Raw genomic sequence first — 54871 nt, forward strand, 5'->3', positions numbered from 1 at the left:
GGCCGGTTCGGCACCGGCCGCCCCCGCACGCCCGCTCAGCGGTACTTCTTCAGCTCCCGCCGCGCCAGCGAGCGCCGGTGCACCTCGTCCGGACCGTCGGCCAGCCGCAACGTCCGGTTGCCGGACCAGAGTTGGGCGAGCACGGTGTCCTGGCTGACGCCGGCCGCGCCGTGCGCCTGGACGGCCTTGTCGAGGATCCACTCGACGGTGGACGGGACGGCGATCTTGATGGCCTGGATCTCGGTGTGCGCGCCCCGGTTGCCGACGGTGTCCATCAGCCAGGCGGTCTTCAGCACCAGCAGCCGGGCCTGCTCGATCCGCACCCGCGCCTCGGCGACCCACTCCTGCACCACGCCCTGGTCGGCGAGCGGACGGCCGAACGCGATCCGGGAGTTGACCCGGCGGCAGGTCAGCTCCAGGGCCCGTTCGGCGATGCCGATGGCCCGCATGCAGTGGTGGATCCGGCCCGGGCCGAGGCGGGCCTGGGCGATCGCGAAGCCGGAGCCCTCCTCGCCGAGCAGGTTCGCCGCCGGCACCCGGACGTCGTCGAAGAGGATCTCGGCGTGGCCGCCGTGGTCGGCGTCCTCGTACCCGAACACCCGCATGCCGCGCAGCACTTGGACGCCCGGGGTGTCGCGCGGGACCAGGATCATCGACTGCTGGCGGTGCGCCTCGGCGGCCGGGTCGGTCTTGCCCATCACGATCAGGATGCGGCAGTCCGGGTTCATCGCGCCGGTGATGTACCACTTGCGGCCGTTGACGACGTACTCGTCGCCGTCGCGCTCGATCCGGGTGGTGATGTTGGTGGCGTCCGAGGAAGCCACGTCCGGCTCGGTCATCGCGAACGCCGAGCGGATGGTGCCGTCCAGCAGCGGGCGCAGCCAGCGTTCGCGCTGCTCGGGGGTGCCGAACTGGGCGAGCAGCTCCATGTTGCCGGTGTCGGGGGCCGCGCAGTTGATCGCCGCCGGGGCCAACAGGACGGAGCGGCCGGTGAGTTCGGCCAGCGGGGCGTACTGGAGGTTGGTCAGGCCCGCGCCGTGCTCCCCGGGCAAGAACAGGTTCCACAGGCCGCGCGCCCTGGCTGCCGCCCGCAGTTCGCCGACCACCGGCGGGATCGTCCACGGCTCGCGCTCCGGGTCGTCCAGCTGCGCGGCCAGCACCGGCTCCGCCGGGTAGACGAACTCGTCCATGAACGCGCCGAGTTCACCCAGCAGGTGGACCGTCCTGGCGTCGTATCCGAAGTCCATCGCTCAGCCCTCCACCGACGCGCGTCCGAACTCCACGAACAGCGGCACCATGTCGCCGACCCGGTCGAAGCCGGCGCCGACCGTCTCGCCCCTGGTCCAGCGGAAGTGGATGCCCTCCAGCACCACCGCCAGCTTGAACGAGGCGAAGCCGACGTACCAGCCGAGGCCCGAGACGTCCCGGCCGGACGACTCGGCGTAGCGGCCGACCAGTTCGGCGGTGCCGGGGAAGCCGGGGGCGAGTGCCGCGCCGGGCAGTACGCCGTCGAAGCGGCGGGCCAGTTCGGTGTACATCACCAGCAGGCCGAGGTCGGTGAGCGGGTCGCCGACGGTGGACATCTCCCAGTCCAGCACGGCGGTGATCCGGTCGTCCGGGCCGACCAGCACGTTGTCCAGGCGGTAGTCGCCGTGCACCAGCGCGGGGGCGGGGGAGTCGGGCAGGGTCTCGGCGAGCCGCCGGTGCAGCTCGTCGACGCCCGCCACCTCGCGGCTGCGGGAGGCGTCCAACTGCTTGCCCCAGCGCCGCAGTTGGCGCTCCAGGAAGCCCTCGGGGCGGCCGAAGCCGGCCAGTCCGAGCGCCTCCGGGTCGAGCGCGTGCAGGGCGACCAGGGTGTCCACCAGCCGCAGGCCGAGGCCGTGCACGCGCTGCTCGCCGAGGGCGGCCAGGGTCTTCGTGTCGCGGTGGGCGGCGCCCTCGACGTACTCCATCAGGTAGAACGGCGCGCCGATCACCGCCTCGTCCTCGACCAGCAGCACCGGCTGCGGCACCGGCACCGCCGTGGGGGCCAGCGCGCCCAGCACCCGGTACTCGCGGGCCATGTCGTGTGCGGTGGCCAGCACGTGCCCGAGCGGGGGCCGGCGCAGCACCCAGCGGGCGGCGCCGTCCTCGACCAGATAGGTCAGGTTCGACCGGCCGCCCTCGAACCGGCGGGCCGTGAGCGGTCCGGCGGTGGGGGAGGGCAGGGCGGCGTCCAGGTGGGCGCGCAGCCTCTCCAGGTCGAGTCCGGGCGGAGCGGCGGTGGTCATCGGGGGCACCTCGCAAGGGAAAAGTGAGCTGACTAAGCGCTTGCTTAGGATTGCTCCGAGGGCCCGAGTTGTCAACGAGCGCCGCCCGCCCGGGGGCGCGGACGAAAGCGCGGACCGGGCGGGCGGCGAGGCGGGTGGGCGATCAGCGGGCGACGGCGGTCGCCACCCGGTCGCCGAGCGCGCGGTCCACGTTGCGCCAGTACTGGAACGCACGTTCCAGAACCGGCTGGGACACCCCCTGCTGCAGGTGCCCGGCGATGTTGGACACCAGCCGGTCGCGGGCCGCGTCGTCCAGTACCTGGCGCACCAGCGTGCCCGCCTGCCCCCAGTCGTCGTCCTCCCGGTGCAGCGGGTACGCCTCCCGCACCATCTTCCCGGCCACGTCCCACCCCAGCGGCCCGCCCCACAGCTCCGGGTCGGCGGCCGGCCCGCCGTACGAGTTCGGCGCGTACGGGCGCGCGGTGCGGGCCGCGTCGAAGCGCATCGGGCCGTCCTTGCTGTACGAGTGCACCGGCACGTGCGGGCGGTTCGGCGGCAGCTGCGCGTAGTTCGGGCCGATCCGGTACCGGTGGGTGTCCGGGTAGGAGAAGATCCGGCCGAGCAGCATCTTGTCCGGCGAGACGCCGATGCCCGGCACCAGGTTGGACGGCTCGAACGCGGCCTGCTCGATGTGGACGAAGTGGTCCTCCGGGTTGCGGTTCAGGGTGAACCGGCCGACCTCGATCAGCGGGTAGTCGCCGTGCGGCCACACCTTCGTCAGGTCGAACGGATTGAACCGGTAGTCCCACGCCTCGTCGAACGGCATCACCTGCACGTGCAGCGTCCAGGACGGGAAGTCGCCGCCCTCGATCGCCTCGAACAGGTCGCGCCGGTGCACGTCGCCGTCCACCCCGGCCAGCCGGTCCGCCTCCTCCTGGGTGAGGAAGTCGTTGCCCTGGTCGGTCCGGAAGTGGTACTTCACCCAGAACCGCTCGCCGCCCGCGTTCACCCAGCTGTAGGTGTGCGAGGAGAAGCCGTCCATGTGCCGCCAGTTCTTCGGGATGCCCCGGTCGCCCATCAGCCAGGTCACCTGGTGCGCCGACTCCGGCGACAGCGTCCAGAAGTCCCACTGCATGTCGTGGTCGCGCACCGCGTTGTCCGGGCGGCGCTTCTGCGACCGGATGAAGTCCTGGAACTTGATCGGGTCGCGGACGAAGAAGACCGGCGTGTTGTTCCCGACCAGGTCGTAATTGCCGTGCTCGGTGTAGAACTTGAGCGCGAAGCCGCGCGGGTCGCGCCAGGTGTCCGGCGAGCCCATCTCGCCCGCCACGGTGGAGAACCGGGCCAGCATGTCGCACTGCTTGCCCGGCTGGAACAGGTCCGCCCGGGTGAACCGGCTGACGTCCGCCGTCACCTCGAAGGTGCCGTACGCGCCGCTGCCCTTCGCGTGCACCACCCGCTCCGGCACCCGCTCCCGGTTGAACTGGGCCATCTTCTCGACCAGGTAGTGATCGTGCAGCAGGACCGGGCCGACCGGGCCCGCCGTCAGCGAATGCTCGTCGCTCTCGACCGGGACACCCGCGTTGTTCGTCGTGAACGGGACGTGCTGGGACATCGGGGACTCCTCCTCGGACGCTGTGCCGGGCGGCGTCGAGGGTCGTCCACCGCGGCTGCCCCCACTCGACCACCGGCCCGCAGCGCCCACAACCGCAGGCCGCCGACCGCCGCAGGGTCAGAACCCCGGAGTGGAGTAGTCGTTCAGGAACCACAGCGCCGCCGTCCACCACAGCAGCCCGACCGCGCAGAACAGCGCCCCGCCCGCCGCCGGCAGCGCCCACCCCGGCAGCCGGCCGTGCCGCACCAGCAGCACCTTCGCCGCGAACGCCCCGTACAGGAAGCACCCCGCCACCGAGTGCACCGCCACCCGCGCGTCGGAGAACCGCACCCCGTACGCCAGCAGGCAGTGCTGCGCGATCGGCAGCGACAGCACGAACGCCGCCGCCCCGCCCAGCCGGTGCCACAGCCGCACCCGGTGCCCCGAGGGGCCGCCCCGGTACATCCACAGCGCCAGCAGCACCTGCACCAGGGCCAGGCCCAGCAGCGCCGACCCGAGCTGCGACTTCAGCCGCAGCGCGTCCACCCCCGACGCCCCGAACAGGCTCCGCCCGGCCTGCGGCGTGTGCGCCCGGCCGAACCACAGCAGTCCCGCCGTGATCACCAGCGGCGCCAGCACCGCCAGCGCGGTCTGCGCGGACACGCCCGCCCGCCGCACCTCAGCCGTCCTGGGCGCCGTCGTCGAAGCCCGCGTCCGGGTCGCCCGCCTCCGGGGCCGTGCCCGGATCCGTGTCCGCAGTGTCGGGCGGCTGCACCACGGCGGGCGCGGACGGCGTTGCCGGGACGTACGGGACCAGCGGAGTGGTGGGCACGGCCGGGGTGACGGGAGCGGCGGACGGGGTCGCGGGCGGCGACGGGGCGGCCGAGACGAACGGAATGCCGGACCCGCCGGCGGTCGGGCTCGCCGCCCCCGAGGGCACGCCTCCCGCGCCGTGCAGGGTCGAGATGTCGACGCCCACCGGGTCGCCCAGCGAGGTCACCGCGTAGAAGGTGCCGTGCGGGTCCGCCACCGTGTGCCCGGCGGCCTCGCCCGGGCCCCGGTCGCCCGCGAACCGGTACAGCGGGTGGCCCTTGTACAGCACCTGCGCCGTCCCGTCGGCGAGCGCCGCCGCACCCAGCAGCCCGTCGTCCACGCCCGGGCCGGCCAGCGGGAAGCCCGGCGTGGTCACCGGCGGCCAGGACTTCGCGCACTCGTCCAGACAGGTGGCGTGCACCGTGGTGTCCGCGCCGTCGAGGTACAGGGTGCGGCCCTGCTCGTCCACCAGGACCGGGCCGAGACTGCCCACGCTCGCCAGGCCCACCCGGGTGCCCACCGCCGTCGCGAACGCCGACGCGCCCGACGGACTCGCCCCGGCGGCCGGAGCCGGCGCCGACGCGGACCCGGCCGGCCCGGACCCGTCCGGGGCGGACCCGGCGGCCGGCGGGGCGCTCGGCGCGGAACCCGCACCGCAGGCGGCGGCCGCGAAAGCGGACAGGGACAGCAGCGCGACGGCGGCGACACGACGGGTACGGGGCATCACGACTCCTGGGCGACGGAGCGGCGGGGGGTCTCGGGCGGGGGTTTCGAGCGGGGGTTGCTAGCACAGGGGGTCCGGGCGGGCCCGGGGCACCATCCACCCCCGGCGGGCACCGCCCGGCCACTCCAGAGCGGGCCCGGTCCGCACCAGGGGGTACCGCGTTGCCCTGGACGGCCCACCCCGCGCACCGGGCGCGGCTGGCGGCCCGTCAGCCCGGGGCCCGTTCTGCGCGCCCCGCCCGGACGGGCGGACACTGGAGAAGTACGACTCCGCCCGAGGGGGCGCCCATGACCACCCAGCACAGCACCCCACCCGCGATCCGGGTCCAGGGGCTCGGCAAGCGCTTCAAGGACCTCGTCGCCCTCGACGACGTCGACTTCGAGGTGCCGTCCGGCAGCGTCTTCGGACTGCTCGGGCCGAACGGCGCGGGCAAGACCACCGCGATCCGGATCCTCACCACCATTATCCGGCCCACCAGCGGCCGGGCCGAGGTGCTCGGCGCCGACGTGGTCGCCCACCCCGCCGCCGTGCGCCGGACCATCGGGCTGGCCGGCCAGTACGCCGCCGTCGACCCCAACCTGACCGCCCGTGAGAACCTCCGCCTGATCGGCCGGCTCACCCAGCTCCCGCGCCACCGCAGGTCGCCGCGCGCCGCCGACCTGCTCGCCCGGTTCGACCTCACGCACGCCGCCGACCGGCCCGTGCGTACCTTCTCCGGCGGCATGCGCCGACGGCTCGACGTCGCCGCCGCCCTCGTCCCCGAACCGCCCGTGCTGTTCCTCGACGAGCCCACCACCGGACTCGACCCGCAGAGCCGCACCGCGCTGTGGGAGCTGATCCGGGAACTCGTCGCCGAAGGCACAACCGTGCTGCTCACCACCCAGTACCTGGAGGAGGCCGACCGGCTCGCCCACCGGGTGGCCGTCCTCGCCGAGGGCCGGGTGGTCGCCGACGACAGCCCGCACGCCCTCAAGGCCCGGCTCGGCACCACCGTGCTGGAACTCGGCATGGGCGAGGACCCGCGCGCGGCCCGCGCCGCCGCCCTGCTCGCCGACCGGCTGGCCCGCACCCCCGAGCGGGACGGCGCACTGCTGCGGCTGGCCAGCCCCGACGGGTCACTGCTGCTGATGGACGTCCTGCACGCCCTGGAATCCGAACAGCTCACCCCGCGCACCATCGCCGTCCGCGAATCCAGCCTGGACGACGTCTACCTCGCCCTCACCGGCCACCGCACCTCCTCCGGAGGCCCGACATGACCGCCGCCACCGACCTGGCCCCCGAGGCGGGCCTGTCCGGACGCCTGCTCGCGCCCGTCCGCGACGGCCTCGCCGTCTGCTGGCGCAACCTGATCGCGCTGCGCCGGGTGCCCCGGCTGCTGATCTTCTCCACCGTGCAGCCGATCGTGTTCGTGCTGATGTTCCGCTACGTGTTCGGCGGGGTGGTCGGCGCCGCCCTGCACGGGACCAGCTACGTCGACTACCTGATGCCCGGCGTGTTCGTGCAGGTGGTCACGTTCGGCGCGGTCAACACCGCGATCGGGCTGGCCACCGATTTGCAGACCGGCCTGATGGAACGCTTCCGCTCACTGCCGATGGCGCGCTCCGCCGTGCTGTCCGGGCGGACCACCGCCGACCTGGCCCGGAACGTGTTCGTGGTGGCGCTGATCAGCGGCGTCGGCTTCCTGGTCGGCTTCCGGGTGCACAGCAACGCCTGGGGGTTCCTGGCCGGGGCGCTGCTGGTGCTGGCGTTCGGCTTCGCGATGTCCTGGGTGTTCGCCGTGGTCGGGCTGGCCGTCGGCGACCCCGAGACCGCGACCGCCGCGGCCTTCCCGGTGCTCGCCCCGCTGGTGTTCGCGTCCTCCGCGTTCGTGCCCACCGCGACCATGCCCGGGTGGCTCCAGGTGTTCGCCAACCACCAGCCCGTGACCATCACCGCCGGCGCGGTCCGCGCGCTGATGCTGGGCACGCCGGTCGGCTCGCAGGTCTGGCAGGCGCTGGCCTGGGACGTCGGCATCGTGGCCGCGTTCGCGCCGCTGGGGGTGTGGCTCTACCGCAAGGCCGTGTGAGCCGCCGGGCCGACAGGGCTCGACGGCGCTCCGGGGGCTGGGGGCTGCGGGGTCAGGACGGCGGCTCGGGGGCGGGCTCCGGCTCCGGCTCCGGATCGGGCTCGGGTTCGGGCTGCTGGGTCCACACGGTGCGGTCGCCGCCGCGCCAGGCGACCAGGTCCGGGTCGTCCAGGTCCGGCTCGTCCACGCCCGCGCGGCGGATGAACTCCGCGACGTCCGCCTCCGAGGTGGCCCGCCCCACCGTCCGCCCGTAGATCTCCACCCGCCGGTACGGGCGCGCCCCGCGGGTCGGCGGGCGGACCACGACCGGCGGGTGGAATATGTCTCCGGACTTGCTCATGCCCCCAGTGTCCCGCGCCCCGGACGGACCGGCATCGGTGCAGGTCGGACGGTGCGGGCAGAGAGTGCGGGGGCGAACGCGGAGGGTGGGCCTCAGTCGGCGGCGAGCAGCCGGCGCAGCACGTCCAGCCGGCCCGGGACCAGCGGGCGGTAGCGGCCCGCCAGCAGCTCGGCGGGGCGGACGAAGCCGCACCAGTCGGCCTCGCCCGGCCACGGCGCCGGCGGGCGGTCGGTCAGCAGGCGGCGCACCACCAGGAAGCCGCCCGCCGGGTGGCCCTCCGCCGGCATCCGGCGGGCGAACAGGTCGTAGTGCCCGGGGTGGGCGAGGGCCGCCGGGGTGCGCCGGTACAGCAGCACGCGCCCGGCCGGGTCGACGTGCACCGTGACGGTGAGGCGGCGCCGCACGCCGGAGGCGGGCCCGGAGGCGGGCGCGGCGGCGGGGACGGGACGGTCGGCAACGGTGAAGGCATCCGTCGATGCGGGCGTCGGAGTGGAGGGCACAGGCATCCCGTCTGTCGCTGGGCCGGGGCCGCAGCGGCACCGGGCCGGAGGCGAGAGCCGCACCTGACGCATCATCACCACCCGGATGCGGCACGATTGTTGCACACCGTGCTCGGGTCGTGACGTATCGTGTGCGCCATTCGCGTCCCGTCATCGAATCGAGGGCCCGTGCACCCCGCCACCGCCCCCGGCGGCCTCCCGCTGCTGGGCCACCTGCCGGCCATGATCCGCCGCCCGATCGCCTTCCTCGACACCCTGCCCGCACACGGCGACCTGGTCCGCGTCCGGATCGGCCCGCGCGACCTCTACCTGGTCGGCGCACCGGAGTTGATCCGCCGGGTGCTCACCGAACGGGACGACTTCGACCGCAGCGGACCGCTCTACGCGAAGATCCGCACCTTCCTCGGCAACGGCCTCGCCACCTGCCCGCACGCCGACCACCAACGGCTCCGCCGCATCGTCCAACCCGCCTTCCAGCGGGCCCTGTTGCCGCGCTACGCCGAGACGATGACCGCCGAAACCGCGGCGCTCACCGCCCGTTGGCGATCCGGGCAGACCGTCGACGTCACCCACGAGGCCTTCACCCTCACCACCGCCGTCGCCGTCCGCACCCTGTTCTCCGCCGGCCTCACCGCCGACGCCGCCGAACGCCTGCGCCACGCCCTGGACGTGCTGCTGCGCGGCCTCTACCGGCGCGTCGTGCTGCCCGCCACCGACCTGCTCCCCACCCGCGCCCGCCGCGAGTACCGCCGCGCGCTGCGCACCTGGCACGCCGGGGTCGCCGCCATCATCGCCGACTACCGGGCGCGCGGCCGCGCGCGCGACGACGTGCTGTCGATGCTGCTCGGGGCCCGCGACGAGCACGGCGCTCCGCTGGACGAGCGCGAACTCGCCGACCAGGTGGCCACGTTGGTGCTGGCCGGGGCCGAGACCACGTCCGCCGCGCTGGCCTGGGCGCTCCGGCTGGTGGCCGAACACCCGGAGGTGGAGCGGAAGTTGCACGCCGAGGTCGACGCCGGGCCGGCCGGGCAGCCGGCCCGCTGGTCCGACCTCGCCCAACTGCCCTACGCCGCACGGGTGGTGGGCGAGACGCTGCGGCTCTACCCGCCCGCCTGGGCGATCAGCCGCACCACCACCCGGCCCCTCGAACTCGGCGGCGCCCGACTGCCCGCCGGGGCGCTGGTGGTCTGCAGCCTGTACCTGCTCCAGCGCCGCCCCGAGCTGTTCCCGGACCCGACCCGGTTCGACCCCGACCGCGCCCTCCCGCACGGCGCCTACCTCCCCTTCGGCCTCGGCGCGACCCGCTGCCTCGGCGACCGCTTCGGCACCGTCGAGGCCACCCTGGCGCTCGCCACGGTGGCCGGCCGCTGGCGGCTGCGCCCGGCGGTGGCGGGTGCGGTCCGGCCGGTGCCCCGGCTGGTGCTGTCGCCGGGGCCGCAGCCGATGCGGCTGGAGGCCCGGGTCAGTGGGCGAGCAGGTTGACGCAGGTGCGGAACAGGGGCGGGGCGGCAGCGGCCAGCGGGACGATGCGGGGGGCGAGGGCGGGGTGGTGGCGGGCGGCGAGGAGCGCGGTGGTGAGCAGGCGGTAGGGGCGGGTGGCGCGGCGCCAGGCGCGTTCGTAGCCGGCCGGGCGGCCGGTGGCCAGGCAGTGGACGGCGGCCTCGGCGGAGGCCAGGGCGATCGCGATGCCCTCGCCGGTGAGGGCGTCCAGGTAGCCGGCGGCGTCGCCGACCAGCAGCACCCGTCCGTGCACCCGCGCCGCCGCGTGCTGCCGCAGCGGGCCGGCCCCTCGGACGGGGCCCGCGCCGGCCCCGGCCAGCTGCTCCAACAGGGCCGGGAAGAAGTCGAGTTGGCGGTCGAACGGCAGGCGCTGCGAGCCGAGCACCGCCACCCCCACCGTCGCGTCCGACACCGGCGTGACGTACGCCTCCGCGTGCCGCGACCAGTACACCTCCACCAGGTCGCTCCACGGTCGCACCGCGTAGTGCCGCCGCTGCCCGTACCGGGCCGGGTGGCGGCCGGCGGCCGGCCGGTGGAGCCCGAGCAGGCGGCGGGCGGGGGAGTGCAGGCCGTCCGCCGCGACCGCGTACCGGGCGGTCAACTCGCCCACCGTGACCGATCGTTCGGAGACGGCGAGGCTCTCCGCGCGGCCGGTCGTCCGCCGGACGCCCAGCTGTTCGGCGCGGGCCGCGAGGGCGGCGTGCAGCGCGGTGCGGCGCACGCCGAGGCCGTGGCCGGTGCGGAAGCGGGCCTCGGCGGTGCGGGGGCCGTCGGCCTGCAGGTAGCGGATGCCGTGGAAGGGCCGGCCCTCGGCCGTGACGCCGAGGCGGTCCAACGCCCGTACCGCGCCCGGCATCAGGCCCTCGCCGCAGGCCTTGTCGACCGGGGTCGGGCGGGGCTCCAGCACGGTGGCGGAGAGTCCGGCGCGGGCGGCGTGGATCGCGGTGGCCAACCCCGCCGGGCCGCCGCCGATCACCAGCAGGTCGATCACGCGGCCGCCCCGCAGAGTCGCAGTGCGGCGTCCTCGCAGCGCAGACGGGTGTGCAGCAGAAGGGAGTTGAGCAGGGTGAAGCCGAGCGCCGTCACCCAGGCCGAGTGGACCAGCGGCAGTGCGAGGCCCTCCACCACCACCGCCAGGTAGTTGGGGTGCCGCAGCCATCGGTACGGCCCGCCGGCCACCAGTGGCAGGCCCGGGACCACGATCACCCGGGTGTTCCAGCGCGGCCCCAGCGTGCGGATGCACCACCAGCGCAGCCCCTGCGCGGCGAGCGCCAGGGCCAGCATCGGCCAGCCCAGGACCGGCACGAACGGCCGCTCCGCGCAGGCGACTTCGAGCAGGCAGCCGGCCAGCAGGCCGGTGTGCAGGGCCACCATCGGCGGATAGTGCCGCCGCCCGTACTCGACGCCGCCGCGGGCCAGGCTCCAGGCGGCGTTGCGGCGGGCGACCAGCAGCTCCGCCAGTCGCTCGACGGCGACCAGCGAGACCAGCAAGGTGTAGGCGATCATCGGCAACTACCAGCGCAACAGGACGAGTTCGGAGGCGAAGCCGGGGCCGAGGGCGAGCATCAGCCCGAACTCGCCCGGCCCGGGCGGGCCTTGGTCGATCACCTCGCGCAGGATGTGCAGCACCGACGCCGAGGACAGGTTGCCGCAGCGCGCCAACGACTCCCGGCTCGGTGCCAACGCGGCCTCCGGCAGGCCGAGTTCCTCACCCAGCACGTCCAACACCCGGGGCCCGCCCGGGTGGCACACCCAGGCGCCGACGTCCCCCGGCTTCAGGTCGTGCGCGGCGAGGAAGGAGGACACCTCCTCGGCGACGTGCAGCCGTACCAGCTCCGGCAGTTCGGGGCCCAGCAGGATGCCGAAGCCGGAGTTGCGCAGCTGCCAGCCGAGCAGCCGTTCGGTGCCCGGGTACAGCCGGCTGCGGGTCGCCACCACCGCCGGGCCGCCGCCCGCCGCCGGGTGGCCGTCGCCGACCGCGAGCAGGGCGCCCGCGCCGTCCCCGAACAGTGCGGTGGCCAGCAGGTTCGCCGGTGAGGTGTCGGCCCGTTGCAGGGTGAGCGAGCACAGTTCGGTGGCCAGCAGCAGGGCCGTCCGGCGGTTGTCGCGGCCGGTCAACAGCCCGTCCACCACGGCGAGTCCGCCCGCCCCGCCCGCGCAGCCGAGGCCGAACAGCGGCACCCGGCGGACGTCCTCGCGAAGGCCGAGCCGGGACGCGATCCGCGCCTCCAGCGAGGGCACCGCGATGCCCGTGACGGTGGTGGAGACCACCGTGTCGACCTGCTCGGCGGCCAAGCCGGCCTGGCGGAGCGCCGACTCGGCCGCCCGGTGCGCGAGTTCGGCCGCGGCCTCCAGCCAGGCGTCGTTCGCCGGGCCGAAGCCGTCGAACTCCTCGTGCCGTTCGAGCGGGAACGCCAGGTGGCGGGAGTGGACTCCCGAGCCCGCGAAGAACCGTTCCGACAGGGCGAGTTCGTCTCCCGCCCCGCCGCGCAGGGCCGCCAGCCCGGCGGCCAACTCGCCCTGCCGGTACCGATGGGGCGGAAGGACCCCGCACACTGCCGCGATCCGCGTCACCGGCCCAGGATAGGGACCGAACCCACCCGAACCGGGCAATCCCCCTGCGCCGGGCGCGTCCAGCTCGATCCGGCGCCGCCCGGCGCGGTGATCCCGGGCCATGGGTGCGCGGACCGTTAGCGTGGCCGGGGTGAGCGAAGCGGCAGTGGCGGACCGGGGGTTGATCGCGGGGCTGGTGCGGGCCTGCCACCCGGTGCCCGCGGCGGCGGTGACCGGGCTGGCCGCGGCGATGGCCGCCGGGGCCGGGCGGGGGGCGGCGGGGACGCTGCTGACCGGAGGGGCCGTCGCGGCGGGGCAGTTGTCGATCGGGTGGAGCAACGACCTGATCGACCGGCGACGGGACGCGGCTGCCGGGCGCACCGACAAGCCGCTCGCCCGTGCTGAATTGACTGCTCGTCAGGTTGCGGGGGCCGCCGGGTGGGCGGTCGCGGGGTGCGTGCTGCTGTCGGCGGCGTGCGGGGTCGCGGCGGCGACCGCGCACCTGGTGGCGGTGGCGGCGGGCTGGGCGTACAACCTGCGACTGAAAGGCACTTGGTGGTCCTGGCTGCCGTACGCGGTGGCGTTCGCGCTCCTCCCCGCGTTCGTCACCCTCGCGCTGCCGGGCCGGCCCTGGCCCGCCGCGCCCGTCCTCGGCGCGGGCGCGCTGCTGGGCGTCGCGGCACATTTCGCCAACGTGCTGCCGGACTTGGCCGCGGACCGGGCCGCCGGGGTCCGCGGCCTGCCGCAGCGGGCCGGGGCGCGCGTCTCGGGCCTGATCGCCGTCCTCGCCGCGACCGCCGCGGCGTTCCTGCTCGCGCCGGGCTGGCCGGTGCTGGCCGTCGCCGCCCCACCCGCCCTCGCCGTGCTCGTCGCGCCGCGCGGTCGCCTCCCGTTCCTCGCGGTCATCGCCGCCACGGCGGTCGCGGTGGCGCTGCTGCTGGCCGGCGGGGGGCTGCGCGGCGGGTAGGCGGTGGCGCGTCGGCCGAGGTTGTCCAAAAACCGGATGGTGACCGCCTCCTGGGCTCTGATGCCATGGACACCTCAAGCGTCACTCCACTCAAGGGGACACCCATGGGCCAGGTGCTCAAGCGAGCCGCCATCTCCACCGCCGCACTCGTCGCGGCCACCGCCGCCGCCGTCGGCACCGGGGCGAGCCCCGCCCAGGCCGGCATCGTGATCGCGCTCGGCAACACCTACAGCGCCGGCGTCTACTTCTCCCCCAACGCGAGCTCCGCCAAGGTCGGCGTCCCCGACCTGCACCCGGGCGACTCGGTCGCGGTCAACTGCTGGACCGTCGGCGGCAACGTCGGCAACTTCGGCGACGTCTGGTACCACGCCTACCAGGAGATCTACGGCGGCGCCCCCTACCAGCAGGTCGGCGGCTGGGTCTTCGCCCCGTACGTGGACGGCGCCGCCGCGTTCCACAACAACTGGATCCCCAAGTGCTAGTGATTCACGGGTAGTTCAAGACCGGCCCGGGCCGTGCGGACGGCCCGGGCCGGTGCGTGCCCGTAAGGGGCAGGGCTCAGATCGGATGGTCCGGGCTGTCGAGCCAGGCGTGGTGGCCGGTCGGGGTGACGGTGAGGCCGAGGCGGTCGACGGTGGGCCGGCCGGAGTGGTGCCACCAGGTGAGGGCGCGTTCGAACTCGGGCCAGAGGCGGCGGGCGCCGTACTGGCGCACCGGGTGCGTGCGGGCGCCGTCGCGGAAGGTGGCGGCGGACCAGGCCGGGGTGGTGAGGGAGTACAGCCACAGGGTGCGGGAGCCGTCGGGGTGGGGCTGGACGGCGTGGGTGACTCCGCGCAGGCGCAGGCCGACGGCGAACGGAAACGCGTCGAACTTGGCGTGCGCCGGCAGGAGTTGGCCGGTGGTGGTGTCGCTGACCGCGCCGCCCGGGGGCGGGGGTGCGGGCCGGGCGAGGCGCTGGGAGCGCATCTTCATGAACTCGACGGGCCAAAGGAACGGCCCCTCGGCGGTGCCGTCCGCACGGACGGTGAGGCGCAGGAGCGCGTCCGCGTGGGAGTAGTGGGTGCCGAACGGGGCGAGGATCAGGCCGCCCGGGCGGGTCTGCTCGATCCAGGCACGCGGAATCCCGCGCAGGCCGTAGGTGGCGATCGTCCGGTCGTAGGGCGCGCCGTCCGGGTGCCCGTGGACGCCGTCCGCGCAGACGGTGCGCGGGCAGTGGCCGGCGGCGCGCAGGCGGGTGCGCGCATGGGCGGCGACCCGCGGGTCGATCTCGACGGTGGTGACGAAGGTGTCGCCGAGGCGGTGGGCCAGCAGGGCGGCGTTCCAGCCGGTGCCGGTGCCCTGTTCGATCACCCGCATGCCCGGCTCGACGCGGAGCTCGCCCAGCATCGAGGCGACCAGCGAGGGCTGCGAGGCCGAACTGGTCGGGACCGCGCCGGGTTCGGTGCCGCGGTGGGCCCCGTCGTCCCACTGGGTGACGATCGGGATGTCGGCGGCCGAGGCGGCCGACCAGCCCGGACCGTCGGTGCGGCGGTCGAGCGGACGGCTGGTACCGGTGGCCAGGTCGTGGGCCCAGACGAGGTCGGGCAGGAAGAGCGAGCGCGGGAGGGCGTCGAAGGCTGGGGCCCACTCGGCGGGGACGGCGAAGGACCGCCCCGCAGCGGAGCGGCCCTCCTGCTCGGACGCGAGCGTCACTTGCGCCGTCCCCCGCTCCCGGGCGGCGGGCCGCTGTCAGGGGACGGTGGGGTGGGCGGCGGTGTCCACGGCGTGCCGGGGAGGCGGTCGCCTCCGGCGGTGGCGGTGTCGTCGGTGCTCATCTCGGTCTCCCGCTGATCGTGGTCGGTGGTGCTGCCGTGCCCACCGTTCCAAGCGGCCGCCGGGACATCAACGAGGCGCGCGCGAACGGGAAGTGGCGGAAGATGGCGGAAGGAGGGGCGTCGCCCGGAGCGGTCGGCGGGTCAGTGCGGGGTTGGCCCGGTGGTGCACAGGGAGGTGTCGATCAGGGCGTCGAGGCGTTGGCGGGCGGCGGGGTCGTCGAGCTGTTCGGTGACGGCGAGGGCGGCGGCGCGGCCGTCGGGGGTGGCGCCGGTGCGGGTCTCGTAGCCGGGGATGCTGCCGCCGTGGCCCCAGTAGCGGCCGCCGCAGGTGAGGGGCCGGCTGACCAGCCCGAGGCCGTAGCGGGCGCCGGGGCCGAAGGTGGCGTCGGCGGGGACGGTGGTGCGCATCTGGGCGAGTTGGGCGGCGGGGAGGAGCCGGCCGGGGGTGAGCAGGGCGGTGAAGAAGGTGTTCAGGTCGGCGTTGGTGGAGACGAGTTGGCCGGCCGCCCAGGCCCAGGACGGGTCGAGGTCGGTGACGTCGACGAGTTCGCCGCCGTCGCGGTAGTAGCCGTGCGGGTGCGGGCCCCGCAGGGCGCTCTCTCCGGGCGCCGGGAAGTAGGTGTGGCGCAGGCCGAGGCGTCGGACGATCCGGGTGTCGAGCTCGTGGCCGATGCTGTGGCCGGTGACGCGTTCGACGAGCAGCCCGGCCAGCAGGTAGTTGGTGTTGCTGTACTGCCAGGAGGCGCCGGGCGGGAACGCGGCGGGGTGGCGCAGGGCGAGGTCGAGGAGCTCGCGGGGCTGGTAGGGCCGGGGGTCGTCGTCGAGGTACGCCGTGTAGTTGGGCAGGCCGCTGGTCTGCTGGAGCAGCTGGCGGACGGTGATGTGCCGCCCGTCGATGCCGTCGCCGCGGACCAGTCCGGGCAGGTAGTGGTCGATGTCGCGGTCCAGTCGCACCCGCCCCTCGGCGGCGAGTTGCAGCACCACGACGGCGACGAAGGTCTTGGTGTTGCTGCCCACCCGCACCTCGCCGTCCGCCGGCACGGGCGCCCCGGTCGCCAGGTCGCCGACCCCGGCGGCGGCGCTCGTGCTGCGGCCGTGCTGGTCGCGGACGGTGGCCAGCGCGCCGGGGACGCCGAGCTCCGCCACCAGGGCGTCCAGCCGGGGAGCGGGCGGGGCAGTGGGCGGGGGAGTGGCGGCGACCGCGGGCGACGCGGTGGCGAGCGCCGCCAGGACGGCCGCGGCGACGATCGTCCGACGGCGGTGGCGGCGGTAACGGCGGTACGTGGCAGGCGGGTTCATGGATCCTCCGGGAGGCGGCACGGTGCCTCCAGACCATCACGCGCCCCTCCGCCCCGTCGTCGCCGCGGCGGAGGAGCCCGGCACCTGCTGCGGTCGCAGCGCGGCGCCGGGCGGGTGGTCCCGGCGGGGTACGCCGAGGGCGCGCCGACCCTGACGGCCGGTCAGGGGCGGCGTACGCCGTCAGGCGGAGAAGCCGCCGTCCACGGAGATCACCGCGCCGGTGACGTACCGGGCGTCGGGGCTCGCCAGGTGGGCGACGGTGGCGGCGATCTCCGCCGGCTCGGCGTACCGGCCGAGCGCGGTCAGGGCGGCGATGGCCCCGGCGTTCGGGCCGTCGGCGGGGTTGGCGTCGGTGTCGGTGGGGCCGGGGTGGACGAGGTTGACGGTGATGCCGCGCGGGCCGAGCTCGCGGGCCAGCCCCTTGGTGAGGCCGACCAGGGCGGTCTTGCTCATCGAGTACAGCGCGAGCCCGGGGAACGGGGCCCGTTCGGCGATGTTGCTGCCGATGCTGATGATCCGGCCGCCCTCGGTCATCCGCCGGGACGCGGCCTGCGCGAGCTCGTACGGGGCGCGGACGTTGACCGCCAACGTGGTGTCGATCTCGGCGCGGCCCAGCTGCTCCAGTGGGCCGACCAGGAAGACGCCGGCGTTGTTCACCAGCACGTCCAGCCGGCCGAGCACCTCGACGGTGCGCTCCACGGCGGCGTCCAGCGCGGCGGAGTCCGCGCTGTCGGCCCGGACGGCCAGTGCCCGGCGGCCCAGGGCCTCGATCCGTTCGACGATCCGCTGCGCGGGCGCGGCGCCCTCGCGGTAGGTGAGGGCGACGTCCGCGCCCTCCTCGGCCAGGCGGAGCGCGACGGCCGCGCCGATGCCCCGGCCGCCGCCGGTGACCAGTGCGACGTTTCCTTCAAGTCGGTTCATGGGGTTGATACTTGTGCCCGGCCGAGGCCGCCGCTGGCGGGAATCCGACCCGGCGCTCCGGCCGGAGGAGGGCGGGTCAGGCGTACGCCCGGGCCTCGGCCAGGATGCTGTCGGCGTGCCGGTCGAGCAGTGCGCCGGCCACCGCGACGCCGAGCTTCTCCGGCTCGTCGGGGGTGCCGGACAGCCGGGCCTCGACCTGGCGGACGCCGTCGACCGAGGTGACCTGGCCGTGCAGGGTGAGGACGCCGTCGGCGGTGGTGGCGTGCGCGCCGACCGGGACGGAGCAGCCGCCGTGGAGTTCGGCGAGCATGGCGCGTTCCGCGCGGACCTCCGCGTCGGTGGTCAAGTCTCCCGTGTGGTCGAGGAGTTCGCGGGCCAGCGTGTTGTCCGCGCGGAGCTGGATGCCGAGCGCGCCCTGGCCGGGGCTGGGCGGGAACAGCTCCAGCGGGAGCAGTTCGGCGATGTCGGCGGCCCGGCCGAGGCGGCGCAGTCCGGCGGCGGCCAGCACCACGGCGTCCAGCGACTTCAGTCGGGCGAGCCGGGTGGGGACGTTGCCGCGGATCCGTTCGGGGCGCAAGTCCGGCCGGACGTGCAGGAGTTGGGCGATCCGGCGGGCGGCGGAGGTGCCGATCCGGGCGCCGGGAGGCAGGGCGGCGAGCGGGGCGCCGCACAGTGCGTCGCGGACGTCTGCGCGGGGCGGCGGGGGCAGCAGGATCAGGCCGTCGGGGTTCTCGGTGGGCAGGTCCTTGAGCGAGTGCACGACCACGTCCACCTCGCGGTTCAGCAGTGCCGCGACCTGGTTGGTGGAGAACGCCGAGCCGCCGCCGCGTTCGGAGACCTCCCGCAGGGCGGCCCTGCGGTCCAGGTCGCCGTCCTCCAGGATCGCCCGGTGGCGGATCACCAGGTCGGGGAAGCGCTCCCGGACCGGCGCGAGGAACTCCCGGACCTGGGTCCTGGCCAGTTGGCTGGCCCGCGAACCCACCACCAGTTCGACCATCGTCAACTCCCGCTGCTGAAGCTCACCCTGACGGCATGCTAGCCGCTCACGGGCGTTCCGTTTTCCGACGGAATGTCGGAAAACGCGGCCGTCGGGCGCTCCAGGCGGGGCAGCGCGGGCAGGGCGGCCAGCGACGCGGCGAGCAGGAACGGCCAGGGCCGGGCCGTGGACGAACAGCAAGGTCAGCAGGCCGGGGGCGAGCGCCCGGCCGACGCCCCAGGAGAGCCGGTCGACCGCCAGGTACCGTCCGCGCCGGCCCGGATGGGCGAGGGCCGCACTCAACTCCTCGCGCCCGGGCGTGGCGACCCCTCGCCCGCGCGTGGCGACCGTCTCGGCGAGGTAGTACACCGGCATCGCGGCGACCGGCCCGCCGCCGACGGCCCGGCCGGGCGCGCCGGGCAGCAGGGCGAACCCGGCGAAGGCGAGCGCGTTCAGCACCGAGCCGCCCGCCACCGCACCGGCCGCACCGTGCTCCAGCTGCGCACGGCGGCGGCCGAACTGCTGTGCGGTACGGGCGGTCAGAGGCCGTAGACCGCGTACGAGAAGCCGTCCGCGTGCAGCGCCGAGTGCGTCAGCGACACGCCCCGCCCGAACAGCAGCCGCCCCGGCAGGTCCCGCTCCACCGGCAGGTGGGCGGGGGTGCGGCGCGGGTTGACCACCACCAGGTGGCGGTCGCCGCGCAGGTACGCCAACGGGTAGCCGGTGTGCAGGAGTTCGACCGGCGCGTCCGGCCCGAGCGCCGGGTGCGCGCGGCGCAGCGCGATCAACTGCCGCACCTGGTGCAGCAGAGAGGCCGGGTCGGCGCGCTGCGAGGCGACGTCCGGACGGTCGGGCGCGGGGTCCAGCGGCAGGTAGAAGCGCTCGGCGGGCGCGGTGGAGAACCCGGCGTCCGGGGTCGCGTCCCACTGCATCGGGGTGCGGCAGCCCGCCCGGTTGTAGTGCGGGCCCAGCACGCTGCCCTCGGTGTCCGGCAGGCCCGGCACGAAGCGCATGCCGATCTCGTCGCCGTAGTAGATCGCCGGGACGGTCGGCCAGGTCAGCTGGAAGGTGAACGCCGCCGCCAGCTGCTCGCGGGTGCGCGGGCCGGTCGCCAGCCGCGAGTAGTCGTGGTTCGCGGTCGGCAGTGCGGCGAAGCCCCGGCCGCGCATCGCCTGTGCGGCGCGCTCCCACTCGGCGGTGAACGGCTTCATCGAGCCCAGGCCGGCGGCGTCGAAGTAGCAGGGCTGCGCGGGCCAGTGCTCGTGCACGGTGCCCGCGCCGTTGTCCCACAGCGAGCGCAGCGGGGCGCCGTCCTGCGGCCCGCCGAACTGGAGGAAGAAGTCTCCGTGGAAGCCCATCGGCACCGAGCGCGCCGGGTCGCCCCACTCGGCGAGGATCACGTTGTCGGGGTGGTGGGCGTCCATCCACGCCCGGGTCTGTCGCCACAGCTTCCCGGTCTCCACGAACCCCGGGTCGTCCTTCACCAGCGAGGACGCCATGTCCACCCGGAAGCCCGCGACGCCCAGGCCGAACCAGTGCGCCATGATCTCGCGCAGCGCCGCCCGGTTCGCCCGGGGGCCCTCGGCGTCCACCGGCTGGCGCCACGGCTCGTCCGAACTGGACTGCGCGTAGCCGAAGTTGAGCGCGGGCTGGAAGTCGAAGAAGTTCGGCCGGTACCAGCCGGGCCGGCTGCCCGGTGAGGCCACGAAGCCCGGTGCGGGCCGGTCGGCCCACACGTAGCGGTGGTCGTCCGGGTCGCTCGCCGAGCGGACGAACCACGGGTGCCGGTCGGAGGTGTGGCCCGCCACCAGGTCCAGCAGCACCCGGATGCCCGCGCGGCGCGCCGCGTCGGTGAACTTCGCCAGGTCCTCCGGCGCGCCGTAGCGCGGCGCGACGGCCAGGAAGTCCGCCACGTCGTACCCGGCGTCCCCGAACGGCGAGACGAAGCACGGGTTGAGCCACACCGCGTCCACCCCCAGCCACTGCAGGTACTCCAGCCGCTCCGTCAGCCCGGCGAAGTCGCCGACGCCGTCCCCGTTCCCGTCCGCGAAACTCTGCGGATAGATCTGGTACAGCACGGCGCCCCGCGCCCACTCGGTCCCCACACCCGGCCCCTCTCGTCCCGAACACCACGGCGGTACCCCTCAGCCATGCCCGCCACGCCCGCCGCGGAACCGGGCGGACCGCAGGCGGGCGTTCCGGAAATTCCCCCCGGGCCGGGAAGCCGGCCCTACCTGCCGGGAAGGCCGGCTCCCTAGGTTTCTCGGCGCGACAACCGGCCCTGGAGAGACCCGAGTTGGGGGAGAGCATGGCTGATCTGGAAGTGGGCGTCCTGGCGATCGGCGCCGGCCCGGCGAACCTGGCCCTCGCGGCCGCGATCGAGGAGAGCGGATCGGCCGAACTGGCCGAAGGCACACTGCTGTTGGAGCAGGCCCCGGACATCAAGTGGCAGCGCGACCTGCTGATGCCGTGGGCCCGCAGCCAGGTCTCGTTCCTGAAGGACCTGGTGACGCTGCGCGACCCGCGCAGCCGGTTCTCGTTCCTCAACTTCCTGCACCAGCACGGCCGTCTGGACCAGTTCATCAACCTGGGCACGTTCCACCCGCACCGCTGGGAGTTCTCCGACTACCTGCAGTGGGTGGCGGCCTCGCTGGAGAAGGTGCGGATCCGCTACGACGCCCGGGCCACCGCCACCGAGCCCCGCTACGACCGGGACGGCCGGCTGATCGGCTGGCAGGTCACCCTCGCCGACGGCGACACCATCCGCTGCCGCGACCTGGTGGTCGGCGCCGGCCGCGACATGCACATCCCGGCGGTGTTCGCCGACCTGCCCGCCGAGAAGGTCATCCACAGCGCCCGCTTCCGCAGCCGGATCAGCGCCGTCGACAAGGACGCGCCGCTGCGCACCGTGGTGATCGGCGGAGCGCAGAGCGCCGCCGAGATGTTCATGGCGCTGTACGAGAACCTGCCGAACTCCACCGTCACCATGCTGGTCCGCTCGATCGGCCTGCAGAACTACCAGACCAGCAAGTTCGTCAACGAGCTGTTCTACCCGTCCTTCGTCGACGAGTTCTACGAGGCCCCGGCCGAGATGCGCGCCCAGGTGCTCGACGAGATGCGGCTGACCAACTACGCGGGCCTCGCCCCGCCGTTCCTCGACGAGCTGTACATGGTGCTCTACCGGGAGAGGATGATCGGCACCGGCCGCGCCGAGGTCCGGCCGATGACCGAGGTGGTCGCCGCCCGCGAGGAGGACGGCGAGGTGGTGCTCGACCTGCGCGACCGGCGCACCGGGAAGACCGCCGAACACCGCTGCGACCTGGTGCTGCTCGGCACCGGCTACGACAGCCGGATGCCCGCCCTGGTACGGGAGTTGACCGAGAAGGCCGGACTGCCCGAGGTCGCCGTCAGCCGCGACTACCGGGTCGACCTGGGCACCGGCGCCGACGCCGCGCTGTACCTGCAGGGCGTCAACGAGGCCACCCACGGCATCGCCGACTCGCTGATCAGCGTGCTCGCCCACCGCGCCCGCGACATCACCGGCGACCTGCTGACCCGCCACGGCCTCGCCCCGGCGGAGGCCCGCTGATGGCCGCGCTGCTGGTGATCGCCCCCGGCCCCACCGCCAACGGCGACCTGCACCTGGGCCACCTCGCCGGGCCGTTCCTGTCCGCCGACGTGTGCGCCCGCTACGCCCGCGCCACCGACCGCGACACCCTGTTCGGCACCGGCGTGCACTTCACCCAGAACTACATCGTCACCACCGCCCGCCGCCTCGGCGAACAGCCCGAGGAGCTCCGGCTGCGCGCCGCCGAACAGGTCGAGGCCACCCTGGCCGCCGCCGGCATCCTCCCCGACGGCTTCGTCCGGTTCGACGAGCGGTACCTCAAGACCGTCCGCACCTTCTTCGAACGGCTGCACGGCGAAGGGCACTTGAGGCTGCGCAAGGTGCGGTTCCCGTACCTGCCGGACACCGGCGAGTACCTCACCGACGCGTACGTGCGCGGCGGCTGCCCGGTCTGCCTGGCCGAGGGCTGCGCCGGGCTGTGCGAGAACTGCGGCCACTGGATCGCCTCCGGCGAACTCCTCGACCCGCGCTCCACCCGGCACCCCGAACTCCCCGTCGAACTGCGCGAACACCAGGTGCTGGTGCTGCCGCTGGAGGAGCACCGGGCCGCCCTGGCCTCCTACTTCGCCCGGCTCGCCCCCACCATGCGGCCCCGACTCGCCCAGCTCGTCGAGGAGTTGATGGCCCGCCGACTGCCCGACTACCCGATCACCCTGCCCATCGACTGGGGCATCCCCGCGCCGTTCCCGGAGACCCCCGGCCAGGTGCTGTACTCCGACACCGAGACCGTCGCCTGGAGCCTGCACGCCGTCGCGCTGGCCGCCGAGGCCAGGGGAGAAGTCCCCGGCGACGAGGAACGGCACTGGGCCGTCGAGGCCGGACCCGAAGTGGTGTACTTCTTCGGCTCCGACGCCAGCTTCGCCTTCGCGCTGGCCGGCACCGCCATGCTGCTCGCGCTCGGCGGCCTCGCGCTGCCCGCGCACTTCGTCACCAACGAGTTCTACGAACTCGACAGCGACAAGTTCTCCACCAGCCGCGGCCACGTCGTCACCGGACGGCAGCTCACCGCCGAAGTCCCCCGCGACCTGGTCCGCTACTACCTGGCCGCCACCGGCCCCGACTTCCAGCGCACCAACTTCACCCGCGCCGCCATGGACCGGGTCTGCGGACAGCGCCTGGTCGAACCCTGGAACCGCGTCGCCGCCAAGGCCGAGGCCCACCTCGACCGGGGCCCGCTCCCGGTCAGCGCCCGCTCCCGGCACGCCGCCGCACTGATCGCCGAACGCTTCGCCGCCGCCCTGCGCCCGCGCCGCTTCAGCCTCAGCGCCGCCGCCTTCACCCTCACCGAACAGCTCGGCCGGCTCGACCGCTGGGAGGTCACCGACGCCGACGCCGGCGACTTCTGGCACGAACTCGACCTGTTCCTGCGCTGCGCCGCCCCGCTGCTGGTCGACCTGGCCGCCGAGGCGCTGCCCGACACCGCCATCCCCGCCGCCCCGTCAGCCACCACCGTCCGGCCCCGCCCGCTGCCCCGGCTCGGCGCCCACCCGCGCGGCGGCGGACGGTGAGCAGCGCCGGGCACGTGGTGGTGGTCGGCGGCGGCGTCACCGGCCTGCTCACCGCCGTCGCCTGCGCCCGGGCCGGACAGCGCGTCACCGTCCTCGAACGCGGCCCGCTGCCCAACCCGGACGCCACCTCGCACGACCAGCACCGCGCCATCCGCACCCTGCTCCCCGGCGACCCGGACGGCACCGCCCGCCGACTCGCCGCGCACCGCCACTGGGAAGAGCTGGAGGCCCTGTTCGGCACCGAGCTGTACCGCCGGGTCGGCGTCCTCACCGCCTGGCCGACCGAGCGCCTGGACGAGCTGCTCGCCGAGGCCGACCGGGCCGGCATCCCGCTCGACCTGCCGACCGGCGACCGGCTCCCGCCGCTGGGAATGCCGGCGGGGACGGTCGGGGTGCGCGAGCGCACCGGCGGCGTGCTGCTCGCCGACCGGGTGCTGCGCGCCGCCACCCGCTGGCTCGCCGCCCGGCCCGGCGTGCGGCTGCGCCCGCACAGCACCGTGCGGACGGTGTTCGCCGGCTCCGGACGGATCGTGCTGGACAGCGGCGAGGTGGTCCGCGGCGACCTGGCGCTGCTGGCCGGCGGGCCGTGGACCCGCAGGCTGACGGCCACCCGGGTCACGCTGTACCGGCAGACCATGGTCTACCTCGGCCGCCCCGCCGGCGGCGACCGCTGGGACGGCGCGCCCGCCGCGGGCGGCCTCGGCCGCGAAGGCCGCGGCTGGGTGCTGCCGCCCGGCGCCGGCACCCTGCTCAAACTCAGCTCCGACACGGTGTGCCGCCCCGTCGCGGACACCGACAGCGCGGGCGAGGACCAGCAGCCGTACCTGGACCGCCTCGCCGGCGAAGGCATCCTGCCCGACCTGGAGCGCCACCCCGTGGTCGGCGTCCGGGTCTGCCACTACACGGCGGACGCCGCCACCGGCGGCCCGCTGCTGGCCCCCGTCTCCCCGGGCCTGTGGACCCGCGCCGCGTGCGGCGGCAGCGGATTCTCCACCGCCCCGCTGGTCGCGGAGCGCATCGCCGCCGCCGCGAGGGAGGCGGCATGACCATCGCCACCGCTGCGAAGGAGGCGGCATGACCGACGAACAAGAACCGCACGTGGGCGTCCTCGACACGCTCAGGGCCACCCCGGCCACCGTCCGCTACCTGCTCGGCGGCGTGCTGGTCAACCAGCTCGGCGCGTTCGTCCAGACCTTCCTGGTGCTGTACCTGACGCACCGGGGCATGTCCGACGGCACCGCGGGCCTGGCGCTCGGCGCGTACAGCCTGGGCACCGTGTTCGGCACCGTGCTCGGCGGGGAGATCACCCACCGGCTCGGGCCGCGCACCGCGATCCTCGCCGCGATGGCCGGCTCCGCGCCGCTGGTCGCCGTGCTGCCGCTGCTGGCCCGGCCCGGGCTGATCGTGCCGCTGCTGCTCGCCGTCGCGCTGGCCGGGCTGTTCGCCCAGGCGTACCGGCCCGCCGCGTCGGTGCTGCTCAGCGACCTGATGCCGGAGCGCTACCAGGTGATGGCGTTCTCCATGATGCGGATCGCGCTGAACACCGGCGCCGCGCTCGCCCCGCTGATCGCGGCCGGGGTGATCCTGCTCGACTGGGACCTGCTGTTCTGGCTGGACGGCGCCACCGCGCTGGTCTACGCGCTGCTGGCGTTCCGGCTGCTGCCCCGGCACGCGGCGCCCGCGCCCGCCCCGACGACCGGGGCCGAGCGGCGCTCCACCGGCCGGGCGGCGTACGCGGCGATGCTGCGCGACCGGGCGTACCTGGCGTACCTGGCCGCGGTGATGCTGGGGACGGTCGCCTACGTGCAGTCCTCGATCTCGCTGCCGCTGGAGATCGTCCACGACCAGTACCCGACCTGGCTGTACAGCGCGGTGCTCACCGCCTCCTCGCTGGTGCTGATCACCTGCGAGCTGAAGATCACCGCGTACATCACCCGGATCCCCACCTACCTGGCGGTCGGCGTCGGTCACCTGGTCAACTCCGCCGGGCTCGCGCTGTACGGGCTGGCCGTGCACTCGGGGGCGTTCGTGCTGTTCGGTGCGGTGCTCGCGGTCAGCGGCCTGATGATCGCCGGGCCCAGCATGTTCGCCCACCCGGCGACCTTCCCCGGCGCGGTCAAGGCCCGCTACCTGGCCACCATGCAGGCCGCCGCCGGCCTGGCCTCGGCCGTCGGCCCGCTGTTCGGCGTGTGGGCCTGGACGCGGCTGCACGCCGGGTTCTGGGTGCTGATGGCCCTGCTCAACGGCCTGGCGGGAGTGCTCGCGGTGCTCGGCATCCGCCACCGCGCGCAGCACCCGGCGGCCACCACCGAGGAACTCGTGGAGGAGGCCGCATGAGCGCCGAACTGCCCGCCACACGACCGGTGTTGGTCGTCGGCTACGTGGCCTTCGCGGTGCCCGGCATCGCGGCCTTCCAGGGCGCCGACTCGGTGATCTACGTCGAGGAGCCGGACGTCGCCCGCAAGCGGCAGCTCGCCGAGGCGCTCCGACAGGTGCCGTTCGCCCGGGGGTTGATCGAGTGGGAGTACCACCTGCCGGGCCGCGCGGACGCCTTCCACGCCGCCCACCCCGACCTCGACCCGGTCGCGGTGATCCCCGCCGTCGAGTACGCGGTGCCGTTCGCCGCCCGGCTCGCGGAACGCTACGGGCTGCCCGGCGCCAGCCTGGGAGCCGCCCAACTGCTGCGCGACAAGCACCAGTTGCGCACCGTCGCGGCCGCCGCCGGGATCGCCAACCCGGCCAGCGAACCGGTCGGCAGCGCGGCGGAACTGGCCGACTTCCTGGCCCGGCACCCCGGCCCCGTGGTGCTCAAGCCCGCCAACCGGCAGGCCTCGGTCGGCACCCGGGTGCTGCACGGGCCCGAGGAGGTCGAGCAGGCCTGGGCGCAGTGCCTGGTGCAGGACGAGGGCCCGTTCGTCCCCGACCGGCCGATCGCACCCTCGATGCTGGCCGAACGGTACGTCGCCGGGCCGGAGTTCAGCGTGGAGATGCTGGTCGCCGACGGCCGCCCGGTGTTCGCCAACACCACCGGCAAGGTGCTCTACCCCGGCCCGTACCCGATCGAGGCCGGCCACACCGTCCCCGCCGAACTCCCCGACGAGCAGCAGAAGGTGCTGGTCGCGGAGACCGAACGGCTGGCCGCCGCCGTCGGGTTCGGCCACGGCGTGCTGCACTGCGAGTGGATCGTCGAGGACGGCCTCCCGGTGCTGGTGGAGTGCGCCGGCCGGCTGCCCGGCGACTCGATCCCGGACCTGATCGAGGCCGCCTACCCCGTCCGACTCCTGCGCGCCTACTTCGCGTTGATGCGCGGCGACGACCCCGGCCCGCTGCCCGTACGGGCCGAACGCGCCACCGCCGCCCGCTTCCTCGCGCCCGAGCGGCCCGGCACCGTCACCGCCGTGCACGGCCTGGAGGCGGCCGCCGCCGCCGAGGGCGTGCAGCTCGCCGCGGTCGGCATCGCCCCCGGCCACCGCAGCGCCGGACTGCGCAGCTCCTGGGACCGCGTCGGCATCGTCACCGCCCTCGCCGACACCCCCGCCGAGGCCCGCCGGCTCGCCGACGAGGCCGCCCGACTGGTCCGGTTCGACCTCGACAGCACCGGAGCCACCACATGACCCGCTCTCAGGAAGGGGACGCCGTGCACACCGCCGGCACGCTGCTGGTGATCGGCAGCGGACTGAAGGAGTACCGCGAGTACCTGGTCGGCCCGATGAGCCGCCGCGCCCGCGCCGCCGGGCTGGAACTCGTCCTGGTCAACAACCTGCGGCCGACCTGGCAGAACGAGTACTTCGACGAGATCGTGGTCGCCGACGTCTTCGACACCGCCACCATGAACGCCACCGTCCGGGAGATCGCCGCCCGCAAGCACATCGTCGGGCTGCTCTGTTGGGACGAGCCGCTGGTGCTCGACGCCGGCCTGCTGGCCGCCGAACTCGGCGTCCCCGGCCTGTCCGAGCGCGGCGTGCGCGGCGTGCGCGACAAGGAGCGCACCCGCAGCGTGCTCACCGAGGCGGGCCAGCGCCAGCCCGGCTTCGCGCTCACCACCGACCTGGCCGAGGCCCGCGCCGCTGCCGAACGGATCGGCTACCCCGTCGTCCTCAAGCCGCGCGCCATGGGCGCCAGCATCGGCGTGGTGTTCGCCGCCGACGCCGCCGAACTCGACACCGCCTTCGCCACCGCGCTCGCCGCCAGCCAGGTCGACCCCGGGCCGTACCGGGCGAGCGTGATCGTCGAGGAGTACGCGGGCGGACCGGAGATCAGCGTGGACGGCGCCGTCCACAAGGGCGAGTACCTGCCGCTGTTCCTGGCCCGCAAGTACAGCAGCGACGAGCCGTACTTCGAGGAGGTCGGCCACATCGTCGACGCCGCCGACCCGCTGCTCGCCGACCCGGCGCTGCTGGCCGTGCTCGCCGACGCCCACCGGGCGCTCGGCGTCGAGGACGGCATCACCCACACCGAACTGCGGCTCACCGAGCGGGGCCCGCTGATCGTCGAGGTCAACGGCCGGCTCGGCGGCGACCTGATCCCGCTGCTCGGCCGGATCGCCACCGGCCTGGAGCCCGGCGAGGTGCTGTTCGACGTCGCCGTCGGCCGCCGCCCCGAGCTCGCCCCGACCCGCGCGGCGGTCGCCGGCATCCGCTTCGGCTACCCCGAACAGGACTGCCGCCTGGAGGAGTTGACCCTCCCGCGGCCCGGTGACAGCCCCGGTCTGGTGCGCGCCGCCCCGATGGCCCCGCCCGGCACCGTGCTGCGGCTGCCGCCCGGTGGCTACCTGGCCCGGCACTCCTTCGTGATCTGCGAGGCCGACACCGTCGCCGCCTGCGAACAGCGCCTCGCCGACGCCGCCGCGCTGGTCGACCTCGCCGTGTCCTCGGTCGAACCGGCCGACCCCCGGGCCCCGTTCGCGATGCCCGCCGGACTGCTGGACGTGGACCGGTGAGCGGCCGGCGGTGGGCCGGCCCGCCCCAGGACGCCGCCGAGATCCTGCGCCGCGCCCGCGAGATCGCGCCGCTGCTGCGCGAGAAGGCCCCCGAGATCGAGGCCAACCGCACGCTGCCCGCCGACGTCGTCGAACTGCTGCGCGGCACCGGCGTGTTCCGGATGTGCTTCGCCCGCGAATGGGGCGGCCCCGAGCTCACCTCGCCCGAACAGCTCGCCGTGGTCGAGGCGCTGGCGTACGGCGACGCCTCCGCCGCCTGGTGCGGCGTCATCGGTGCCAACAGCGGACTGCTCGGCAACTTCCTGCACCGGTCCGTGGTCAAGGACGTCTACCCGAGCCTCGACCTGATCACCGCCGGCGTGCTCGCCCCCGCCGGCCGGGCCGAACGCGTCCCCGGCGGCTTCCGGCTCAGCGGGCGCTGGTCGTTCGGCTCCGGCATCAAGCACAGCGACTGGGTGACCTCCGGCGCGTTCCTCTACGACGGCGGCGAGCCCTGGGCCGAGCCCGGCAGCCCGCACGCGCACGACTCCCGGCAGTTCCTGGTGCCCCGCTCCGCCGTCGAGGTGGTGGAGAACTGGGACACCACCGGCCTGCGCGGGACGGGCAGTTGCGACTACACGATGACCGACGTGTTCGTCCCCGACGAGCACACCTTCACCTTCTGGGAGGTGCGCGGCACCCCGAGCCCGCTCGCCCAGCCCGACTCCTTCATGCGCGCGCTGTGCGGCGTCCCGCTCGGCGTGGCCCGCGCCGCGCTCGACCACGCCCGCGAGGTCGCCGCCGACCGCTACGACCGGATGGCGGGCCGCAGTTGGGCCGACAGCTGGCGGGTGCAGACCGAACTCGCCCGCTGCGAGGCGGAGTTCAACGCCGCCCGGGAGGGCGTGTACGGCGCGATGCGGCGCCAGTGGGAGGTGCTGGCGGCCGGCGGCACGTTGGACGACCTCACGCCCACCGAGCGCGCCGCCTCCCCGCTGTCCTGGCTGCACGCCTTCCGCGCCTGCCGGGCCGTGGTCAACCGGCTCTACGACCTGCTGCAGACCTGGTCGATCAACCGCGACTCCCCGATGGACCGCTGGCTGCGCGACACCGCCGTGATGTGCCAGAACCTCACCGCCCAGGACGCCGTGCTGGAGTCCGTCGGCGCCTACCTGCTCGGCCGGCCGCCGATGTTCCGGATCAGCCTCGGCCTGAACAGCTGAGCCCGACCTCAAGGAGAACAGGATGACATCCGAAATCCTGCGCCGCGCCCGCCAGTTGGCGCCGGTGCTGCGGGAGCGGGCGGCCGAGATCGAGGCCAACCGCACGCTGCCCGCCGACGTCGTCGAACTGCTGCGCGCCACCGGCGTGTTCGGCATGTGCTTCGGCCCCGAGTGGGGCGGCCCCGGCCTCACCTCGATGGAGCAGACCGAGGTGGTCGAGGCCCTCGCCCACGGCGACGCCTCCGCCGCCTGGTGCGCCGTGATCGGCGCCAACACCGGCATCTACGCCAACTTCCTCGACCAGCAGGTCGCCAAGGAGGTCTTCCCGCGCCTCGACCTGGTGGTGGCCGGCCTGCTCCAGCCCTCCGGCCGGGCCGAACGCGTCCCCGGCGGCTTCCGGCTCAGCGGCCGCTGGTCGTTCGGCTCCGGCATCAAGCACGCCGACTGGGTGACCTCCGGGGCGTTCCTCTACGACGGCGGCGAGCCCTGGGCCGCCCCCGGCAGCAAGCACGCGCACGACTCCCGGCAGTTCCTGGTGCCCCGCTCCGCCGTCGAGGTGATCGACAACTGGGACACCACCGGCCTGTGCGGCAGCGGCAGTTGCGACTACACCATGACCGACGTGTTCGTCCCCGAGGAGCACACCTACACCTTCGCCACCCCGCAGGGCCGCCCCGGCCCGCTCGCCCAGCCGGACTCCTTCACCCGCGCCATGTGCGGCGTCCCGCTCGGCGTGGCCCGCGCCGCGCTCGACCACGCCCGTTCGGTCGCCGTCGACCGCTACGACCGGATGGCGGGCCGCAGCTGGGCCGACAGCTGGCGGGTGCAGACCGAACTCGCCCGCCTGGAAGCCGAGTTGAACGCCACCCGGGAGGGCGTCTACGGCGCGATGCGGCGCCAGTGGGAGGTGCTGGCGGCCGGCGGCACGCTGGACGACCTCACCCCCGTCGAGCGCGCCGCCTCCCCGCTGTCCTGGCTGCACGCCTTCCGCAACTCCCGCACCATCGTGGCCCGCGCCTACGACCTGCTGCAGACCTGGTCGATCAACCGCAGCTCCCCGATGGACCGCTGGCTGCGCGACACCGCCGTGATGGCCCAGCACCTGGTCGCCCAGGACCGCATCCTGCAGTCCGCCGGCGCCTACCTGCTGGGCGGCACCCCCGAGTTCGGCATCAGCCTCGGCCTGGTCTGACCGGCCGCCACCAACTCCCCGGAGAGGGAACCCCGATGAGCAGACCCGTCCTCCTGGTCAACCCGAACAAGGTGCACCCACCGATCGCCCCGTACGCCCTCGACGTGCTCACCACCGCACTGGAGGACGCCGGCTTCGAGGTCGAGGTGCTCGACCTGACCTTCCGCCGCGACGACTGGAAGGCCTGCCTGCACGAGTACTTCACCGAGCGCACCCCGCTGCTGGTCGGCGTCACCGTCCGCAACACCGACACCGTGTACGCCTTCGAGCAGCGCCCGTTCGTCGGCGAGCACCGCGAGATCATCACCGAGATCCGCCGGCTCACCGACGCCCCGATCGTCGGCGGCGGCATCGGCTTCTCCACCATGCCGTTCGCGCTGGTCGAGTACTTCGGCATCGACTACGGCGTGAAGGGCCCCGGCGAGAAGATCCTCTGCGAGCTGGCCGCCGCCGTCGCCGAAGGCCGCTCCACCGCCGCCATCCCCGGCCTGATCCGCAACACCGGGAACGGCGCCGTCCGGGTCCCGCCCGCGGTGCTCACCGTCCGCCACGGCGAAGCCCGACCCGCCGATCCCACCGGCCGGTTCGAGCCCCGGGTGTGGCAGGTCGACCGGCTCTCGGTGTACCGCCGGCGCTCCGGGATGCCGCACCGCGTCGACAACCTGGCCTACTACCGGCGCGGCGGCCTCGGCTCCATCCTCACCAAGAACGGCTGCGCCTACCGCTGCTCGCACTGCGTCGAACCCGACGCCAAGGGCACCCGCTACGGGCAGCGCGAACTCGCCTCCGTGGTCGACGAGATGGAGTCGCTCGCCGCCCAGGGCATCCTCGACCAGCACACCACCGACAGCGAGTTCAACCTCTCGATCGCGCACGCCAAGAACCTGCTGCGGGAGATCGTCCGCCGCCGGCACGCCGACCCGGACAACCCGCTGAACCGGCTGAGGCTCTGGGTCTACTGCCAACCCAGCCCGTTCGACGAGGAGTTCGCCGACCTGCTGGCCGCCGCCGGCTGCCGCGGCGTCAACGTCGGCAGCGACCACATCCGCCCCGAGGTGCTCAGCGGCTGGAAGGTCACCGAGAAGGGCGGCACCTACTACACCTTCGCCGACACCGAGCGCCTGGTCCGGCTCTGCCACGAACGCGGCATCCTCACCATGGTCGAAGCGCTGTTCGGCATGCCGGGGGAGACCCCCGAGACCGTGCGCGCCTGCGTGGACGCCTTCATGGCCCTGGACGCCACCGTCACCGGCTTCTCGCTCGGCCTGCGGCTGTTCCCCTACACGCCGATGGGCACCGACCTCGCCGAACAGTGCGCGGGCGTGCGCACCGTCCCCGGCCTGCAGTCCAACACCGCCGACGGCCCGATCGTCCTCAAGCCGCTGCGGATGTGCGCCTCCCCGGCCGAGTACGAGCGCCAGTTCATGTTCGACGAGAACGGCAACTTCCGCCTGGTCTGCTACTTCTCGCCCGAGCTGCTGCCCGACCCGGCCCGCGCCACCGACCCCGCCGAACGCTGGCACGGCGCCGTCGCCGACCTGTGGGCGCTGATCGACCCGGCCGAGCACTACCGCGTCATGCTGCCCACCGTCGAAGGCATGAGCGAGCACGACAACAACTACGCCGACAACCCGTTCCTCACCAGCCTCGGCGGCCTCGGCTACACCGGCGCGTTCTGGTCGCACTGGCGCGGCCGCGAGGAGATCATGCGCGCGGCCCGGGAAGCGGCGGGCGGCCAAACCTCACATCTGCCAACTCCTGTATGACATCGGGCACTTGGCCCGGTGAATTGATCAGCTCATGATGAGATGACGGAATCGTCGCTGCCGTGACCTTCGTCGGCAGGCCGCACACCACACGCCGCGAGGGGACGATGAACCAGCACGGGAGCACCCCGCCGCCGACCGTCCTCCTCGCCGACGGGCAACCCGCCGTCCGGCAGGGCGTCCGCTCCATGGTCGAAGCCTCCGGCGGCGCGGCCGTCGTCGGCGAGGCCGGCACCACCGGCGAACTGCTCGCCGCCACCTCCCGGCACCGCCCCGACGTCCTCGTCCTCGACCCGCAGATGGACGACACCGCCGGCCCGCGAATGATCAGCCAGGTCCTGCGGCTCACCCCCGACACCCGCGTCCTCGTCTTCACCACCCTCGACGACGACAAGGCCGTCGCCGCCGCCTTCCACGCCGGCGCCCGCGGCTACCTCGTCAAACGCGCCACCGCCGACCAGATCGTCCGCGGCATCCTCGCCGTCGGCGCCGGCGAAGCCATCCTCGACCGCACCATCGCCGCCCGCCTCGGCACCCTCATCGGCACCGGCCCGCGCACCCGCAGCTACCCGTTCCCGCAACTCAGCGACCGCGAACGCGAGGTCCTCGAACACCTCGCCGCCGGACGCTCCAACACCGCCATCGCCCGCGAACTCGCCCTCGCCTCCAAGACCGTCAGCAACCGCGTCTCCGGCATCCTCGCCAAACTCGGCGTCGCCGACCGCGCCCAGGCACTCGTCCTCGCCCGCGACGCCGGACTCGGCCACGCCGCCGCCCGCTGACGCCCCTCTCTCCTTCCTACGGAGCCCCGCCATGCCCGAAACGCCCCTCCCGCCCGGCCTGGTCATCCGCCGCCAGGAACCCGACCGGCTCGAACGCGCCCACGGCCTCGACCTCGCCCTGCTGCACCCCTGGGGCGACCTCACCGCCCCCTTCCACGGCGCCTGGTGCGTGCTGCGCCCCGGCGACCTCACCGACACCCACCAGCACACCGAACGCGAACTCTTCATCTGCATCGGCGGCCGCGGCGAGATCCGCACCCCCGACGGCGCCCGCCACCCCGTCGCCGCCGGCGACCTCGTCCTGCTCCCCGCCGACACCGACCACGCCGTCGCCAACCCGCACAGCACCGACTTCGCCTACTACGCCATCTGGTGGCAGGCATGAACCCCCGCCACCTCGACTACGAAGGCCGCCGCTTCCACGCCCCCGACGGCGACCACCGCACCGTCGCCGTCTACCACCAACAGGGCGACCTCGTCTGGGGCGAGATCACCGGCGGCACGATCCGACGCGGCTGGACCGCCGGCACCCGCCAACCCGACGGCACCCTCACCATGGGCTACACCTTCGTCCTCACCGACGGCCAGATCATCTGCGGCCGCACCCACAACACCCCCACCCTCACCCCCGACGGCCGCATCCGCCTCCACGAATCCTGGCAACGCTACGCCCCCCACCCCACCACCGGCACCTCCACCATCGAAGAGGTCACCCCATGACCCCCGACTGGCCGTTGCTCGGCAAGCACACGGTCGGTGCGGTGCTGCGGCCCGGGGACGGGGGGTTCGGGGAGGCGTCGGTGGCGTTCAACGAGCGGTGGGCGCGGCGGAGGCCGGCCGGGGTGTTGCGGGCGGCGGAGGTCGGGGACGTGGTGCGGGCGATCGAGTGGGCGGGGGAGTGCGGGGTGCCGATCGTGCCCCGGAGCGGGGGGCACTCGTACGCCGGGCACAGCGTCAACTCCGGGCTGGTGGTGGACCTGCGGGCGCTGGACGCCATCGAGGTCGACGCCGGCAGCGGGCGGGTGACGGTCGGCGGGGGCGTCCTGACGGGCGCGCTGTACGCCGCGCTGCGCCCGCACGGGCTCGCCCTGCCGCTCGGCAACGGCGCGGGCGTCGGCATCGCGGGGCTGGCCCTCGGCGGCGGCTCGGCCGCCACCTCGCGCCGGCTCGGCCTGACGGCCGACACGCTGCGCGCCACCACCCTCGCCACCGCCACCGGCACCGTCCTGACCTGCGACGACACCAGCAATACGGACCTGTTCTGGGCGTGCCGGGGCGGCGGTGGCGGCAACTTCGGCATCAACCTCGACCTGACCTTCCAGGCCGTCGAGGCCCCGGCCGCGTCCACCTGCCTGCTGCTCTGGGAGGCCCCGCACGCGCCCGCCGTCTTCGAGGCCGTCCAGCAGCTGATGCGCACCGCCCCGGAGGAGACCTCGCTGCGCCTGGGCGTCGCCGCCTCCGGCGGCCGCACGATCGTCTCCGCCGTCGGCCTGCACCTCGGCCCGGCCACCGAGCTGCGCGAGCTGCTGGCCCCGGCGTTCGCCGCGGGGCGGCCGATGCGCGCCGAGATCGCCGACCGGGACTTCTGGGACGCCATGGAGTACCTGCAGCACGAGAGCGCCGGCGGCGCCTTCGCCGTCCGCACCCACTTCGCCACCGACCCGCTGCCGCCGCAGGCCGTCGCCGCGGCCCTGGACCGCCTCGCCGCCGCGCCCCCCAGCGGCAACCCGGACGGCTGCGGCCTGGCCCTGTTCGGCTGGGGCGGCGCGATCAACCGGGTCGACCCGGCGGCGACCGCGTTCGTGCACCGCGACGCCCAGTACCTGGTCAGCCTGGACACCTCCTGGCTGCCCGGCGAGGACCCGAGCGCCCAACTCGACTGGCTGGCGGGCCTCGACCACCTGATCGCCGCGTGCACGACCGACGGCGCGTACCTGAACTTCACCGACCCGGACCTGCGAGACTGGCGGGATGCCTACTACGGTGCGAACTACCCCAGGCTGGTCACTGTGAAGCACCGCCACGACCCGGCCGGACTGTTCACCTTCCCGCAGTCCATCGGCAGTTGAACACCCCTGTCCCCAGCGATACTTGACGGACCGTCAGATCTATCGCGCTCCGCCCGGAAGGAGACACCACCGTGTCGCCGCGTACCGCTCGCCCGCGCCACTACCTGATGTGCCGGCCCGCGCACTTCACCGTCGACTACTCCATCAACCCGTGGATGGACCCGGCCAAGCCCACCGACACCGACACCGCCCTCGCGCAGTGGGACGAGCTGTACGCGCTCTTCCAACGCCTGGGCCACACCGTGGAGTTGATCGACCCGCTGCCCGGCCTGCCGGACATGGTGTTCGCCGCCAACGGTGCCACCGCGGTCGACGGCCGGGTGCTGGGCGCCCGCTTCCGGTACCCGGAGCGCGCCGCCGAGGGCCCGGCCTACGCCGACTGGTTCCGCGACCGGGGCTGGCAGGTCCGCGACGCCGAGAACGTCAACGAGGGCGAGGGCGACCTGCTGGTGGCCGGCCGCCGGATCCTGGCCGGCACCGGCTTCCGCACCGAGACCGCCGCGCACGCCGAGGCCGCGACGTTCCTCGGCCGCGAGGTGGTCACCCTGCGGCTGGTCGACCCGCGCTACTACCACCTGGACACCGCGCTCGCCGTCCTCGACGACGAGGAGATCATGTACTACCCGCCGGCCTTCGACGCCGACTCCCGGGCCGTGCTGGAGCGCCTCTACCCGGACGCGATCCTGGCCGGCGACGAGGACGCCCGCGTCTTCGGCCTGAACGCCGTCTCCGACGGCGCGAACGTCGTCCTCCCGGAGGCCGCCACCGACCTCGCCGAGCGGCTGCGCGAGCGCGGCTTCCACCCGATCGGCGTCGACCTGACCGAGCTGCTCCGGGCCGGCGGCGCCGTCAAGTGCTGCACCCTGGAACTGCGCCGCTGACAGCCGGGAAACGGTGAGGGCCCGGCCCCGCGCGGAGCGGAGCCGGGCCCTCACCGGTGCGTCAGGCGCGCTTCAGGTCGAAGCGGTCCAGGTCCATCACCTTCGTCCACGCGGCGGCGAAGTCCTTGACGAACTTCTCCTTGGCGTCGTCCGAGGCGTACACCTCGGCCACCGCGCGCAGCTCCGAGTTGGAGCCGAACACCAGGTCGGCCCGGGTGCCGGTCCACTTGACCGCGCCGGAGGCGTCCCGGCCCTCGAACAGGGTGCTGTCGGAGGCGACGGGCGCCCACGCGGTGCCCATGTCGAGCAGGTTGACGAAGAAGTCGTTGCTCAGGGTGCCCGGACGGTCGGTGAACACGCCGTGCTGCGAGCCGCCGTGGTTGGCGCCCAGCACCCGCAGGCCGCCGACCAGCACGGTCAGCTCGGGGGCGGACAGGTTGAGCAGGTTCGCCCGGTCCACCAGCAGGTACTCGGCGGGCAGCCGGCTGCCCTTGCCCAGGTAGTTGCGGAAGCCGTCGGCCTTCGGCTCCAGCGCGGCGAACGACTCCACGTCGGTCTTCTCCTGGGTGGCGTCCACCCGGCCCGGGTGGAAGGCCACCTCGACGTCCACGCCGCCGGCCTGCGCGGCCCGCTCCACGGCGGCGCTGCCGGCCAGCACGATCAGGTCGGCCAGCGAGACCTGCTTGCCGCCCTCCGCGTTGAACGCCGACTGGATGCCCTCCAGCACCCGCAGCACCTGCGCCAGCTGCTCCGGGTCGTTGACCTCCCAGCCGCGCTGCGGCTCCAGGCGGATCCGGGCGCCGTTCGCGCCGCCGCGCTTGTCGCTGCCGCGGAACGAGGACGCCGCGGCCCAGGCGGTGGACACCAGCTCGGCGGTGGACAGGCCGGAGGCCAGCACCCGCTCCTTCAGCACGGCGATGTCCGCCGCGTCGATCGGCTCGCCCTGCGCCTGCGGCAGCGGGTCCTGCCAGAGCAGCTCCTCGCTGGGCACCTCGGGGCCGAGGTAGCGGGCGACCGGGCCCATGTCGCGGTGGGTGAGCTTGTACCAGGCGCGGGCGAAGGCGTCCGCGAACGCCGCCGGGTCGTTCAGGAAGCGGCGGGAGATCTGCTCGTACACCGGGTCGAAGCGCAGCGACAGGTCGGTGGTGAGCATCTGCGGGGCGTGCTTCTTCTGCGGGTCGAAGGCGTCCGGTACGGTGCCCGCGCCGGCGCCGTCCTTCGGCTTCCACTGGTGCGCGCCGGCCGGGGACTTGGTCAGCTCCCACTCGTAGCCGAACAGGATCTCGAAGAAGGAGTTGTCCCAGGTGGTCGGTGTGTTGGTCCAGGTGACCTCCAGGCCGGAGGTGATCGCGTCGCCGGCCTTGCCGGAGCCGTAGCTGCTCTTCCAGCCGAGGCCCATCTCCTCCAGGCCCGCGCCCTCGGGGGCCTCGCCGACGTTATCGGCCGGGCCGGCGCCGTGGGTCTTGCCGAAGGTGTGGCCGCCGGCGATCAGCGCGACGGTCTCCTCGTCGTTCATCGCCATCCGGCGGAAGGTCTCGCGGATGTCGCGGGCCGCCGCGATCGGGTCCGGGTTGCCGTTGGGGCCCTCCGGGTTGACGTAGATCAGGCCCATCTGGACGGCGCCCAGCGGGTCCTCCAGGTCGCGGTCGCCGGTGTAGCGCTCGTCGCCCAGCCAGGTGGTCTCGGGGCCCCAGTAGACGTCCTCGTCGGCCTCCCAGACGTCCGGCCGGCCGCCGGCGTAGCCGAAGGTCTGGAAGCCCATCGACTCCAGCGCCACGTTGCCGGCGAGGATCAGCAGGTCGGCCCAGGAAAGGTTCTGGCCGTACTTCTGCTTGACCGGCCACAGCACCCGGCGGGCCTTGTCCAGGTTGGCGTTGTCCGGCCAGGAGTTCAGCGGGGCGAAGCGCTGCTGGCCGGCGCCCGCGCCGCCGCGGCCGTCGGAGATCCGGTAGGTGCCGGCGCTGTGCCAGGCCATCCGGATGATCAGCGGACCGTAGTGGCCGAAGTCGGCCGGCCACCAGTCCTGCGAGGTGGTGAGGGCCTGCTCGATGTCGCGCTTCACGGCGGGCAGGTCGAGGCTGTTGAACGCCTCGGCGTAGTCGAAGTCCGCGCCCAGCGGGTTCGCCACCGCCGGGTTCTTGGCCAGGATCTTCAGGTTCAACCGGTTCGGCCACCACTGCTGGTTGCCGCCGCCCTGCGTCGGATGGGGTGCGCGGCCGTGCGCGACCGGGCAGCCGCCCGCACCCTCGGACTTGGGGTCGGTGACGATGGCGTCGTCGTTCTCGGGCATGGGGAGTCCCTCCGGGTCGGGCGGATCGCACTCTTCACGGGCACTCGGCTCACGGCGGGTGGCCCTGACGAGCACCTTGGCCGTTTGCCGGAGTCGATCCTAAGATAGACACAGTCTAAGTCAAGAACTCGGTCAATCGGGTGGTGGTTCCGCTCGAATCGGGCGCGTCGCCGCGCCCCCTGTACAGTTCGGGCGTCTGTTGAGCTGAATGGATGAACACATGAGTGACCTGCTGGAACGGCTGCGTGACCGGGGCTGGCGGCTGACCTCCCAGCGCCGGGTGGTGGCCGAAGTCCTCGACGGCGACCACGTTCACCTCACCGCGGACGAGGTCCACGCGCGCGCCGCCGAACGCCTCCCGGAGATCTCCCGGGCCACCGTGTACAACACCCTCGGCGAACTCGTCACCCTCGGCGAGATCCTCGAAGTCGCCACCGACGGCCGCGCCAAGCGCTACGACCCCAACGCCCACCAGCCGCACCAGCACCTGGTCTGCTTCGCCTGCGGCACCATCCGCGACGTCCACCCCACCGGCGACCCGCTGGCCTCGCTGCCCGCCGCCGAACGCTTCGGCTTCACCATCACCACCGCCGAGGTCACCTACCGCGGCCTGTGCGCCGACTGCGCCCGCCGCTCCGCCTGACGCCACGCCCCGAAACGATCCCCACGCCCGCCGCTCCGCCTGACGCCGCCCCCGAAACGATCCCCCCACGCACGCCGAAGCCGGCGCCCGCCGTCGGCGAACAGCCCCCCACGCACGCCGAAGCCGGCGCCCGCCCGAAGGCGCACGCCGGCTCCGTTGCCCCGCTGCGGCGGCCGCTCAGCCCGCCGCCTTCGCGGTGATGAACTCCGAGGCCGCCCGGGCCTCGGCCCGCACCGCCGCCAGGTCGTGGTGCAGCAGCCGGCCGTGCTGCTTGACGATCCGGCCCGCCACCAGCACCGTGTCGACGTTGCCCGGGTGCGCCGAGGAGACCACCGCGCCGATCGGGTCGTGCGCGCCCGCCAGGTTCACGTCGTCGGCGCGCAGCAGCACCAGGTCGGCCTGCTTGCCGACCTTCAGCGACCCCACCCGGTCGTCCAGGCCCAGCGTGCGGGCGCCGTCCAGGGTGGCCATCCGCAGCAGGTCGCCCGGCGTCAGGTGCGGGCCGGGGGCCAGGTAGGAGGTCAGCAGGCCGGCCCGGACGACCGAGAAGAAGTCGCCGCCGACGGTGGTCACCACGTCCACGCCCAGACCGGTGGTCACCCCGGCCTCGCGCAGCCGGCCGATCAGCGGGCCGCCGTGGCCCAGGCGCGCCTCGACCGCCGGGGTGATGGCGAACGCGCCGCCCGAGTCCGCGACCATCGACAGCTCGTCGTCGGCCAGCGAATTGCCGTGCACGTACACGGTATTGGGCCGCAGCAGGCCGTGGTCGCGGAGCAGCTCGATGGGCCGCTCGTTGACCGGCCCGGCCGCCACGTGGGTGACGATCGGCAGGCCCAGCTCGTCCGCCAGCCGCCAGTCCGCGATCACCGCGTCCGGCTTCTGGTTGGACGGGCCGAGCGAGGCGGCGGCCATGCTCAGCAGGTCCTCGCCCGGGCGGAACAGCTTGTGCGCCTGCCGCACCTCGCCCTGGTGCTGCGGGGTCAGCAGGTACGCGAAGACCGCGCGGATGCCGACGGCGCGCAGGCCGTCCAGCGCCGCCTCCGCGTACTCCAGGTCGAAGCCCGGCACGAAGCCGTCGGCGCGGACCCGGTCGGCCCGGGCGTAGGCGAAGTCCTGCACGGTGGTGACGCCGGAGTCCAGGCACTCCAGGGCGCCCAGCAGGTTGGCGATCCGCACGTCCTGCGGGCGGAACCGCGGGCCGAGCTCCTGGCGCACCAGCTGGAAGTACTCGGGCAGGTCCACGTCCACCGCGATGGAGCGCAGCACGGCCTGCCAGACGTGGCGGTGGGTGTCCACGAAGCCGGGCAGCACGATCCGGTCGGTGGCGTCGATCACGGTCGCCCCGGCCGGCGCGGACAGCTGCGGGCCGACCGCGGCGATCCGCCCGTCCTCCACCAGCACGTCCCACCCGGGGTGGGCGACCGGCTCCGGCTCGGTGTCGATGACCAGCCCGTTGCGCAGCAGCAAGGATGTCACGGTGACGCCTCCGAGTAATCGTCGAAAACTTGCCCCGATCAAACACCGGAATTCCCCCGGAAAGCAAGAGCGGGAAGGCGGTTAGCGAGGCTCTAGCGGGGCTCCAGCGCGGTGCAGCATTCTTTGATGCGCAGTGCGACGGCCGTCCACCGGAGGGAATGAGATGAGCATTGTCCGGAGTGTATTCTCCAATCCTGATGCGGACCGCGGAATTTCGCCGGTGACGAACCTGCGGGAGCTGGCGCTGGCCGCCGCCGCGCCGGCCTCGCTGCGCGCCGCGATCCGGATCGGCCTGGCCGACGCGCTCGGCGAGCAGCCCGTCCCGGTGGCCGACCTGGCCGCCCGGCTCGGGGTGAACGCCGAGGTGCTGGGCCGTCTGCTGGGCAACCTGCGGTGCTACGGGGTGTTCGACGAGGTGGCCGGCGGCGTGGTGCACACCGACACCTCCCGGCTGCTGCGCGAGGACCACCCGCAGCGCCTGAAGAACTGGGTGCTGTGGGTCACCGAGCCGTGGACCTGGCAGCTCTGGCCCGACCTGGAGGAAGCCGTCCGGGACGGCCGCGGCCATTTCGAGGAGCGTTTCGGCGAAGAGTTCTTCGCGCACCTGCACCGCAATTGGAAAGAATCCACCGAGGTTTTCAACCGGTCCCAGACCGAACTCAGCCGAATCACCTCCGCGGCCATTGCCGAGGCATTCGACCTGAGCGGCGTGAAGACGATCGCGGACATCGGCGGCGGCCGCGGACACACCCTGGCGACGCTGCTGGAGGCCAACCCGCACCTGCACGGCACCCTGGTCGACCTGCCCGCCGCCGTCGCCGAGGTGGACCCGCGGCTGCGCCCCGGCGGCGCGCTCGCCGACCGCTCCCAGGTGCTGGCCGGCAGCTGCCTGGAGGAGATCCAGGTCGACGCCGACGTCTACCAGTTCAAGAGCATCCTCGAATGGGACGACGAGAAGACCGTGCTCGCCCTGGAGAACGCCCGCCGCGCGGGCCGCCCCGGCGCGAAGGTGCTGGTGATCACCAACATCGTCGACGACAGCCCCGAGATCCGCTACGCCACCGGCATCGACCTGCTGTTCCTGCTCAACACCAACGGCCGGCGGCACACCCTGGCCGGCGTCACCGGGCTGGTCGAACGCGCCGGCCTGCGGCTGGACGCCGTCACCGCCGTCAAGCCGCTGCTGCACGTGGTCGAGGCGACCGTCCCCGCATAGCGGCTCCCCAGCCGGACCGCCCCGACCCACGACCACCGAGGACGCCACGATGACCACCCCCCGCACCCGGCCGGACGCCGCCGCCGAGCACGCCGCCAACGAGGCATTCGCGGAACTGCTGTTCTCGCCGGAGGGCCTCGCCGACCCCTACTCCCGCTACCGCCGGCTGCGCGAGGCCGCGCCGGTGCACCGCTCCACGCTGGGCACCTGGGTGCTCACCGGCTACGACGACGTCGACGAGTTCCTGCGCAGCAAGCAGGTCGAGAAGGACATCCACATCTGGATGGCCAACCGGTTCAGCGGCGAGTGGGAGCACCACCAGGCGCTGCGCAAGCTCGCCGCCAACCTGCTGTGGACCAACCCGCCCGAGCACACTCGCATGCGGCGGATCGTCAACCGGGCCTTCACGGAGAAGCGGGTGCTGGAGCACCGCGCCTTCATCGAGCGCCGCTTCGACGAGCTGATCGCCCCGATCGCCGAGGCCGGCGAGGGCGACATCTGCAACCAGGTGTTCTTCCCGCTGGCGCTGAGCGTGGTCGCCAACCTGATCGGCGTGCCGCAGGACGAGGCCCCGCTGCTGCGCGACAAGATCCGCGAGTTCCAGCGCACCTTCGAGCCCGGCATGACCGCCTCCGAACTGCTCAAGGCCGACCAGGCCGCGAAGTTCCTCGACGACTACTTCGCCGACCTGGTGCGCTCCAAGCAGCGCCGGCGCGGCGACGACCTGGTGTCCGCGCTGCTGGACATCGAGGACGACGGCGAGAAGCTGGAGTTCGACGACCTGGTGCAGATGTGCCACATGGTGATCGCGGCGGGCAGCGAGACCACCACGTTCTTCCTCACCAACGGCGTGCGGCTGTTCGCCGAACACCCCGAGCAGGCCCGCCTGGTGCGCGAGGACCGGTCGCTGCTGCGCGGCGCCACCGAGGAGATCCTGCGCTACATGCCGTCCGCGCACATGATCCCGCGCACCACGGCCGCGCCGGTCACCGTCGGCGGGGTGGAGATCCCGGCCGGCGCCCGGGTGATGGTGTGGATCGCCGCCGCCAACCGCGACCCGGCGCGCTTCACCGACCCGGAGCGCTTCGACGTCACCCGCAAGGACGCCGCGCCGATGTCCTACGGCCTGGGCACCCACTACTGCCTGGGCTGGCGGCTGGCCAACCTGCAGGCCGAGGTGGTGTTCTCGGCACTGCTCGACCGGTTCACCGACATCGAGCTGACCGCGCCGCTGCGGCACCGCGCCCGGGTGGCGTTCCCGCAGATCGAGGCGCTGCCGATCCGCTTCCGGCGGCGCGCCGAGCAGCGCCCGGCCGCCGCCGGCACGGTCCGCTTCCTGTCCGCCGAGTACCTGGCGGCGATGGAGGCGCTGGCCCCGTCCGCCCGGCGCGGCATCCCGCACGTCAACGTGAAGGTGCAGTTCCGCGCCACCGAGGCGCCCGAGGGGCTGGTGGACTACCACCTGCTGATCGAACAGGGCGCGATCGTCGGGGCCGGACGCGGCCGGCTGCCCGACGCCGACCTGGAGATCACCGCCCGCTACCGCGACCTGCTGGACTTCCAGTCGACCCGGCTGGACGCCACCGAGGCCTTCGTCTCCGGCCGGTTCGCGGTCTCCGGCGACCGCGCCAAGCTGCTGGAGCTGATGATGGTGCTGCAGTCCGGCACCTACCACCAGTACGTCGCCGAGCTGTGGGAGCGGACCACATGGTGACCCACACGCTGGTGTTCGCCTTCCCGGCGGAGATGACCGAGCGGGACCGGGCCGAGTTCTTCCGCGAGGGCGCCGCGCTGGTGCTCTCCACCGGCCTCGCCGACGCCTACCGGCACTGGCCGCACGTGCCGCTGGTGGACGCCGCCGGGCAGGTGCTCGCGCCGGTGTTCACCCCGTCCGCGATGGCGCAGATCGAGTGCCGCGACTTCGCCGCCATGCGGCAGCTGTTCGCCCACCCGTCGCTGGCCGCGTTCGTCGGCCGGTGGCAGGCCAAGTTCCCCTACCAGGCGGTCTCGGTGAACACCGGGCCCTCGCAACCGGAGTGACGGACCATGCCGGTCAACCCGCACGCCCTCGGCCGCCGCGACCCGCGCTTCGCCGACCAGCGCTGGCTGCTGGACCTGATGATCGAGCAGTTCGGCCCCGAATGGGACCAGGACCGACTGCACTACCTGTCCGCCCCGGTCAGCGCCGACCACAAGGGCGCCATCCTGGGCCTCGCCCGCAGCATCCGCAAGCTCGACGACTTCACCCGCGAAATGGCCAACCTGGCCCGCCACTTCGAGCTGCGCGGCCGCGCCCAGGAACAGGCCGGACACCCCGTCTCGGCCGGTGACGACTACTTCGCCGCCGCCATCCTGTACGGCGGCGCGCAGTGGCCGATCTTCGCCACCACCGAGCTCAACACCGTCCTGGAGCAGAAGAAGACCGACTGCTTCACCGCGTACACCCGCAGCGCCGACCACCACGTGGAGGCCGTCGAAGTCCCGTACGAGGACGGCAGCCTGGCCGCCTGGTACCACCTGCCGCCCGGCCACCGGCCGCAGGACGGCCCGCTGCCGTGCGTGGTGGTGCTGTCCGGCATGGACGGCTTCAAGGAGATCAACGTCTTCGCCGGCGCCGACCGCTACCTGCGCCGCGGCATGGCCGTGCTCACCCTGGACGGCCCCGGCCAGGGCACCTCGCTGGTGCGGGGCATCCCGTACCGGCCCGAGCGGTACGGCCAGGTCGGCGCCGCCGCCTACGAGGCGGTGGCCGGCCGCCCGGAGATCGACCCGGCGCGGGTGATGCTGTGCGGGATCAGCCAGGGCTCGCTGTGGGTCACCCAGATGGCCGCCGCCGAACCCCGGTACGCCGCCTGCGCGGTGATGTTCACCTGCTTCGACCCGGGCAACACGGCGATGTTCACCAGCCACTCGCCGACCTTCCGCCAGCGATTCATGTACATGACCGGCACCACGACGGTCGAGGAACTCGAAGCCGCCACCGCCGGCATGACCGCCCACGGCCTCGGCAAGCAGATCCGGATGCCCTACCTCGCCGCGATGGGCGAGGACGACCCGCTGTGCGACCCCGCCGACACCTACGACCACCTCAACTCCCTCGCCGGGCCCAAGGAGTTGATGTTCTACGTCGGCGAGCACCACGCCCCGGTCACCCGCACCGCCGGCCGGCTCGGACCGCAGGTCTTCCTCGCCGTCGCCGACTGGCTCGCCGACCGCGCCGCCGGCCGCCCGCTCGAATCCCGGCACACCGTGGTCGACTCCCGCGGCCGCAGCCACACCGAACCCTGGGGCGAGGACGACCGCCGCTACACCTACGGCGCGCCGCTCGACCCGCGCACCCTGCTCGGCGACGGGCCGGGCACCGGCCTGTCCTGACCCTGGAGCGCCCCGTGTACCTCGCCGCCGCGGTCGTCTCGATCGCCCTCGCCGCCGTGCTCGCCCGCACCGCCCACGCCACCTTCACCGGCAAGGAGGTGGTCCGGCGCGGCGTGGTCGAGGTCGGCTTCCCGCCCTCGCTGCTGTGGCTGCTCGGCCTCGCCCAGGCCGCCGGAGCGGCCGGCCTGCTCGCCGGCCTGCTCTGGGCCCCGCTCGCCGTCGCCGCCGCCGGCTGCCTGGTGCTGTACTTCCTCGGCGCGGTCGGCGCCCACCTGCGGGTCGGCCACCCCGAACGGGCCGGCCTGTCCGCCGCCATCCTGCTCGGCTCCGTGCTGACCTTCGTGCTGGCCGTGCTCCGACCCTGAACCCGCCTGCCGGCCACGGGAGTTCCGTACCGCCGGCCCCGGTGCCGCGTCACCGCCCCCGCAAATCCGTCCGTGCCGTTGAAGGGAACACCGCAATGACCGTGGAAGCCACTTTCGAGCGCCTCCGTGACTACCTGGTGGGGCCCACGCGGTTCATGAACCTGCTGAGCTGCTTCGAACTCGGCCTGATCGACGCGATCCGGGACAACCCCGGCGCGAGCGCCGAACGCCTCGGCGCCACCGCGGGAGTCGCCCCCGACGCCGTCGAGCAACTGCTGCTGCTCCCCGTCAAGGAGGGCTTCGTCGCCCACGACGAGGCCACCGGCGGCTACACCCTCGCCGCCCTCGGCGACGCCGCCCCCGCCGACCTGGCCCGGATCACCACCCTGATGCACTTCGTCAAGGTCATCGTGCTGCGCCAGGTCTTCCACCTCACCGAGAGCGCCCGCACCGGCAAGGTGGTCGCCCTCCAGCAGATCTACGGCCACGACGGCAACCTGTACAGCGCCGTCGCCGAGCACAAGGACCTGCGCGAGGCGTTCTCCACCCTGATGGACAACGTCACCGCGCACATCGACCCGTGGTTCTTCGACAGCATCGACATCCCGGCCGGCTCCCGGGTGCTCGACCTGGCCGGCAACACCGGCCTCGGCGCCGTCCTCGCCTACCGCTCCAAGGAAGAACTCGGCCTGCACGTCACCAACTTCGACCTCCCCGAGAAGGAGGCCGCCACCCTGGAGAACTTCCGCGCCCACGGCGTCGCCGAGCACTGCTCCTTCATCGGCGGCGACGTCTTCCGCGCCGTCCCCACCGGCTACGGCACCGTGCTGATCAAGCACTTCCTGGACATGTTCGACAAGGACGAGGTGTTCAAGATCCTCACCGGCGTGCACGGCGCGCTCGAACCCGGCGGCCAGGTCGCCATCCTGGTCCCGGTCTACCCCGAGGACACCACCGACCCCGGCAACGTCGACATCGACTTCTTCCCGGCCTTCTTCCTCGGCTGCACCATGGGCCAGGGCGGCCCGCAGAAGATCTCCACCTACCGCCGCTGGCTGGAGGAGTGCGGCTTCGAAGTCACCATGACCCGCACCCAGGACCGCGCCGCCATGCCCCCCGGCACCTTCGTCGTCCACGGCATCCTGAGCGCCCGCAAGCCCGCATGACCCACCGGCCGCTGCGCGCCGCCGCCCACATCTGGCCCGGCGGCGCGCCCGACTACCGCAGCTGGCGGGCCGCCGTGCTGCACGCCGAGGAACTCGGCGCGGACGCGGTCTTCGGCTACGACCACTTCCACGCCCCCGCCGTCCGCCGCACCGACACCGGCATCGAACTCGCCCCCGAACAGCCCGACGTCAACCACTTCGAAGGCTGGACGGCACTCGCCTCCTGGGCCGAGATCACCACCCGGGCCGAGATCGGCCTGCTGGTCACCGGCATCGCCTACCGCAACCCCGACCTGCTCGCCGACATGGCCCGCACCGTCGACCACATCAGCGGCGGCCGGCTCGTCCTCGGCGTCGGGGCCGGCTGGTACCGCAAGGACTACGACAGCTACGGCTACCCGTTCGGCCCGCTGCGCGAGCGGATGGACCTGTTCGCCGACGGCCTCCGCCGCATCGAGCACCGCCTCGACCGGCTCCGCCCGCCGCCGCTGCGCCGCATCCCGCTGCTGATCGGCGGCCAGGGCGAACGCCGCACCCTGCCGCTGGTCGCCCGGCACGCCGACATCTGGCACTGCGGCCTGGAGCCCGCCGTCCGGCGCCGCAAGGACGACCTGCTGCGCAAGTACGCCGACGAAGCGGGCCGGGACGAGGCGCTGATCGAACGGGCCGTCAACTGGGCCGGCCCCGCCCAGGCCGACGAACTGCGCGCCGACGGCGCCACGCTGTTCGTCACCGAGCTCAGGCCCACCGCCGCCGGCTACGACTTCACCGGCCTGCGGGAGCTGCTCGCCTGGCGCGACGCCGCGCGCTGAACGCACACCGACCGGCGGTGCCCCACCCACCCGGGGCGGGGCACCGCCGGTCCGCGCGTTCAGGGCCGGGCGATCCGCGGGCCCAGCAGCGCCAGGTCGGCCGCCCCCAGCCGGTCCCGGGCGATCTTCGCCTGGTGCCAGTACGGGTACAGCAGCGGCGGCGCGCTCACCTGCTCCAGCCGCTCCCGCTCACCGCCGGACAGCGTCAGCTCCGCCGCCGCCAGGTTGTCCGCCAGCTGCTCCCCGGTGCGGGCGCCCACCACCAGCGAGGCCACCGCCGGGCGGCCCAGCAGCCAGGCCAGCGCCACCTGGGCGGGCGTGGCCGCGCGCTCCTCGGCGATCTGCACCAGGGTCTCCACGATGTCGTAGAGCTGCTCCTGGTCGCGCACCGGCGGCTCGTTCCAGTCGTTCAGGTGCCGTGACCCGGCGGGCGCCCGGACGCCGCGCCGGTACTTGCCGGTGAGCAGCCCGCCGGCCAGCGGGCTCCAGGCCAGCACCCCGACGCCCTGGTCGACGGCGATCGGCAGCAGCTCGTTCTCGGCGTCCCGGGCCTGCAGCGAGTAGTGGACCTGCTGGGAGACGAAGCGGGCGACGCCGAGCCGGTCGGCGGTGGCGAGGGCCTTCATCAGGTGCCAGCCCGAGTAGTTGGAGCAGCCGACGTAGCGGACCTTGCCGGCCCGGGTCAGGTGGTCCAGCGCGGCGAGGGTCTCCTCCAGCGGGGTGCGGCCGTCCCAGGCGTGCAGCTGGTAGAGGTCGATGTGGTCGGTGCCGAGGCGGCGCAGCGATCCCTCGCAGGCCTCGATCAGGTGGTGCCGGGACAGGCCGGCGTCGTTCGGGCCCGGGCCGGTGGGCATGCGGGCCTTGGTGGCCAGCAGGGCGCGGTGCCGGCGGCCCTTCATGGCGCGGCCGACGATCTCCTCGGACAACCCGCCCGAGTAGGAGTCCGCGGTGTCGATCAGGTTGACCCCGGCGTCCAGCGCCCGGTCGATCAGCCGGGTGGCGTCGAGGACGTCGCTGTTGCCCACCTTGGCGAATACTCCGCGTCCGCCGAAGGTCATCGTGCCGAGCGACAACACCGAGACGCGCAGGCCGGAATTGCCCAGCCAGCGGTATTCCATGGGATTCTCCGTACGGTCTGTTGGCTGCTTCGTGGCATGGGAACGCGCGGCCACTCCGGTGTTCCGGGCGGTCGCGCCGTGGGGTCGTTCGGGAATTCGGTGGGGGTTTCTGCCCGCATTCGGCGAAGGCTGCCGAGTAGGCCTTCGCTGATGCGATGCGATGGGAGTGCCTTTGCTCCGGCCGGATTGATTTTTGACCGGTCCTTTACTGGCTCACCAGTATTTCGTGCTGCAGCCTGCGGGCCTCCCGGGAGGGTTTGAGTCCGAGTTCCCGGTCGAGGACGAGCCGGAGTTCGCCGAACACCGTGAGCGCCTCGCCGCGGCGGCCGGAGCGGTGCAGCGCCTCCATCAGCTTGAGGTAGAAGGACTCGTGCAGCCGGTGGGTCTCGATCAGCGAGCGCAGCTCCGCCACGATCTCGCGGTGGCGGTTGTTGGTGAGGTCCGCCTCGATGCGGAGCTGGACGGCCTCCAGTCGGGCCTCCTCCAGGTACACCGCGAGTCCGCGCAGGGCCGGCCCGGAGGTCAGGTCGGCGGGGATCGGCCCACGCCACAGGGCCAGCGACTCGCGCAGCAGGTCGGCGGCGCCGACCGGGTTGCGGCAGCGCAGCTCGGTGCGGGCGCGGTCGACCAGGTGCTGGAAGCGGAAGGCGTCGATGTTGCCGCGGGGCACCGTCAGGACGTATCCGTCCGGGCGGGTGGCGAGCAGCTCGGACGGGTACGGGCAGTTGAAGATGATGGCGAACATCTTGCGGAGCTGGTGCACGTAGGTCTGCACGATGGTCTTCACGGTGTTGGGCGGGCCGTCCGGCCAGAGCTCGTCGATGATGCGGTCGACGCTGACGGTCGATCCGGCGTTCATCGCGAGCAGGGCGAGCACCTGGCGGGGCTTGGTGGCGGTGACCCGACCGGTGTGGCGGAGTTCCGTGGATCTTGTCGCGTGGCCTATTTCGAGGGGCCCGAGCAGATCGATTCGTACCAGCTCTCCGGACATGACTACGCTCCCTGTGGATTATTCGTGAATTGCGTCGACCGATCGACCGCGGGAAGCCTGTCGAAATCTTCGATATCGAGTGCTTGTGGGGGTGGGCGGATCGGGGAATTTGTCCACGACCGGTGAGTCTAGGTTGACGTTGTGAGCATGTCAACGACGCATCTCAATTCCGCATCGATGTGCCCGGGGCGTGTGGGAATAGCTGTCAAGAGCGATCCCTCGGCCAATTTTCCACCACTATTCCCAGGCGGCCCGACAGGCCCGTCGGCCCCGTTCGTCACACCCGCCCCAGCGGCCGCCGGCGCCCCAACCGGACACGGCGCACCCGGACCCGCCGGCCGGGAAGGCCGAAGGCCCGGGTGCGCCGCGGAAGGCGAAGGCGCCGGGGTCAGGCCGCGGCGGCGTCGTGCACCAGCCGGAGCAGGTCGCCCAGCGTGGAGACGTCCAGGATCTGCTCCTCCGGGATCACCACGCCGTACTGCAGCTTGAGCCGGGCGACGGTCTCGATCAGCGCCAGCGAGTCGTAGCCAAGCTCGTCCAGGGTGAGGTCGGCGAGCTCGCCGTCCAGGCCCTCCGGCCGGTCGCCGCCGGCGCAGGCGATCAGGATCTCGTGCAGGTCGTGGATGGTCATGGTGGCGGACATCGGTCAACTCCCGTTCTGGGCGGCACGGACGACGACAGCGGAATTGAAGCCCCAGCGGCCCCGGGCGAGCACCAGCGCGGTGTCCACCCGGGCCCGGCGGGGCTCGCCGAGGACCAGGTCGAGCCCGTACTCCTCGGGCACCCGCGAGGTGCCGAAGGTCGGCGGGACGACGTCCTCCTGCATGCTCATCAGCGCGGCGACCACGTCCAGCGGGCCGCCGCCCGACAGCAGCCGCCCGGTGAGCGTCTTGGGTGCGGTCACCGGCACCCCGCGCTCCCCGAACACCTCGCGCAGCGCCCGCGCCTCGGCCCGGTCGGCCTCCGGCACGCCGAGCGCGTCGGCGAACACCACGTCCACCTGCGCGGGCTCCAACCCGGCGTCGGCGAGGGCGAGTTCGACGGTGCGGCGCAGCGCGGGCGGCCGGCCGCTGCCCGGCGCGGGGTCGAACCCGCAGGCGTACCCGGCGATCTCGCCGTACACCCGGGTGCCGCGCGCGGCGGCCGAGGCCGCGTCCTCCTGGACCAGGATCGCGCCGCCCTCGCCCGGCAGGCAGCCGCAGGCCCGGGCGTCGAACGGCCGGTAGGCCGTGGCCGGGTCGGGGTCGAGGCTGATCCGGCCGCCGGACAGGTGGGAGGCCCACCCCCACGGGTCGAAGGCGGAGTCCACCCCGCCGCACACCACCAGCGGCACCCCGGTGCGGATGGTGCGGCGGGCCTGCCCGAGCGAGTCGAGGCCGCCGGCCTGCTCGGCGACCAGCGCCAGCGAGGGGCCGCGCATGCCGTGCCGGATGGAGAGCTGACCGGTGTTCACCGCGTAGAACCAGGCGAACGACTCGTACACGCTGACGTGTTCGGGGCCCTGGCTCCACAGCTTCTTGAACTCGCGGTGGGTGAAGTCGAACCCGCCGGAGGCGTTGGCGGTGACCACGCCCATGTCGTAGTCGGCGAACTCGGCGGGGTCCACCCGCGCGTCCTCCAGGGCGCGTTCGCCGGCGATCAGCGCCAGCCGGGTGGACAGGTCGGTCTGGGCGAGCAGCCGGCCGGGCAGCATCCGCTCGGTGTCCAGCCGCACCAGGCCCGCCAGCCGGGCCGGCGACCCCGAGGCGTCGAACCGGTCCAGCACGCCGATGCCGCTGCGGCCGGCCAGCGTGGCGGCCCAGAACTCCTTGACGCCGAGGCCGTTCGGGGCGACCACGCCCAGCCCGGTGATCACGCTCATGCCGTCCTCCGTCCGGGCCGGACCAGCACCATCGCGCTCTGGAAGCCGCCGAAGCCGCTGCCGACCGTCAGCACGGTGTCGGTGCGGTGCTCGCGCGCGGTGTTCGGCACGTAGTCCAGGTCGCAGTTGGGGTCCTCGACATGCAGGTTCGCGGTCGGCGGGACGACGTGGTGGGCCATCGCCAGCAGCGAGGCGGCGATCTCCACCGAGCCGACCGCGCCCAGCGAGTGACCCACCATCGACTTGATCGAGCTGACCGGCGCCCGGTACGCGTGCTCGCCCAGGCTGACCTTGAACGCCGCGGTCTCGTGCCGGTCGTTCTGCTTCGTCCCGGAGCCGTGCGCGTTGATGTAGTCCACCTGCGAGGCGTCCACCCGGGCCTCGCCGAGCGCGGCGCGGATCGCCTCCGCCATCTCCCGCCCGTCGCTCTTCAGACCGGTCATGTGGTACGCGTTGCAGCGGGTGGCGAACCCGCCGACCTCGGCGTAGATCCGCGCCCCGCGCCGGCGGGCCGACTCCAGCTCCTCCAGCACGAACACCGCGGCGCCCTCCGCCAGCACGAAGCCGTTGCGGGTGCCGTCGAACGGCCGGGAGGCGTGCGCCGGGTCGTCGTTGTACGTGGTGGTGGCCTTGATGGCGTCGAAGCACGCCACCACGATCGGGGTGATCGGGGTGTCGGTGGCGCCCGCCACCATGACGTCCGCGCTGCCCTCGCGGATCAGCGCGACGGCGTGCCCGACCGAGTCCAGGCCCGAGGTGCAGCCGTCCGAGACCATGGCGACCGGGCCCTCCGCGCCGACCGTCCAGGCCACCTCGGCGGGCATGATGCTCGGCACCATGTGGTCGTACATGTGCGGGGAGAGGTGGTCCGGCCCCATCAGCCAGTTCCGCCCGGAGTCGGACAGCACCAGGTACTCCTGCTCCAGGCTGGTGGCCGCCGCGACCGCGCTGCCCAGGCTCACCCCGATCCGGTGCGGCGCGTGCGCCGACAGGTCGAGGCCGCTGTCGGCCACCGCCTCCCGGGCCGCCACCACCGCGAACTGGGTGGCCCGGTCCATCCGCCGCACCTCACGGGGCGTCAGCCCCTCCGCGGCCGGGTCGAAGTCGACCTCCGCCGCGACCTGCGAGCGGTACGGGGACGGGTCGAAGAAGGTGATCCGCCGGGTCGCCGTACGGCCCTCGGACAGCAGCTCCCAGAAGGCGTCCTTGCCCCGTGACCCGGGCGCCCGCACTCCCATTCCGGTGATCACGACTCGCCGGCTCATGCGGCGCCACCGGGCGCGTTCATGCCGTTCACCTGCCAGGCCTCCCACTCGGATGCGTTGCCCAGAACGTGATCGGGAAGCTAGTTGGGCCTGCTCAAAGCCCCCTAAACGGGCGCTTCAGCCCCACCCCCTGCAGCCCGGCTCTAGCAGCGGTGCAGCGGCGGCCCGTACCAATGCCCGGGTACCCGCAGCACCACCGGCCCCGGAGGGAGTCACCATGCCGACGACCGCAGCCCGCCCACGGGGGCCGTCGTGAGGGCCGCCGTGCTGCACGCCCTCGGCGAGCGGCCGCGCTACCAGGAACTGCCCGACCCCGAACCCGCCGAGGGCGAGGAGCCGGTACGGATCACCGCCTGCCCGCTGACCAACCTCGACCGGGCCCGCGCCGCCGGCACCCACTTCGCCGCCCCCGCCCGACTCCCCGCCGTCCTCGGCTCGTTGGCGGCCGGCCGGCTCCCCGACGGCAGCCGGGTGCTGTTCCGCTCCGCGCACGGCGTGATGGCCGACCGGGCCACCACCCGCCGCGCCTGGTGCACCCCCATCCCGGACACGGTGGACGACGTCACCGCCGCCGCCGTCCAGAACCCCGGCGTCTCGGCCTGGATCTCGCTCACCTGGCGGGCCGATCTGCGCCCCGGCCAGAGCGTCCTGGTGCTCGGCGCCACCGGCGTCACCGGCCGGCTCGCCGTCCAGCTGGCCAAGCACTTCGGGGCCGGCCGGGTGGTCGCCGCCGGCCGCAACCCGCGGGGCCTGGCGGAGCTGCGCGAGCTGGGCGCCGACCGCACCGTCCGCCTCGACGTCCCCGACCGGGAGCTCGACCGGGAGCTGCGCGAGGCCGCCGGCCCCGACGGCTTCGACGTGGTCCTCGACTACCTGTGGGGCCGCCCCACCGAGATCTTCCTGAACACCCTGATCGTCAACGACATGGTGCTGCGGCACTCCCGCACCCGGCTGGTCCAGGTCGGCGTGATGGCCGGCCCCACCCTGACGCTGCCCGCCGACGTGCTGCGCAGCAGCGGCCTGGAGATCCTCGGCAACGGCACCGGCAACGCCCCGCCGCCCGAGGTGCTGTCCGGCTCCCTCGCCCGGATCCTCGACCTGGTCGGCGCGGGCGCCCTGCGGATCGACCCGCACCCCGTCCCGCTGGCCCGGGTCGCCGAGGCCTGGGACGCCGACCCGCCCGGCCGGCGCACCGTGCTCGTCCCCGAGCCCCACCCGTCCACCCCACCCGCGCACCCAGCGAAGGAGCACCGGCCATGACCGACCAGCAGCAGACGCCGACCCTGTACGAGCGGCTCGGCGGCGCCATGGGCATCGCCGCCGTCATGGACGTGCTGACCAACCGGCTGTTCGACAACGCCTCGGCCAACCTCAACCCGTACGTGGCCAAGATGCACCAGGTCAACTCCCGGCCGGGCTTCATGTGGATGGTCACCGCCTGGTCGATCGAGGTGACCGGCGGCCCCAAGGTCTACCCCGGCAAGAACATGGTCGACGCGCACGCCGACATGGTCACCAACCACTTCGACTTCGACGTGGTGGCGCTGGAGATCGCCGCCACCCTGAGCTTCTGCGGGGTGGCGCCCAAGGAGGCCAAGGAGTACCTGGCCATCATCGAGAGCTACCGGGCCGACGTGCTCACCCACTCGGTCGGCAAGCCCGGCGGCGTCGACTCGCTGGAGCGCCCGCAGGACTGACCGGCCGTGAGGGGCGCCGCCGCCCCGGACTCCTGCGCATGAGTCCGGGACGGCGGCGTTCGCGGCGTCGGAGTGGTTCAACCCCGCGCTGGAGCCGCGGTCCTGGGGGAGCCGCCGACGGCACGCCGGCGCCGGCTCCCGCTGTCGTCGGTCCGGTTCGGGCATGGGAGGCCAATCGTGGTCGGAGCCGGCACTTCGTCAGCACCCGTGCGGGGAACCCGCCGAGGCGTTCACGGCAACGACCGTACAATTGAGAGCGCACTCGAAATCAAGCCCGAACAGCCGTGCGCCCCGGAGGTCCTGGCCTCCTGGGC

General features: G+C 73.8%; 51 protein-coding genes. 29 read left to right on the forward strand and 22 right to left on the reverse strand.

All coding sequences use genetic code 11. From position 1 onward, the window contains the following. Positions 1–35: 35 nt before the first annotated feature. From ACWEMJ_RS19920 to ACWEMJ_RS19940, 5 genes are all read right to left on the reverse strand, one after another. The gene (locus tag ACWEMJ_RS19920) at positions 36–1247 is read right to left on the reverse strand and encodes an acyl-CoA dehydrogenase family protein (protein ID WP_452138386.1); all 1212 of its coding nucleotides are present in this window, start codon (positions 1245–1247) and stop codon (positions 36–38) included. Between the two features lie 3 nt (positions 1248–1250). Next, positions 1251–2270 (reverse strand): phosphotransferase family protein, encoded by a 1020-nt coding sequence (locus tag ACWEMJ_RS19925; RefSeq protein WP_452138387.1) that lies wholly within the window; start codon positions 2268–2270, stop codon positions 1251–1253. A gap of 142 nt (positions 2271–2412) precedes the next feature. Beyond that, positions 2413–3864 carry a catalase gene (locus ACWEMJ_RS19930; RefSeq protein ID WP_452138388.1) on the reverse strand — a complete coding sequence of 484 codons (1452 nt, stop codon included), beginning with the start codon at positions 3862–3864 and terminating at the stop codon, positions 2413–2415. A 117-nt stretch (positions 3865–3981) separates the two neighbouring features. After that, on the reverse strand, positions 3982–4506 hold the full coding sequence (locus ACWEMJ_RS19935) for a DUF6529 family protein (RefSeq protein WP_452138389.1): 525 nt from the start codon (positions 4504–4506) through the stop codon (positions 3982–3984). A gap of 16 nt (positions 4507–4522) precedes the next feature. Further along, positions 4523–5380 carry a hypothetical protein gene (locus ACWEMJ_RS19940; RefSeq protein ID WP_452138390.1) on the reverse strand — a complete coding sequence of 286 codons (858 nt, stop codon included), beginning with the start codon at positions 5378–5380 and terminating at the stop codon, positions 4523–4525. A gap of 287 nt (positions 5381–5667) precedes the next feature. Here ACWEMJ_RS19940 and ACWEMJ_RS19945 point away from each other — a divergent pair, with 287 nt between their 5' ends. After that, the gene (locus ACWEMJ_RS19945) at positions 5668–6636 is read left to right on the forward strand and encodes an ATP-binding cassette domain-containing protein (protein ID WP_452138391.1); all 969 of its coding nucleotides are present in this window, start codon (positions 5668–5670) and stop codon (positions 6634–6636) included. Continuing rightward, a complete protein-coding gene (locus ACWEMJ_RS19950) occupies positions 6633–7445 on the forward strand; it encodes an ABC transporter permease (RefSeq protein WP_452138392.1) in 813 nt (270 codons plus the stop codon). The genes ACWEMJ_RS19945 and ACWEMJ_RS19950 overlap by 4 nt, the downstream gene beginning before the upstream one ends. Before the next feature lie 52 nt (positions 7446–7497). Here the strand turns inward: ACWEMJ_RS19950 and ACWEMJ_RS19955 are convergent, their stop codons facing one another. Continuing rightward, positions 7498–7785 (reverse strand): hypothetical protein, encoded by a 288-nt coding sequence (locus ACWEMJ_RS19955; protein WP_452138393.1) that lies wholly within the window; start codon positions 7783–7785, stop codon positions 7498–7500. A gap of 92 nt (positions 7786–7877) precedes the next feature. Then, positions 7878–8285: a hypothetical protein gene (locus ACWEMJ_RS19960; RefSeq protein WP_452138394.1), complete on the reverse strand. Its 408-nt coding sequence runs from the start codon at positions 8283–8285 to the stop codon at positions 7878–7880. Between the two features lie 168 nt (positions 8286–8453). Between ACWEMJ_RS19960 and ACWEMJ_RS19965 the strand changes: the two genes are divergently transcribed. Further along, the gene (locus ACWEMJ_RS19965) at positions 8454–9767 is read left to right on the forward strand and encodes a cytochrome P450 (RefSeq protein ID WP_452138395.1); all 1314 of its coding nucleotides are present in this window, start codon (positions 8454–8456) and stop codon (positions 9765–9767) included. Here ACWEMJ_RS19965 and ACWEMJ_RS19970 read toward each other — a convergent pair. From ACWEMJ_RS19970 to ACWEMJ_RS19980, 3 genes are read right to left on the reverse strand one after another with little or no spacing between them, the layout of a single operon-like run. Then, positions 9748–10776, reverse strand: coding sequence for an NAD(P)/FAD-dependent oxidoreductase (locus ACWEMJ_RS19970; protein WP_452138396.1), 1029 nt, complete (start codon positions 10774–10776; stop codon positions 9748–9750). The genes ACWEMJ_RS19965 and ACWEMJ_RS19970 overlap by 20 nt on opposite strands. Beyond that, positions 10773–11291, reverse strand: coding sequence for an isoprenylcysteine carboxyl methyltransferase family protein (locus tag ACWEMJ_RS19975; protein ID WP_452138397.1), 519 nt, complete (start codon positions 11289–11291; stop codon positions 10773–10775). The genes ACWEMJ_RS19970 and ACWEMJ_RS19975 overlap by 4 nt, the downstream gene beginning before the upstream one ends. A 6-nt stretch (positions 11292–11297) precedes the next feature. Beyond that, positions 11298–12359, reverse strand: coding sequence for a type III polyketide synthase (locus ACWEMJ_RS19980; RefSeq protein ID WP_452138398.1), 1062 nt, complete (start codon positions 12357–12359; stop codon positions 11298–11300). A gap of 130 nt (positions 12360–12489) precedes the next feature. Between ACWEMJ_RS19980 and ACWEMJ_RS19985 the strand changes: the two genes are divergently transcribed. Then, a complete protein-coding gene (locus ACWEMJ_RS19985; protein ID WP_452138399.1) occupies positions 12490–13305 on the forward strand; it encodes a UbiA family prenyltransferase in 816 nt (271 codons plus the stop codon). Between the two features lie 104 nt (positions 13306–13409). Continuing rightward, complete coding sequence (locus ACWEMJ_RS19990) at positions 13410–13787, forward strand: hypothetical protein (protein ID WP_452138400.1); 378 nt, start codon at positions 13410–13412, stop codon at positions 13785–13787. 76 nt (positions 13788–13863) lie between these two features. Here the strand turns inward: ACWEMJ_RS19990 and ACWEMJ_RS19995 are convergent, their stop codons facing one another. The 5 genes from ACWEMJ_RS19995 to ACWEMJ_RS20015 all read right to left on the reverse strand — a co-directional run bounded on the left by ACWEMJ_RS19995 (position 13864) and on the right by ACWEMJ_RS20015 (position 20420). Further along, positions 13864–14997: a methyltransferase domain-containing protein gene (locus ACWEMJ_RS19995; RefSeq protein WP_452138401.1), complete on the reverse strand. Its 1134-nt coding sequence runs from the start codon at positions 14995–14997 to the stop codon at positions 13864–13866. A gap of 263 nt (positions 14998–15260) precedes the next feature. Continuing rightward, a complete protein-coding gene (locus tag ACWEMJ_RS20000; RefSeq protein WP_452138402.1) occupies positions 15261–16418 on the reverse strand; it encodes a serine hydrolase domain-containing protein in 1158 nt (385 codons plus the stop codon). Between the two features lie 180 nt (positions 16419–16598). Continuing rightward, entirely contained in the window at positions 16599–17339 is a 741-nt protein-coding gene (locus ACWEMJ_RS20005; protein ID WP_452138403.1) for an SDR family NAD(P)-dependent oxidoreductase, read from the reverse strand. A gap of 76 nt (positions 17340–17415) precedes the next feature. After that, positions 17416–18789, reverse strand: a complete 1374-nt coding sequence (hemC, locus tag ACWEMJ_RS20010; RefSeq protein ID WP_452138404.1) for a hydroxymethylbilane synthase — start codon at positions 18787–18789, stop codon at positions 17416–17418. Between the two features lie 65 nt (positions 18790–18854). After that, positions 18855–20420 (reverse strand): alpha-amylase family glycosyl hydrolase, encoded by a 1566-nt coding sequence (locus ACWEMJ_RS20015; protein WP_452138405.1) that lies wholly within the window; start codon positions 20418–20420, stop codon positions 18855–18857. A gap of 203 nt (positions 20421–20623) precedes the next feature. Here ACWEMJ_RS20015 and ACWEMJ_RS20020 point away from each other — a divergent pair, with 203 nt between their 5' ends. The 14 genes from ACWEMJ_RS20020 (at position 20624) to ddaH (ending at position 36282) form a co-directional block, all read left to right on the forward strand. Continuing rightward, a complete protein-coding gene (locus tag ACWEMJ_RS20020; protein WP_452138406.1) occupies positions 20624–21904 on the forward strand; it encodes a lysine N(6)-hydroxylase/L-ornithine N(5)-oxygenase family protein in 1281 nt (426 codons plus the stop codon). Then, positions 21904–23451, forward strand: coding sequence for a class I tRNA ligase family protein (locus ACWEMJ_RS20025; protein WP_452138407.1), 1548 nt, complete (start codon positions 21904–21906; stop codon positions 23449–23451). The genes ACWEMJ_RS20020 and ACWEMJ_RS20025 overlap by 1 nt, the downstream gene beginning before the upstream one ends. Then, on the forward strand, positions 23448–24497 hold the full coding sequence (locus ACWEMJ_RS20030) for an NAD(P)/FAD-dependent oxidoreductase (protein ID WP_452138408.1): 1050 nt from the start codon (positions 23448–23450) through the stop codon (positions 24495–24497). Before ACWEMJ_RS20025 ends, ACWEMJ_RS20030 begins: the two co-directional genes overlap by 4 nt. A 28-nt stretch (positions 24498–24525) precedes the next feature. Continuing rightward, on the forward strand, positions 24526–25788 hold the full coding sequence (locus tag ACWEMJ_RS20035) for an MFS transporter (RefSeq protein ID WP_452138409.1): 1263 nt from the start codon (positions 24526–24528) through the stop codon (positions 25786–25788). Then, on the forward strand, positions 25785–27065 hold the full coding sequence (locus ACWEMJ_RS20040; protein WP_452138410.1) for an ATP-grasp domain-containing protein: 1281 nt from the start codon (positions 25785–25787) through the stop codon (positions 27063–27065). The genes ACWEMJ_RS20035 and ACWEMJ_RS20040 overlap by 4 nt, the downstream gene beginning before the upstream one ends. Further along, complete coding sequence (locus tag ACWEMJ_RS20045) at positions 27062–28390, forward strand: ATP-grasp domain-containing protein (RefSeq protein WP_452138411.1); 1329 nt, start codon at positions 27062–27064, stop codon at positions 28388–28390. The genes ACWEMJ_RS20040 and ACWEMJ_RS20045 overlap by 4 nt, the downstream gene beginning before the upstream one ends. Beyond that, positions 28387–29592 carry an acyl-CoA dehydrogenase family protein gene (locus tag ACWEMJ_RS20050; protein WP_452138412.1) on the forward strand — a complete coding sequence of 402 codons (1206 nt, stop codon included), beginning with the start codon at positions 28387–28389 and terminating at the stop codon, positions 29590–29592. The genes ACWEMJ_RS20045 and ACWEMJ_RS20050 overlap by 4 nt, the downstream gene beginning before the upstream one ends. A gap of 22 nt (positions 29593–29614) precedes the next feature. Then, positions 29615–30784 (forward strand): acyl-CoA dehydrogenase family protein, encoded by a 1170-nt coding sequence (locus tag ACWEMJ_RS20055; RefSeq protein WP_452138413.1) that lies wholly within the window; start codon positions 29615–29617, stop codon positions 30782–30784. Between the two features lie 35 nt (positions 30785–30819). Beyond that, positions 30820–32550, forward strand: a complete 1731-nt coding sequence (gene tsrT / locus ACWEMJ_RS20060) for a tryptophan 2-C-methyltransferase (RefSeq protein ID WP_452138414.1) — start codon at positions 30820–30822, stop codon at positions 32548–32550. Positions 32551–32657: 107 nt separating this feature from the next. Next, positions 32658–33332 (forward strand): response regulator, encoded by a 675-nt coding sequence (locus ACWEMJ_RS20065; RefSeq protein ID WP_452138415.1) that lies wholly within the window; start codon positions 32658–32660, stop codon positions 33330–33332. Positions 33333–33363: 31 nt separating this feature from the next. Then, positions 33364–33717: a cupin domain-containing protein gene (locus tag ACWEMJ_RS20070; RefSeq protein ID WP_452138416.1), complete on the forward strand. Its 354-nt coding sequence runs from the start codon at positions 33364–33366 to the stop codon at positions 33715–33717. Further along, positions 33714–34052, forward strand: a complete 339-nt coding sequence (locus tag ACWEMJ_RS20075; RefSeq protein ID WP_452138417.1) for a hypothetical protein — start codon at positions 33714–33716, stop codon at positions 34050–34052. The genes ACWEMJ_RS20070 and ACWEMJ_RS20075 overlap by 4 nt, the downstream gene beginning before the upstream one ends. Continuing rightward, a complete protein-coding gene (locus ACWEMJ_RS20080) occupies positions 34049–35401 on the forward strand; it encodes an FAD-binding oxidoreductase (protein ID WP_452138418.1) in 1353 nt (450 codons plus the stop codon). Before ACWEMJ_RS20075 ends, ACWEMJ_RS20080 begins: the two co-directional genes overlap by 4 nt. Positions 35402–35472: 71 nt before the next feature. Continuing rightward, entirely contained in the window at positions 35473–36282 is an 810-nt protein-coding gene (gene ddaH / locus ACWEMJ_RS20085; protein ID WP_452138419.1) for a dimethylargininase, read from the forward strand. Positions 36283–36343: 61 nt separating this feature from the next. On the opposite strand, the gene katG is transcribed toward ddaH, so the two are convergent. Further along, positions 36344–38572: a catalase/peroxidase HPI gene (gene katG / locus ACWEMJ_RS20090; RefSeq protein ID WP_452138420.1), complete on the reverse strand. Its 2229-nt coding sequence runs from the start codon at positions 38570–38572 to the stop codon at positions 36344–36346. A gap of 220 nt (positions 38573–38792) precedes the next feature. Between katG and ACWEMJ_RS20095 the strand changes: the two genes are divergently transcribed. After that, positions 38793–39215, forward strand: coding sequence for a Fur family transcriptional regulator (locus tag ACWEMJ_RS20095; protein ID WP_452138421.1), 423 nt, complete (start codon positions 38793–38795; stop codon positions 39213–39215). Between the two features lie 177 nt (positions 39216–39392). On the opposite strand, the gene ACWEMJ_RS20100 is transcribed toward ACWEMJ_RS20095, so the two are convergent. After that, a complete protein-coding gene (locus ACWEMJ_RS20100) occupies positions 39393–40691 on the reverse strand; it encodes an amidohydrolase family protein (protein WP_452138422.1) in 1299 nt (432 codons plus the stop codon). 220 nt (positions 40692–40911) lie between these two features. On the opposite strand from ACWEMJ_RS20100, the gene ACWEMJ_RS20105 reads away from it, so the two are divergent. The 7 genes from ACWEMJ_RS20105 to ACWEMJ_RS20135 all read left to right on the forward strand — a co-directional run bounded on the left by ACWEMJ_RS20105 (position 40912) and on the right by ACWEMJ_RS20135 (position 47625). Next, a complete protein-coding gene (locus ACWEMJ_RS20105) occupies positions 40912–41907 on the forward strand; it encodes a methyltransferase (protein WP_452138423.1) in 996 nt (331 codons plus the stop codon). A 49-nt stretch (positions 41908–41956) separates the two neighbouring features. Beyond that, a complete protein-coding gene (locus ACWEMJ_RS20110; protein WP_452138424.1) occupies positions 41957–43621 on the forward strand; it encodes a cytochrome P450 in 1665 nt (554 codons plus the stop codon). Then, on the forward strand, positions 43615–43947 hold the full coding sequence (locus ACWEMJ_RS20115; protein ID WP_452138425.1) for a hypothetical protein: 333 nt from the start codon (positions 43615–43617) through the stop codon (positions 43945–43947). Before ACWEMJ_RS20110 ends, ACWEMJ_RS20115 begins: the two co-directional genes overlap by 7 nt. A 6-nt stretch (positions 43948–43953) precedes the next feature. Beyond that, a complete protein-coding gene (locus tag ACWEMJ_RS20120) occupies positions 43954–45282 on the forward strand; it encodes an alpha/beta hydrolase family protein (protein WP_452138426.1) in 1329 nt (442 codons plus the stop codon). A 14-nt stretch (positions 45283–45296) separates the two neighbouring features. Further along, positions 45297–45647: a DoxX family protein gene (locus tag ACWEMJ_RS20125; protein WP_452138427.1), complete on the forward strand. Its 351-nt coding sequence runs from the start codon at positions 45297–45299 to the stop codon at positions 45645–45647. 95 nt (positions 45648–45742) lie between these two features. Further along, positions 45743–46813 carry a methyltransferase gene (locus ACWEMJ_RS20130; protein WP_452138428.1) on the forward strand — a complete coding sequence of 357 codons (1071 nt, stop codon included), beginning with the start codon at positions 45743–45745 and terminating at the stop codon, positions 46811–46813. Then, positions 46810–47625 carry an LLM class F420-dependent oxidoreductase gene (locus tag ACWEMJ_RS20135; protein ID WP_452138429.1) on the forward strand — a complete coding sequence of 272 codons (816 nt, stop codon included), beginning with the start codon at positions 46810–46812 and terminating at the stop codon, positions 47623–47625. Before ACWEMJ_RS20130 ends, ACWEMJ_RS20135 begins: the two co-directional genes overlap by 4 nt. Before the next feature lie 59 nt (positions 47626–47684). On the opposite strand, the gene ACWEMJ_RS20140 is transcribed toward ACWEMJ_RS20135, so the two are convergent. The 5 genes from ACWEMJ_RS20140 to ACWEMJ_RS20160 form a co-directional block, all read right to left on the reverse strand. Then, positions 47685–48743 (reverse strand): aldo/keto reductase, encoded by a 1059-nt coding sequence (locus ACWEMJ_RS20140; protein WP_452138430.1) that lies wholly within the window; start codon positions 48741–48743, stop codon positions 47685–47687. 205 nt (positions 48744–48948) lie between these two features. After that, positions 48949–49734 carry an AfsR/SARP family transcriptional regulator gene (locus ACWEMJ_RS20145; RefSeq protein ID WP_452138431.1) on the reverse strand — a complete coding sequence of 262 codons (786 nt, stop codon included), beginning with the start codon at positions 49732–49734 and terminating at the stop codon, positions 48949–48951. 388 nt (positions 49735–50122) lie between these two features. Next, complete coding sequence (locus tag ACWEMJ_RS20150; protein ID WP_452138432.1) at positions 50123–50377, reverse strand: acyl carrier protein; 255 nt, start codon at positions 50375–50377, stop codon at positions 50123–50125. Positions 50378–50380: 3 nt separating this feature from the next. Then, complete coding sequence (locus tag ACWEMJ_RS20155) at positions 50381–51595, reverse strand: ketosynthase chain-length factor (protein WP_452138433.1); 1215 nt, start codon at positions 51593–51595, stop codon at positions 50381–50383. Continuing rightward, on the reverse strand, positions 51592–52860 hold the full coding sequence (locus ACWEMJ_RS20160; protein ID WP_452138434.1) for a beta-ketoacyl-[acyl-carrier-protein] synthase family protein: 1269 nt from the start codon (positions 52858–52860) through the stop codon (positions 51592–51594). The genes ACWEMJ_RS20155 and ACWEMJ_RS20160 overlap by 4 nt, the downstream gene beginning before the upstream one ends. Positions 52861–53112: 252 nt before the next feature. Between ACWEMJ_RS20160 and ACWEMJ_RS20165 the strand changes: the two genes are divergently transcribed. Both ACWEMJ_RS20165 and ACWEMJ_RS20170 read left to right on the forward strand, forming a co-directional pair. Further along, complete coding sequence (locus ACWEMJ_RS20165) at positions 53113–54120, forward strand: quinone oxidoreductase family protein (protein ID WP_452138435.1); 1008 nt, start codon at positions 53113–53115, stop codon at positions 54118–54120. Continuing rightward, a complete protein-coding gene (locus tag ACWEMJ_RS20170; RefSeq protein ID WP_452138436.1) occupies positions 54117–54557 on the forward strand; it encodes a group I truncated hemoglobin in 441 nt (146 codons plus the stop codon). Before ACWEMJ_RS20165 ends, ACWEMJ_RS20170 begins: the two co-directional genes overlap by 4 nt. The last annotated feature ends 314 nt before the right edge of the window (positions 54558–54871 follow it).

It is taken from the genome of Kitasatospora sp. NPDC004531 (assembly GCF_053602195.1).

Bases quoted from the DNA above. Each gene is read 5' to 3' on its own strand.
- ACWEMJ_RS19920 (WP_452138386.1), bottom strand. From the start codon at position 1,247: ATGGACTTCGGATACGACGCCAGGACGGTCCACCTGCTGGGTGAACTC.
- ACWEMJ_RS19925 (WP_452138387.1), bottom strand. From the start codon at position 2,270: ATGACCACCGCCGCTCCGCCCGGACTCGACCTGGAGAGGCTGCGCGCC.
- ACWEMJ_RS19930 (WP_452138388.1), bottom strand. From the start codon at position 3,864: ATGTCCCAGCACGTCCCGTTCACGACGAACAACGCGGGTGTCCCGGTC.
- ACWEMJ_RS19940 (WP_452138390.1), bottom strand. From the start codon at position 5,380: ATGCCCCGTACCCGTCGTGTCGCCGCCGTCGCGCTGCTGTCCCTGTCC.
- ACWEMJ_RS19945 (WP_452138391.1), top strand. From the start codon at position 5,668: ATGACCACCCAGCACAGCACCCCACCCGCGATCCGGGTCCAGGGGCTC.
- ACWEMJ_RS19950 (WP_452138392.1), top strand. From the start codon at position 6,633: ATGACCGCCGCCACCGACCTGGCCCCCGAGGCGGGCCTGTCCGGACGC.
- ACWEMJ_RS19955 (WP_452138393.1), bottom strand. From the start codon at position 7,785: ATGAGCAAGTCCGGAGACATATTCCACCCGCCGGTCGTGGTCCGCCCG.
- ACWEMJ_RS19975 (WP_452138397.1), bottom strand. From the start codon at position 11,291: ATGATCGCCTACACCTTGCTGGTCTCGCTGGTCGCCGTCGAGCGACTG.
- ACWEMJ_RS19990 (WP_452138400.1), top strand. From the start codon at position 13,410: ATGGGCCAGGTGCTCAAGCGAGCCGCCATCTCCACCGCCGCACTCGTC.
- ACWEMJ_RS20000 (WP_452138402.1), bottom strand. From the start codon at position 16,418: ATGAACCCGCCTGCCACGTACCGCCGTTACCGCCGCCACCGCCGTCGG.
- ACWEMJ_RS20005 (WP_452138403.1), bottom strand. From the start codon at position 17,339: ATGAACCGACTTGAAGGAAACGTCGCACTGGTCACCGGCGGCGGCCGG.
- ACWEMJ_RS20020 (WP_452138406.1), top strand. From the start codon at position 20,624: ATGGCTGATCTGGAAGTGGGCGTCCTGGCGATCGGCGCCGGCCCGGCG.
- ACWEMJ_RS20025 (WP_452138407.1), top strand. From the start codon at position 21,904: ATGGCCGCGCTGCTGGTGATCGCCCCCGGCCCCACCGCCAACGGCGAC.
- ACWEMJ_RS20035 (WP_452138409.1), top strand. From the start codon at position 24,526: ATGACCGACGAACAAGAACCGCACGTGGGCGTCCTCGACACGCTCAGG.
- ACWEMJ_RS20040 (WP_452138410.1), top strand. From the start codon at position 25,785: ATGAGCGCCGAACTGCCCGCCACACGACCGGTGTTGGTCGTCGGCTAC.
- ACWEMJ_RS20045 (WP_452138411.1), top strand. From the start codon at position 27,062: ATGACCCGCTCTCAGGAAGGGGACGCCGTGCACACCGCCGGCACGCTG.
- ACWEMJ_RS20055 (WP_452138413.1), top strand. From the start codon at position 29,615: ATGACATCCGAAATCCTGCGCCGCGCCCGCCAGTTGGCGCCGGTGCTG.
- tsrT (WP_452138414.1), top strand. From the start codon at position 30,820: ATGAGCAGACCCGTCCTCCTGGTCAACCCGAACAAGGTGCACCCACCG.
- ACWEMJ_RS20065 (WP_452138415.1), top strand. From the start codon at position 32,658: ATGAACCAGCACGGGAGCACCCCGCCGCCGACCGTCCTCCTCGCCGAC.
- ACWEMJ_RS20070 (WP_452138416.1), top strand. From the start codon at position 33,364: ATGCCCGAAACGCCCCTCCCGCCCGGCCTGGTCATCCGCCGCCAGGAA.
- ACWEMJ_RS20075 (WP_452138417.1), top strand. From the start codon at position 33,714: ATGAACCCCCGCCACCTCGACTACGAAGGCCGCCGCTTCCACGCCCCC.
- ACWEMJ_RS20080 (WP_452138418.1), top strand. From the start codon at position 34,049: ATGACCCCCGACTGGCCGTTGCTCGGCAAGCACACGGTCGGTGCGGTG.
- katG (WP_452138420.1), bottom strand. From the start codon at position 38,572: ATGCCCGAGAACGACGACGCCATCGTCACCGACCCCAAGTCCGAGGGT.
- ACWEMJ_RS20095 (WP_452138421.1), top strand. From the start codon at position 38,793: ATGAGTGACCTGCTGGAACGGCTGCGTGACCGGGGCTGGCGGCTGACC.
- ACWEMJ_RS20110 (WP_452138424.1), top strand. From the start codon at position 41,957: ATGACCACCCCCCGCACCCGGCCGGACGCCGCCGCCGAGCACGCCGCC.
- ACWEMJ_RS20115 (WP_452138425.1), top strand. From the start codon at position 43,615: ATGGTGACCCACACGCTGGTGTTCGCCTTCCCGGCGGAGATGACCGAG.
- ACWEMJ_RS20120 (WP_452138426.1), top strand. From the start codon at position 43,954: ATGCCGGTCAACCCGCACGCCCTCGGCCGCCGCGACCCGCGCTTCGCC.
- ACWEMJ_RS20130 (WP_452138428.1), top strand. From the start codon at position 45,743: ATGACCGTGGAAGCCACTTTCGAGCGCCTCCGTGACTACCTGGTGGGG.
- ACWEMJ_RS20135 (WP_452138429.1), top strand. From the start codon at position 46,810: ATGACCCACCGGCCGCTGCGCGCCGCCGCCCACATCTGGCCCGGCGGC.
- ACWEMJ_RS20140 (WP_452138430.1), bottom strand. From the start codon at position 48,743: ATGGAATACCGCTGGCTGGGCAATTCCGGCCTGCGCGTCTCGGTGTTG.
- ACWEMJ_RS20145 (WP_452138431.1), bottom strand. From the start codon at position 49,734: ATGTCCGGAGAGCTGGTACGAATCGATCTGCTCGGGCCCCTCGAAATA.
- ACWEMJ_RS20150 (WP_452138432.1), bottom strand. From the start codon at position 50,377: ATGTCCGCCACCATGACCATCCACGACCTGCACGAGATCCTGATCGCC.
- ACWEMJ_RS20155 (WP_452138433.1), bottom strand. From the start codon at position 51,595: ATGAGCGTGATCACCGGGCTGGGCGTGGTCGCCCCGAACGGCCTCGGC.
- ACWEMJ_RS20160 (WP_452138434.1), bottom strand. From the start codon at position 52,860: ATGAGCCGGCGAGTCGTGATCACCGGAATGGGAGTGCGGGCGCCCGGG.
- ACWEMJ_RS20170 (WP_452138436.1), top strand. From the start codon at position 54,117: ATGACCGACCAGCAGCAGACGCCGACCCTGTACGAGCGGCTCGGCGGC.